Source organism: Actinacidiphila sp. bgisy167 (genome assembly GCF_057707665.1).
This window is the reverse complement of sequence record NZ_JBYIQP010000048.1, coordinates 1-49,029: the sequence shown is the minus strand read 5'-3', so window position 1 is coordinate 49,029 and position 49,029 is coordinate 1. Positions and strand designations below refer to the sequence as shown.

Annotated in this window: 52 protein-coding genes; 26 read left to right on the top strand and 26 right to left on the bottom strand. The window is 72.2% G+C overall.

The window, feature by feature from the left end:
* Positions 1-42: 42 nt before the first annotated feature.
* Positions 43-552 carry a GNAT family N-acetyltransferase gene (locus tag AC3ET4_RS19075; protein ID WP_431950888.1) on the top strand — a complete coding sequence of 170 codons (510 nt, stop codon included), beginning with the start codon at positions 43-45 and terminating at the stop codon, positions 550-552.
* An 18-nt stretch (positions 553-570) separates the two neighbouring features.
* Here the strand turns inward: AC3ET4_RS19075 and AC3ET4_RS19070 are convergent, their stop codons facing one another.
* The 6 genes from AC3ET4_RS19070 to AC3ET4_RS19045 all read right to left on the bottom strand — a co-directional run bounded on the left by AC3ET4_RS19070 (position 571) and on the right by AC3ET4_RS19045 (position 7,807).
* Positions 571-2,148 (bottom strand): type IV secretory system conjugative DNA transfer family protein, encoded by a 1,578-nt coding sequence (locus AC3ET4_RS19070; protein WP_431950886.1) that lies wholly within the window; start codon positions 2,146-2,148, stop codon positions 571-573.
* Positions 2,149-2,162: 14 nt separating this feature from the next.
* Entirely contained in the window at positions 2,163-3,557 is a 1,395-nt protein-coding gene (locus tag AC3ET4_RS19065) for an ATP-binding protein (protein ID WP_431950902.1), read from the bottom strand.
* Between the two features lie 157 nt (positions 3,558-3,714).
* Entirely contained in the window at positions 3,715-5,265 is a 1,551-nt protein-coding gene (locus AC3ET4_RS19060) for an SCO6880 family protein (protein WP_431950884.1), read from the bottom strand.
* The gene (locus AC3ET4_RS19055) at positions 5,262-6,548 is read right to left on the bottom strand and encodes a hypothetical protein (RefSeq protein ID WP_431950882.1); all 1,287 of its coding nucleotides are present in this window, start codon (positions 6,546-6,548) and stop codon (positions 5,262-5,264) included. The genes AC3ET4_RS19060 and AC3ET4_RS19055 overlap by 4 nt, the downstream gene beginning before the upstream one ends.
* Entirely contained in the window at positions 6,538-7,368 is an 831-nt protein-coding gene (locus AC3ET4_RS19050) for a DUF8175 domain-containg protein (protein WP_431950880.1), read from the bottom strand. Before AC3ET4_RS19050 ends, AC3ET4_RS19055 begins: the two co-directional genes overlap by 11 nt.
* 130 nt (positions 7,369-7,498) lie before the next feature.
* Positions 7,499-7,807, bottom strand: coding sequence for a hypothetical protein (locus AC3ET4_RS19045; RefSeq protein WP_018559685.1), 309 nt, complete (start codon positions 7,805-7,807; stop codon positions 7,499-7,501).
* A gap of 390 nt (positions 7,808-8,197) precedes the next feature.
* Here AC3ET4_RS19045 and AC3ET4_RS19040 point away from each other — a divergent pair, with 390 nt between their 5' ends.
* Both AC3ET4_RS19040 and AC3ET4_RS19035 read left to right on the top strand, forming a co-directional pair.
* Positions 8,198-9,136, top strand: coding sequence for a C40 family peptidase (locus tag AC3ET4_RS19040; protein ID WP_431950900.1), 939 nt, complete (start codon positions 8,198-8,200; stop codon positions 9,134-9,136).
* 206 nt (positions 9,137-9,342) lie between these two features.
* Complete coding sequence (locus AC3ET4_RS19035) at positions 9,343-10,035, top strand: phosphatase PAP2 family protein (RefSeq protein ID WP_431950877.1); 693 nt, start codon at positions 9,343-9,345, stop codon at positions 10,033-10,035.
* A 63-nt stretch (positions 10,036-10,098) separates the two neighbouring features.
* On the opposite strand, the gene AC3ET4_RS19030 is transcribed toward AC3ET4_RS19035, so the two are convergent.
* Together AC3ET4_RS19030 and AC3ET4_RS19025 are read right to left on the bottom strand one after the other, a co-directional pair.
* Complete coding sequence (locus AC3ET4_RS19030) at positions 10,099-11,658, bottom strand: FAD-binding oxidoreductase (RefSeq protein ID WP_431950898.1); 1,560 nt, start codon at positions 11,656-11,658, stop codon at positions 10,099-10,101.
* A 124-nt stretch (positions 11,659-11,782) separates the two neighbouring features.
* On the bottom strand, positions 11,783-11,938 hold the full coding sequence (locus AC3ET4_RS19025; RefSeq protein ID WP_431950875.1) for a hypothetical protein: 156 nt from the start codon (positions 11,936-11,938) through the stop codon (positions 11,783-11,785).
* Between the two features lie 91 nt (positions 11,939-12,029).
* On the opposite strand from AC3ET4_RS19025, the gene AC3ET4_RS19020 reads away from it, so the two are divergent.
* Positions 12,030-12,884, top strand: coding sequence for an SCO4651 family lipoprotein (locus AC3ET4_RS19020; RefSeq protein ID WP_431950896.1), 855 nt, complete (start codon positions 12,030-12,032; stop codon positions 12,882-12,884).
* A gap of 105 nt (positions 12,885-12,989) precedes the next feature.
* Positions 12,990-13,196 (top strand): hypothetical protein, encoded by a 207-nt coding sequence (locus tag AC3ET4_RS19015; RefSeq protein ID WP_431950894.1) that lies wholly within the window; start codon positions 12,990-12,992, stop codon positions 13,194-13,196.
* Here AC3ET4_RS19015 and AC3ET4_RS19010 read toward each other — a convergent pair.
* Complete coding sequence (locus AC3ET4_RS19010) at positions 13,193-13,585, bottom strand: metal-sensitive transcriptional regulator (protein WP_431950873.1); 393 nt, start codon at positions 13,583-13,585, stop codon at positions 13,193-13,195. The genes AC3ET4_RS19015 and AC3ET4_RS19010 overlap by 4 nt on opposite strands.
* A 194-nt stretch (positions 13,586-13,779) precedes the next feature.
* On the opposite strand from AC3ET4_RS19010, the gene AC3ET4_RS19005 reads away from it, so the two are divergent.
* A complete protein-coding gene (locus AC3ET4_RS19005) occupies positions 13,780-14,400 on the top strand; it encodes a DUF47 domain-containing protein (RefSeq protein WP_431950871.1) in 621 nt (206 codons plus the stop codon).
* 5 nt (positions 14,401-14,405) lie between these two features.
* Positions 14,406-15,404: an inorganic phosphate transporter gene (locus AC3ET4_RS19000; RefSeq protein ID WP_431950869.1), complete on the top strand. Its 999-nt coding sequence runs from the start codon at positions 14,406-14,408 to the stop codon at positions 15,402-15,404.
* A 179-nt stretch (positions 15,405-15,583) separates the two neighbouring features.
* On the opposite strand, the gene pstB is transcribed toward AC3ET4_RS19000, so the two are convergent.
* The 9 genes from pstB to AC3ET4_RS18955 all read right to left on the bottom strand — a co-directional run bounded on the left by pstB (position 15,584) and on the right by AC3ET4_RS18955 (position 26,442).
* Entirely contained in the window at positions 15,584-16,360 is a 777-nt protein-coding gene (gene pstB / locus AC3ET4_RS18995) for a phosphate ABC transporter ATP-binding protein PstB (RefSeq protein WP_431950867.1), read from the bottom strand.
* Positions 16,361-16,403: 43 nt separating this feature from the next.
* A complete protein-coding gene (pstA, locus tag AC3ET4_RS18990) occupies positions 16,404-17,477 on the bottom strand; it encodes a phosphate ABC transporter permease PstA (RefSeq protein WP_431950865.1) in 1,074 nt (357 codons plus the stop codon).
* Positions 17,474-18,463, bottom strand: coding sequence for a phosphate ABC transporter permease subunit PstC (pstC, locus tag AC3ET4_RS18985; protein WP_431950863.1), 990 nt, complete (start codon positions 18,461-18,463; stop codon positions 17,474-17,476). Before pstC ends, pstA begins: the two co-directional genes overlap by 4 nt.
* Positions 18,464-18,564: 101 nt before the next feature.
* A complete protein-coding gene (pstS, locus tag AC3ET4_RS18980) occupies positions 18,565-19,707 on the bottom strand; it encodes a phosphate ABC transporter substrate-binding protein PstS (protein ID WP_431950861.1) in 1,143 nt (380 codons plus the stop codon).
* Positions 19,708-19,919: 212 nt separating this feature from the next.
* Positions 19,920-20,423 (bottom strand): NUDIX hydrolase, encoded by a 504-nt coding sequence (locus AC3ET4_RS18975; protein ID WP_431950859.1) that lies wholly within the window; start codon positions 20,421-20,423, stop codon positions 19,920-19,922.
* Positions 20,424-20,486: 63 nt separating this feature from the next.
* Positions 20,487-21,737: a CHAD domain-containing protein gene (locus AC3ET4_RS18970; RefSeq protein WP_431950857.1), complete on the bottom strand. Its 1,251-nt coding sequence runs from the start codon at positions 21,735-21,737 to the stop codon at positions 20,487-20,489.
* Complete coding sequence (locus AC3ET4_RS18965) at positions 21,718-24,018, bottom strand: RNA degradosome polyphosphate kinase (protein ID WP_431950855.1); 2,301 nt, start codon at positions 24,016-24,018, stop codon at positions 21,718-21,720. The genes AC3ET4_RS18970 and AC3ET4_RS18965 overlap by 20 nt, the downstream gene beginning before the upstream one ends.
* 286 nt (positions 24,019-24,304) lie before the next feature.
* Positions 24,305-25,249, bottom strand: a complete 945-nt coding sequence (gene mshD / locus AC3ET4_RS18960; RefSeq protein ID WP_431950853.1) for a mycothiol synthase — start codon at positions 25,247-25,249, stop codon at positions 24,305-24,307.
* Complete coding sequence (locus tag AC3ET4_RS18955) at positions 25,246-26,442, bottom strand: MFS transporter (protein ID WP_431950851.1); 1,197 nt, start codon at positions 26,440-26,442, stop codon at positions 25,246-25,248. The genes mshD and AC3ET4_RS18955 overlap by 4 nt, the downstream gene beginning before the upstream one ends.
* Before the next feature lie 232 nt (positions 26,443-26,674).
* Here AC3ET4_RS18955 and AC3ET4_RS18950 point away from each other — a divergent pair, with 232 nt between their 5' ends.
* The 3 genes from AC3ET4_RS18950 to AC3ET4_RS18940 all read left to right on the top strand — a co-directional run bounded on the left by AC3ET4_RS18950 (position 26,675) and on the right by AC3ET4_RS18940 (position 30,127).
* The gene (locus AC3ET4_RS18950) at positions 26,675-28,480 is read left to right on the top strand and encodes a bifunctional metallophosphatase/5'-nucleotidase (RefSeq protein ID WP_431950849.1); all 1,806 of its coding nucleotides are present in this window, start codon (positions 26,675-26,677) and stop codon (positions 28,478-28,480) included.
* Between the two features lie 166 nt (positions 28,481-28,646).
* A complete protein-coding gene (locus tag AC3ET4_RS18945; protein ID WP_431950847.1) occupies positions 28,647-28,943 on the top strand; it encodes a hypothetical protein in 297 nt (98 codons plus the stop codon).
* Positions 28,943-30,127, top strand: a complete 1,185-nt coding sequence (locus AC3ET4_RS18940) for a glutathionylspermidine synthase family protein (protein WP_431950845.1) — start codon at positions 28,943-28,945, stop codon at positions 30,125-30,127. The genes AC3ET4_RS18945 and AC3ET4_RS18940 overlap by 1 nt, the downstream gene beginning before the upstream one ends.
* Positions 30,128-30,276: 149 nt before the next feature.
* Here the strand turns inward: AC3ET4_RS18940 and AC3ET4_RS18935 are convergent, their stop codons facing one another.
* The 6 genes from AC3ET4_RS18935 to AC3ET4_RS18910 all read right to left on the bottom strand — a co-directional run bounded on the left by AC3ET4_RS18935 (position 30,277) and on the right by AC3ET4_RS18910 (position 35,903).
* A complete protein-coding gene (locus AC3ET4_RS18935) occupies positions 30,277-31,755 on the bottom strand; it encodes a sensor histidine kinase (RefSeq protein WP_431950843.1) in 1,479 nt (492 codons plus the stop codon).
* On the bottom strand, positions 31,755-32,492 hold the full coding sequence (locus AC3ET4_RS18930; protein ID WP_431950841.1) for a response regulator transcription factor: 738 nt from the start codon (positions 32,490-32,492) through the stop codon (positions 31,755-31,757). Before AC3ET4_RS18930 ends, AC3ET4_RS18935 begins: the two co-directional genes overlap by 1 nt.
* A gap of 71 nt (positions 32,493-32,563) precedes the next feature.
* Positions 32,564-32,749: a hypothetical protein gene (locus AC3ET4_RS18925; protein ID WP_431950839.1), complete on the bottom strand. Its 186-nt coding sequence runs from the start codon at positions 32,747-32,749 to the stop codon at positions 32,564-32,566.
* A 29-nt stretch (positions 32,750-32,778) separates the two neighbouring features.
* Positions 32,779-33,849: a trypsin-like peptidase domain-containing protein gene (locus tag AC3ET4_RS18920; protein ID WP_431950837.1), complete on the bottom strand. Its 1,071-nt coding sequence runs from the start codon at positions 33,847-33,849 to the stop codon at positions 32,779-32,781.
* A 180-nt stretch (positions 33,850-34,029) separates the two neighbouring features.
* A complete protein-coding gene (locus AC3ET4_RS18915; RefSeq protein ID WP_431950835.1) occupies positions 34,030-35,052 on the bottom strand; it encodes a LacI family DNA-binding transcriptional regulator in 1,023 nt (340 codons plus the stop codon).
* Between the two features lie 77 nt (positions 35,053-35,129).
* Entirely contained in the window at positions 35,130-35,903 is a 774-nt protein-coding gene (locus tag AC3ET4_RS18910; RefSeq protein ID WP_431950833.1) for a response regulator transcription factor, read from the bottom strand.
* A gap of 176 nt (positions 35,904-36,079) precedes the next feature.
* Here AC3ET4_RS18910 and AC3ET4_RS18905 point away from each other — a divergent pair, with 176 nt between their 5' ends.
* From AC3ET4_RS18905 to AC3ET4_RS18870, 8 genes are all read left to right on the top strand, one after another.
* A complete protein-coding gene (locus AC3ET4_RS18905) occupies positions 36,080-36,922 on the top strand; it encodes an alpha/beta hydrolase (protein WP_431950831.1) in 843 nt (280 codons plus the stop codon).
* Positions 36,923-37,012: 90 nt separating this feature from the next.
* A complete protein-coding gene (locus tag AC3ET4_RS18900) occupies positions 37,013-37,276 on the top strand; it encodes a MoaD/ThiS family protein (protein WP_431950829.1) in 264 nt (87 codons plus the stop codon).
* Between the two features lie 4 nt (positions 37,277-37,280).
* Positions 37,281-38,162, top strand: coding sequence for a hypothetical protein (locus tag AC3ET4_RS18895; RefSeq protein ID WP_431950827.1), 882 nt, complete (start codon positions 37,281-37,283; stop codon positions 38,160-38,162).
* Positions 38,163-38,209: 47 nt separating this feature from the next.
* Entirely contained in the window at positions 38,210-38,920 is a 711-nt protein-coding gene (locus AC3ET4_RS18890) for an LmeA family phospholipid-binding protein (protein ID WP_431950825.1), read from the top strand.
* Positions 38,921-39,083: 163 nt separating this feature from the next.
* Positions 39,084-39,164: a putative leader peptide gene (locus AC3ET4_RS18885; RefSeq protein ID WP_354797803.1), complete on the top strand. Its 81-nt coding sequence runs from the start codon at positions 39,084-39,086 to the stop codon at positions 39,162-39,164.
* A gap of 145 nt (positions 39,165-39,309) precedes the next feature.
* Positions 39,310-40,155: a sulfurtransferase gene (locus AC3ET4_RS18880; protein ID WP_431950823.1), complete on the top strand. Its 846-nt coding sequence runs from the start codon at positions 39,310-39,312 to the stop codon at positions 40,153-40,155.
* 39 nt (positions 40,156-40,194) lie between these two features.
* Positions 40,195-40,485 carry a DUF1416 domain-containing protein gene (locus AC3ET4_RS18875; protein ID WP_431950821.1) on the top strand — a complete coding sequence of 97 codons (291 nt, stop codon included), beginning with the start codon at positions 40,195-40,197 and terminating at the stop codon, positions 40,483-40,485.
* A 123-nt stretch (positions 40,486-40,608) separates the two neighbouring features.
* Positions 40,609-40,842, top strand: coding sequence for a hypothetical protein (locus AC3ET4_RS18870; protein ID WP_431950892.1), 234 nt, complete (start codon positions 40,609-40,611; stop codon positions 40,840-40,842).
* Between the two features lie 103 nt (positions 40,843-40,945).
* Here AC3ET4_RS18870 and AC3ET4_RS18865 read toward each other — a convergent pair whose 3' ends face one another.
* Positions 40,946-41,308, bottom strand: a complete 363-nt coding sequence (locus AC3ET4_RS18865; RefSeq protein ID WP_431950819.1) for a DsrE family protein — start codon at positions 41,306-41,308, stop codon at positions 40,946-40,948.
* A gap of 169 nt (positions 41,309-41,477) precedes the next feature.
* Here AC3ET4_RS18865 and AC3ET4_RS18860 point away from each other — a divergent pair, with 169 nt between their 5' ends.
* The 7 genes from AC3ET4_RS18860 (at position 41,478) to ygfZ (ending at position 47,614) form a co-directional block, all read left to right on the top strand.
* Complete coding sequence (locus tag AC3ET4_RS18860; RefSeq protein WP_488175946.1) at positions 41,478-42,179, top strand: hypothetical protein; 702 nt, start codon at positions 41,478-41,480, stop codon at positions 42,177-42,179.
* Positions 42,180-42,316: 137 nt separating this feature from the next.
* Positions 42,317-43,111 (top strand): hypothetical protein, encoded by a 795-nt coding sequence (locus AC3ET4_RS18855; RefSeq protein ID WP_431950815.1) that lies wholly within the window; start codon positions 42,317-42,319, stop codon positions 43,109-43,111.
* A complete protein-coding gene (locus AC3ET4_RS18850; protein WP_431950813.1) occupies positions 43,108-44,001 on the top strand; it encodes a hypothetical protein in 894 nt (297 codons plus the stop codon). Before AC3ET4_RS18855 ends, AC3ET4_RS18850 begins: the two co-directional genes overlap by 4 nt.
* Positions 43,998-45,170: a hypothetical protein gene (locus AC3ET4_RS18845; RefSeq protein ID WP_431950811.1), complete on the top strand. Its 1,173-nt coding sequence runs from the start codon at positions 43,998-44,000 to the stop codon at positions 45,168-45,170. The genes AC3ET4_RS18850 and AC3ET4_RS18845 overlap by 4 nt, the downstream gene beginning before the upstream one ends.
* A gap of 249 nt (positions 45,171-45,419) precedes the next feature.
* Complete coding sequence (locus tag AC3ET4_RS18840; RefSeq protein WP_431950809.1) at positions 45,420-45,983, top strand: heme-binding beta-barrel domain-containing protein; 564 nt, start codon at positions 45,420-45,422, stop codon at positions 45,981-45,983.
* Between the two features lie 141 nt (positions 45,984-46,124).
* Positions 46,125-46,556 (top strand): Fur family transcriptional regulator, encoded by a 432-nt coding sequence (locus tag AC3ET4_RS18835; protein ID WP_431950807.1) that lies wholly within the window; start codon positions 46,125-46,127, stop codon positions 46,554-46,556.
* Positions 46,557-46,588: 32 nt separating this feature from the next.
* Positions 46,589-47,614, top strand: a complete 1,026-nt coding sequence (gene ygfZ, locus AC3ET4_RS18830) for a CAF17-like 4Fe-4S cluster assembly/insertion protein YgfZ (protein ID WP_431950805.1) — start codon at positions 46,589-46,591, stop codon at positions 47,612-47,614.
* Positions 47,615-47,668: 54 nt separating this feature from the next.
* On the opposite strand, the gene dtd is transcribed toward ygfZ, so the two are convergent.
* Positions 47,669-48,094: a D-aminoacyl-tRNA deacylase gene (gene dtd, locus AC3ET4_RS18825; RefSeq protein ID WP_431950803.1), complete on the bottom strand. Its 426-nt coding sequence runs from the start codon at positions 48,092-48,094 to the stop codon at positions 47,669-47,671.
* 213 nt (positions 48,095-48,307) lie between these two features.
* On the opposite strand from dtd, the gene AC3ET4_RS18820 reads away from it, so the two are divergent.
* On the top strand, positions 48,308-48,838 hold the full coding sequence (locus AC3ET4_RS18820; RefSeq protein ID WP_431950890.1) for an RsiG family protein: 531 nt from the start codon (positions 48,308-48,310) through the stop codon (positions 48,836-48,838).
* The last annotated feature ends 191 nt before the right edge of the window (positions 48,839-49,029 follow it).

The following is a 49,029-nucleotide window of genomic DNA, read 5'->3' as shown; positions in this document are numbered from 1 at the left end:
TATCGACTCGGGAACCGGGGCTTTTTTGCGTACGATCGCGGTATGAGCGACTACACCATACGTGCGTCCCGTCCCGAGGAATGGCGTGCCCAGCGGGCACTGCGACTCGAGGCGCTGAAGGACCCGGCCGCCGGCGTGGCCTTCGTCAACCCCCATGACACCGAAGCGGCGTTCGACGACGAGAAGTGGCGTCAGCGAGCGCAGACGCAGGCGTTCATCGCGGAGGACGAGGTCGGCGAGCGCGTCGCCAATGTGGCCGTACTCGTCGAGACGGGTGAGGAGTTCGACGTCCCGCAGACGCATCTGGTCGGTGTGTACGTGCGGCCGGAGTTCCGCGGCGGCGGGCTCGCCGAGGAGTTGCTGGGCGCGGCGATCGCATGGTCGTGGGAACTGCCGGAGCGGGTGCGGCGCGTGCGGTTGTGGGTCCACGAGGACAACCACCGGGCGCGGGCCTTCTACAAGCGTCTCGGCTTCGTCAGGACGGGCAGGACGATGGCCTTCCCGCTGGACGCATCGCAGACGGAGTACGAGATGGAGCTGGCGCGGCCGTAGGAGGGCGGACGGCACGGCCTAGGGCAGCCGGACCGCGTCGGGGACCTCGTCGAGGAGGCCGGGAGGCTGGTTCCCTAGGACGAGGCGGACGTCGGCGCGCTGCCACAGGGGGCTCCGCCAGTGCTCGCGGGCCTGCTCCGGGGAGCGCAGCACGGCCAGGGTGGGCAGGCCTGCGGAGGTGCCGGTGGCCAGGAGGTCGGGAAGCTCCGGGATCGGGGCGAGGGCCGCGATGTCGTCCAGGACGAGGGTCATTGGTGGGTCGAGCCGACCGGAGGATGACCCTGCGGCCATGCGCCGGCCGTGCTCGACCACGCTGGAGACGAGTGCGGTGAGCAGCGGCATCGCACCCGGGTGGGTGCGCGGGTCCTCGTTGGGCTCGCCCACCACATACAGGGTGCCCGGATCCTTGAGGAATGACTCCACCTCGAGGCCGTCCGTGCGTCCCGGTGTGCAGGCGTCCCGGATGTGCACGGAGTTGAGGGACTCCAGGGCGCGGTGGACGAGCGCCTGTGCGGCGTCACGGCGGTGCGTGTGGGCGTGGAGGACGGACTCGAGCTCACCGCTCCAGCCGGAGGCGGCCTTGGGATGGGTGCGCAGAATGCGGACGGCGTCCTGGGCGGAGGCACCGCCCGCCCATCGGTGCACCTGGCGGAACGGCTGGCCGTCCACGGCTGCGGCGTGCAGCCAGCAGCGCAGGAGGGTCTCGGCCGCGTCGAACATCGCGGCGTCGAGTGTGGCACGCGGACGCACCGGGAAGAGCAGGGCGCGGGCGCGTGTGACGGCGGTGGGGACGTCCTCGCAGCCGGAGTGCGGGGCCCAGCGGAGCCGGGCCGGGGTGTCGACGAGGTGCGCGGGGTCGTAGACGTGGACCGGGCCGAGCTTGGCGCGGTTGCCGACGGTCTGGTGGAAGGTGTCCGGGTCCGCGGTGGTGACGAGGACGGGCCCCGCCGCCCCCAGGACGGCCGGCTGGACGAGGCGCTTGCCCTTGTCGCCGCGGGGCGTGGCGAAGACCGCGTAGGTACGGGTGAGTTCGCGGTCGGGGGCGACCGAGGCGCCGGCGGGGCCGGCGGCCGGCGCAGGGGTGGCCGGGTCGACCGGTGCGGGCTCCGGGGCGCGGGTGGCCGGGACCGGGGCCTCGACGGCCTCCACGGGCCGCTGTGCGGCCTGTCGGGGCGGGACCCGGGTCTCGGGCTCCACAGCCGCTTCCGCGGTGCTCAGGACGGCCTTGCGGCGCACCGCGCGGCGCAGGCGGGTGCGCGTGACGACGCCCATCACGAAGATGGTGAGGACGAAGAGCACCATCAACTGCCCGATGAACACGCCCCAGAACAGCCCGGAGCCGGGCAGTTCCCCCGGCGGGGCCGGCTGCCAGGCCCCGGCGATGTCGTGGGGGTCGGCCACGAGGTGGCGCATGGCCACGGGCGTGCGCGTGAAGTGGACCTCGGCGGGCCACGCCCCGTGGGAGACGAGGCCCGCTATCCCGGTGCCCGTCCAGACCAGGACGGTCATGCCGAGAAGGAAGCCCATGAGGCCGAGGATCAGCCCGTCGGGGACCCCGCCCTCGTGCCGCTGTCCGTGATGCTGCGCTCTCGCCATGGATCGGTCCCCGTTCAGGCCACCGCGTCGTCTGCCAGCTGCTTGTCGAGGGAGACCCCGGGCTCGTCGAACCGGCCCTTCGCGTCCGGCCCGTCGAGCTCGGCGCTCGAGGACTCGGTCATGGCGCGGTCGGTGTAGACCAGCGGTCGCTCGGTCTCGGTGATGAGGTGCTTGACGACCTGGACGTTGCCGTTGACGTCCCAGACGGCGATGCCGGGGGTGAGGGTGGGGATGATCTCCACCGCCCACCGGGGCAGGCCGAGCACCCGGCCGGTGGCGCGCGCCTCGTCGGCCTTCTGGGCGTAGATCGTGCGCGTGGACGCCATCTTGAGGATCGCCGCGGCCTCCTTGGCGGCGGCGCCGTCCACCACGTCGGAGAGGTGGTGGACGACGGCGACGAAGGACAGGCCCAGGCGGCGGCCGAACTTCAGCAGCCGCTGGAAGAGCTGGGCGACGAAGGGGCTGTTGATGATGTGCCAGGCCTCCTCGACCAGGAAGATGCGCTTCTTCCGGTCGGGGCGGATCCAGGTGTGCTCCAGCCAGACGCCGACGATCGCCATGAGGATCGGCATGGCGATGGAGTTGCGGTCGATGTGGGAGAGGTCGAAGACGATCAGCGGGGAGTCGAGGTCGATGCCGGCGGTCGTGGGGCCGTCGAACATGCCGCGCAGGTCGCCGTCGACGAGCCGGTCCAGGACGAGGGCCACGTCCAGGCCCCAGGCGCGGACGTCCTCCAGGGCGACGTTCATCGACTCGGCGGAGTCGGCCATGGGGTGCCGCAGCCGCTCCACGATGTCGGTGAGGATCGGCTGGCGGTCGGTGACGGTGCCGTGGACGTAGGCGTGGGCGACCTTCAGCGCGAAGCCGGAGCGCTCGTCCAGGCCGCGGCCCATCGCGACCTCGATGATCGTGCGGAGCAGCGCGAGCTGGCCCGTGGTGGTGATCGCCGGGTCGAGCGGGTTGAGCTTGATGCCCCCGTCGAGGGCCGCCATCGGGTCGAGGCGGATGGGAGTTATCCCGAGGGCCTTGGCGATGAGGTTCCACTCGCCGACGCCGTCCTCGCCCTGCGCGTCGAGGACGACGACCTGGCGGTCGCGGAAGCGCAGCTGCCGCAGGACGTACGTCTTCTCCAGGGCGGACTTGCCGTTGCCGGACTCGCCGAGGACCAGCCAGTGGGGCGCCGGGAGTTGTTGCCCGTACAGCTGGAACGGGTCGTAGATGTAGCCCTTGCCGGAGTAGACCTCGCGGCCGATGATCACGCCGGAGTCGCCCAGCCCGGGTGCGGCGGTCGGCAGGTAGACGGCCTGGGCCTGGCCCGTGGAGGTGCGGACGGGGAGTCGGGTGGTCTCCACCTTGCCGAAGAGGAAGCTGGTGAAGGCGTCGGTGATCGCTGCGAGGGGATCCGGCATGGCCATGGGTGGAGCGCCTCCTCGGCGTCAGCGGTCGTCGCGCCCGGGGCGCGGGCTCCGGCGTGGCATCGTTGTCCCTGTCGTCCTTCCCAATGGCGCCGTCCCGGGGGACGGAGCGTCAAGTGCGCACAGGCGCATGGTGCTACCTCCCGGCCCCTCAGCGGCGGATGCCGGTCGCGAACGGGAGCGTGTTGACGAACGCCCGGTGGTGCTCCCGGTCGCACCACTCCAGCTTGAGGTACGACTTGCCCGCCGAGGCGCGGATCGTGCGCTTGTCGCGGGCCAGCGCCTCCGGGGAGCGGGAGGAGACCGTGATGTAGCCGACCAGGTTCACGCCCGCCGCGCCGGAGGCGAGGTCCTCGCCGCGCTGGTCGATGCGGGAGTGGTGCGCGATGTCGCGCGGGTCGACGACCCGGTTCATCTTGGCGGCGCGGCTGGCCTCGGCGTCGTCGTTGGTCTTCTCGGTGAGCATGCGCTCGATGGCGACGTCGGTCGGCTCGAGGTCCATGCAGACCGCGACGGTGCGGATCACGTCCGGGGTGTGGACCAGCAGCGGTGCGAGGAAGTTGACGCCGACGGGGGTCAGCGGCCATTCCTTGACCCAGGCCGTGGAGTGGCACCAGGGGGCCCGGGTGGTGGACTCGCGGGTCTTGGCCTGGAGGAAGGTCGGCTCGGTGGCGTCCAGCTCGGCCGGCCAGGCGTTGCGGCGGGTCATCGCCTGGATGTGGTCGATCGGGTGGTCCGGGTCGTACATGGAGTGGATCAGGGACGCCAGCCGTGCCTGACCCAGCGGCTGGCGGACCCGGATGTCGGCCTCGGTGAGGCGGGCGCAGATGTCGGTCAGCTCGCGGGCCATGACGGCCGCGATGCCCGCGTCCTTGTCGAGGGCCTTGCGGCCGCCGCCCGCGGCGCGGGCGATGGCGGTGCCCTCGGCGGCGAGCTCGCGGCTGTAGTGCATGCAGGCGACGAGGTAGGCGCGGTGCTGCTCGGACGAGGTCGACACCATCGACTGCAGCTGGTCGTAGGAGTCCTTGAGCCACTGCTCGGCACGGTCGTCGCCGCGCTGGGTGACGTCCTTGGCGTGGGCGTCGGGGTCGGCGGGGAGGGTGCGGGCGAGCATCTGCAGCCGGGTGACGAAGCCGTCGCCGTTGGCGACGTGCTTGAGCAGGGTGCCGAAGCGCTCGACCAGGGCTTCCTGGTCCTCGCTGTCGCGCAGGCCGACGCCGGGGCCCTCGATCTCGATGGCGGCGGTGACGGTGCGCCGGTCGACGTGCAGCAGTACGGCGATCTCGTCCGGGCCGAAGGGCGCCGACAGCCAGGTGATGCGTCCGATGCCGGGCGGCGGGCCGATCTCGACCTCGCGGCCGTCGAGCCGGGTGCCGGCCTCCGCGGCGGTGGAGCGGTAGGTCGCGGCGGTGCGCAGCGTACGGCGGTAGCTGCGGTTGATCTCGAACCAGCGGTAGAAGGTGCGGCGCCGGTACGGCATGTAGACGGCGGCGAAGGCGAGCAGCGGCCAGCCCGTCAGGCCGAGGATGCGCAGCGGCAGCACGGGGATCAGCAGGCCGCACATCATGCCGAGGAACGCGCCGACGACGATCAGGGCGATCTCGCCGGTCTCGCGGTTCTTGCCGACGATGGCGTTGGGACGTGCCTTGCCGATCAGGTACGTGCGGCGTTGCTGCGGTGGGGCGTAGGGCTGGGACGTCACCGGCTTTCGCCTCCTGCTGTGTTGCTTCTGGTCCCGCCGCCGTTGCCGCGGTCAGGGTTCGTGCGGGGCGCGGGGGCCGGTGCCGGGGCGGTGCCGTTGCGGCTGCTGTGCGCGGCGATGCCGCTTGGTACGGCGTTCGCGGGCGGAGCGCCGCCGCCCGTGGTCTGCTCCTGCGGGCCGCCGCGGGTGCTGTGGGTCTTGATGCCCTGCTTGACCAGCGCGGCGGGGGAGGAGATGACGGCGGCGGCCTGGGACTCGGCGCTCGCCTTGCGGTTGCTGCGGAGAGTGGCCACGTCGTCGCCGAAGCCGGGGACGAAGCGGTAGATCATGGCGCTGGCGAAGATGGCCAGCAGGATGATGGCCAGACCCGACACCACGGCGCCGAACGCGGTGGGCCCGTCGGAGCCGCTGAGCGCGCCCGCGAGGCCGAGTACGACCACGATCACGGGTTTGACCAGGATCACCGCGATCATGATTCCAGCCCAACGGCGCACGTGGTGCCACATGTTCTTGTCGACCAGGCCGGAGTAGACGGCGGTGCCGAGCAGTGCGCCGACGTACAGAAGCGCGGCGCGGATGACGAGTTCGAGCCACAGGACGCCGGCGGCGAGCACGGAGACCAGAGAGACCACGATGAGCATGATCGGGCCGCCGCCGATGTCGGAGTCCTTGGTCAGCGCGTCCCGGAAGGAGCCGAAGAAGGTGTCGGTGTCGGCGGCCGTGCCGGACGCGACGACCTCCGTGATGCCGTCGGTCGCCGACACGACGGTGTAGAGGATCAGCGGCGTGAAGGCGGAGGCGATCACGGTGAGCCAGAGGAAGCCGACCGCCTCGGTCAGGGCCTCCGTGAGCGGCACTCCGCGCACGGCGCGCTTGGCGACGGCCAGCAGCCACAGGAGGAGCGTGAGGAAGGTGGAGGCGGCGAAGACGACGGCGTACTGGGTGAGGAACGCCTTGTTGGTGAAGTCCACGGCGGCGGTCTTGTTGACCGCCTTGGACAGGCCGTCGATGACCCAGGCGGCGGCGTCGGCGCAGCCGCGCGCGAGCGAGTCCAGGGGGTCGAGCGGGTCCGCGACAGAGGGGGTGTTCTCCGAACCGGTGCCGCCCTCGCAGTAGTCGCGGGCCTGGCCCACGATCAGATCGCACGCGCTGTTGCTGCCGCTCGGGGTGGGCGTGGGACTGGGGGCGGCGGTAGCGCGCGAGGCGGCTAGGACGAGGGTCGTCTGGGCCGCGGCGAGGAGTGCCGTCAAGGACAGCGTGCGGCGCCGGTGGCTACCTGGCATATGTGAACCCCCCATAACCACGGACCGCGTTGGCGATCTCGTCGGCACCGGAGGCCCGGTTGTCGCCGTTGACGGGCGCGGGACCCTCCTTCTGGCTGGACCTCTCGATTCTCCAATCCCCGTCAACCCAGATGAGTTGCTCAGTGATGGTGAACCACGTCTGGCTCACGGGCTTGGTCGAGCCCTCGCCGGCCAGGCCGACGAGGCCGGTGCTCCACACCTCGACGGTCGCGGCGCTGCTGGAGAAGTCCGTCACGCGGGTGCCCACGGGGACGGTGCGGGAGACGAACGTGTAGCCGTCCGGCACGCTCCCGTCCTCGTTGAGCCCCACGTTGGCGAGGAAGCCGGGGGAGTAGGCGCGGTCCAGGTCGGCCTGCAGGCGGTCCGCGACCTCGGGGGCGTGGATCGTCGCGACGATCGTGTGACGCCGGGCCGTGTCGAACATGCCGTCGGAGCCCAGCGCCACCGCGTAGTTCGCCGCGGCGGACTGGGCGCCCTGGTCGGTGCGGGCGTAGCCCGTGGGGATGCCGGCGTTCTTGCCGTCCACCGGCTTCGTGCCGGTGGGGGCCGTGGGCTGGGAACGGGCGCCGTGGGGAGTGCCGCCGCCCTGGCCGCCGACTCCGCCCGGGGCGGCGGAGTCCGCGGGGGAGCCGCCGCCGCGGTTGGCGAAGGCGATGGCCGCGATGAGGAGCACGACGACGCCGACCACCGTGACGAGGTTGCGGCTGGAGCGCTGCGGGCGGCGGGAAGGGCCGCCCGTGCCGGGTACGGGCTCGGGGAGGCGGGTACGGGTCGGGGGCCCGTCCTGGCCGAGGCTCATCGGGGGCTCGCCCCCTCGGGGGTCATGGGGTGAGTGGGCATCAGCAGACAGCCTCGGGTGGGGTGCGGGGCCGGGACGGGCCCCTCGGGGACAGTGCGCGGGGGACGGGGTGGAGCCGACGTGTGGGTCGCTAGACCGCCATCCCGTAGACGATGGTGAAGAGCGTGCCGAGGGACCCGATGATGAACACGCCGGTCAGGCCGGCGATGATCAGTCCCTTGCCCTGCTCCGCACTGAAGGTGTCGCGGAGCGCCGTCGCTCCGATGCGCTGTTTGGCCGCGCCCCAGATCGCGATGGCCAGGCAGAGCAGGATCGCCACTGCCATGACCACCTCGATCATGACGCGCGCCTCGTTCCCAAGGGACCCGAAAGGCCCCCAGTCCGGGGCGATGCCACCGATGATGGTGTTGATGTCGCCCTTCTCGGCTGCCAGGAACATGAGAACTCACCACCACGCTAGATCAGTTGGCATCCTCGCCGGGGCGCAAGGAGCCAAGGTCTATCTTGGCGGAGGATGCCGCCGTCGTATGTCGACTCAGCGACTTTCTCAGCCATTCCCCCGTGTGATCCGGGCCGCAATCGTCAGACTGGACACACTGGCGTGCGATCCGGTGTTCGATGAGACGTTGTTGACTACTCTGTGTATCACGGTGGTGAGCGGAGGGCAACGATTGGCGGCGCTGCGGGTGGGGATGCTCCCGGAGGCCTGGCGTGCCGTCACTTTCCGCGTCGGGCAGGGTGGAGCGACGAAGGGGTGGGGCGGGTGACGGCGGCTTCGCGGACCGCGCGGAAGGCCTGGTTGGTGGCAGGGGTCGTGGGCGGCCTCTTCATGTCGTTCGTCATGCTGCTCGTCGTCGGCACGTTCCTGGTGGCGGCCAAGCTGACGGGCGGGGGCGGGGCGGTGACGCTCGCTCAGGGCGCCGTGCCGGCGGCGTACCAGAACCTGGTGCAGAAGTGGGGGAACCTCTGCGACGCCATCAACCCGGCGCTGCTGGCGGCCCAGCTCTACCAGGAGAGCGGCTGGAACCCGAGGGCGCAGAGCCCGGCGCAGGCGCAGGGGATAGCGCAGTTCATCCCCGGCACGTGGGCCACGCACGGCGTGGACGGGGACGGGGACGGGGACCGCGACGTGTGGGACCCGGCGGACGCCATCCCCTCGGCGGCCTCCTACGACTGCACGCTGGCCGGCTATGTCAAGGACGTCCCGGGGAACCTGACGGAGAACATGCTCGCCGCCTACAACGCCGGCGCGTACCGGGTCATCCGGTCCGGCGGGGTGCCGAGGATCCGGGAGACGCAGAACTACGTCCGGATCATCACGACACTGCAGAAGAGCTTCGCGGCCCCGGTGGGCCCGGTCGCACCGTCGCGGCAGGCGGCGGGCGCGATCTACTACGCGCAGCAGAAGCTGGGCACGAAGTACCTGTGGGGCGGGAACGGCACACCGGAGCAGGGTGGCCGGTTCGACTGCTCGGGCCTGACGAAGGCGGCGTACCACTCGGTGGGGATCGAGCTGCCGCGGGTGGCCAACGACCAGTGGAACGCCGGACCGCACCCCAAGCGGGACGAGCTGCTCCCGGGCGACCTGGTGTTCTTCGCGGACGACCTGACCGACCCGCGGTCCATCCACCACGTGGGGATCTACGTCGGCGGCGGCTACATGATCAACGCTCCCTACACGGGCGCGGTGATCCGCTTCGACAGGATCGACACCCCGGACTACATCGGGGCGACGCGTGTGACGGCGGCGGGCGCGGCGGCGGTGTGAGCCGCCCCGCGCCCCGCGCGCCGCGCCGCTGTGAGTGGACACCGGGCACCGGCATGCGGGAACGTGTCTCCCTTCGGTAACACCTTGGTGATCATCCGGTGGAGACCGGAACGGCGCGTACCGTGCCGCCCGTTGAAGGGTGGAGAATCGACCCCCACACGGACGTGCACGGGGGTGCGGCGGAAGAAGACAGTTAGGGGACTTCGGTGGCAGAGCTCTCGCTGGACGGCTCGAACCCCGACGTCAGCCTGCTCCGCGACATCAACGGATTCGCCAAGGACGCCCCGCGCTGGTTCGACCGCATGGTGGAGGGCGTCGGCGAGTACGGCCTGGTCCTGCTCATGGTGCTGATCGCCGGCTGGTGTTGGTGGCGCGTGGCGCGTCGCAGCGGCGCCGAGGCGCCGGCGGCCGTGGCGGGCGTGCTCTGGTCCGGGTTGGCGGCGGCGGTCGCGCTGGTGCTCAACGTCCCCTTGCGCAACTTCGTCGAACGGCCGCGTCCCTTCCTGGAACACAAGGGCATCGACGTCCTGGTGAAGGGGAAGACCGACTTCTCCTTCGTCAGCGACCACGCCACCTTGACGATGGCCGTCGCCGTGGGCCTGTTCATGGTCAGCCGCAGGTGGGGTCTGGCCGCCATCGCCGTCGCGCTGGCCGAGGGCTTCTGCCGCGTCTACATGGGCGTGCACTACCCGACGGACGTCCTGGGCGGCTTCGCCCTCGGGACCGCTGTCGCGCTGCTGCTCGCCCCGGCGGCGCTGGCCGCGCTGACCCCGCTGGCCCGGGCCGTGGCCGACTCGCGCCTGGGCTTCCTCGTGCAGGCGGCGCCGGGGCGGGCGGACCGCCGCCGGGGCGAGCCGTACCCGGAGCCGTCGGCGGTCGACAAGGACCTGGCGGCCTGACGTCCGCGGGCGCGCCCCGCACGTCCTACGCGTCGCACGCGGCGGGGCGGCCGGGCGGAGCGGTCAGAGCGCCTGCTGGAAGTCGAAGAGCCGCGCGGGGTCGTATCGGGTCTTCAGCCGGGTCAGGCGGTCGGCTGCTGAACCGTAGTAGGCGGTGCGCCAGTCGGTCAGTGAGGCGTCGGTGTAGTTCTGGTACGCCGCGCCGGAGGCATGGCGGCGCATGGCCGCGTGGAGCCCGGCGAGCCAGTTCGTGGTGCCGGGGGTCTCTATGTACTGGGCCAGGAAGCGCGAGCGCCGGTGGACGAAGGCGGTGGCCGTGGGCGAGACGCGGTTGACGGCGCCGCCGAGCGCGGTGAGCGAGACGCTGCCCGAGCCGGAGCGGAGCCCTTCCACCTGGGACAGCAGGGTCTGGATGCCGGTCTCGGACAGGGAGCGGTCGTAGAAGTCGGAGCGTGCCGTGTAGGTCTCCCTGCCGAGCCGGCCGGAGGGGCTGCGGCCTGGGGTGCTGCCGGGCAGGTGGCACTGGGCGGTGCTCAGGTTCGAGCAGCCGGCGTAGGCGAGGGCCGCGTCGAGGTAGGTGCGTGGGTGCAGGGAGACGCTTGTCGCGGAGGCGCCGATGCTGTCGGCGAGCCGGTCGACGGCGTTCGCGAGCCCGTCGCGCGAGGTGATGCCCACGGTGGCGATGCTGATCTGCGGGGACCCGGAGCCGGAGCTGTCCAGGTGCAGGGCCGACCAGATCTCGTCGGGCTGGGTGGGCCCCCACTCCTGCCAGGCGCGCAGGACGGCGGCGGCCTTGCTCCACGGCCAGGTCAGATAGCCGGTGACCACCTGGGGGGAGGCATGCGTGTCGAAGGTCAGCTTGGTCACCACGCCGAACTGGCCGCCGCCCGCGCCGCGCAGCGCCCAGAACAGATCCGGGTTCTCGTCGGCGTCGCAGCGCAGCACCTGGCCGTCCGCGGTGACGATCTCGGCGCCGGAGAGGCTGTCGCAGGTCAGTCCGTACGCGCGGCTGAGCACTCCGTGGCCGCCGCCCAGGGTGAGGCCGGATATGCCGACCGTGGGGCACGAGCCGGCCGGCAGGGTGCGCCCCCTCGAGCCGAGCCGGGTGTAGACGTCGATGAGCTTCGCCCCGGCCCCGATGGTCGCGGTGCCGCCGGACAGGTCGACCGAGGCCATGGAGGAGACGTCGAGGACGAGCCGGCCCTTGCCGCCGGAGTAGCCCGCGTAGGAGTGCCCGCCGTTGCGGACCGAGACGGGGACGCCGGTGCGGCGGGCGAAGTCCAGGCACGCGCGGATGTCCTCGGTGCCGGAGACGTACGCCACGGCGGCGGGGCGCTGACCGTCGAAGCGGGTGTTGTACAGCAGGCGGGCGGTGGCGTAGTCGGCGTCGTCGGGCAGGACGAGGCGGCCGTCCAGGGTGCGGCCCAGGGCCTTCCAGTCCGGGCGGGCGGTCGGCGAGGCACTGGCGGAGGGGCTCCCGCCGGCCGTCGTGGGGGCCCCCGGGGCACTGGGCGTGGGGCTCGCGGTGCCGGCAGGGCGACCGCCGCCCGGGCCGCAGGCCGCGGCCAGCCAGCCCGCGGCGGCGATGCCCGCGCCGCCGCGGATCACGGATCGTCGGTTCAACATGGGGCCTTCCGCTCTGTTCGCCCCCGTATGGTCGTCCATGAGGACGGCGGGGACGCGGTGTCCGGTTGCGGGTGGGGAGTGTGACGTACGTCGGACCGCGTCGGGCCCTGCGCGTGCCGTCTCAGCCCTGCTCGTGCTCGGCGGCGTCGCGGCGGGCGCGGTCGCGGGCGCGCCGGGCCGGTCCCCGCCAGCCGCAGACGCAGGTCGCGTGGGAGAAGGCGCCCTTCTCCAGGGTGGTCGCGCGGTGGGCGGTGGGGGGCGGATCACTCGGAGGCACCCCACAAAGCTACCGGCCGTGACGTGGTGCCCTGACCCTCGTTAAGCCCGACGACGTCCGAGGCGCGGCATGGTGCGGGGGGTTGGCGGAGATGGGGCAGCTCGGCCGGGCGACTGCGGCAGCCGTGGGTCTGGGGTTGTGCGTGCTGGCGGTGGCGGGCTGCTCGGTCAGTGGTGAGGCCGCCGAGGTGGACAGCGTGCCGGTGGACTCCGGGGACGCGCTGCGGCGGGCGGTGGACGCGCTGGTCGCCGAGGGCAGCTCGAAGATCCGTACGTCGATGGAGATGGCCAGCGGCGGCACGAAGATCGCCATCAGGGGCACCGGTTCCTTCGACTACGCCGGGCGGCGCGGCCGCATCCAGGTCGTCCTGCCGCCGGACGCGGCCGGGGACGTCGAGCACGCGCCGGTCACGGAGCTGCTGACGCCGGGCGCCCTTTACATGAAGAACCGCGGCGAGGGCGTCCCCGCCGACAAGTGGGTGCGGGTCGACACGACCCGGCTGCCGGACGGCAACCTCGTCACCGGCGGCGCGACCGATCCCCTGGTGGCCGCGGAGCTGCTGCGGGCGGCGCGGGAGGTGCGGCAGACCGGGTCGGAGACCCTGGACGGGGTGCGGGTGCGCCGCTACCAGGGGGTCACGGACATCGTGGACGCGGCTCGCGTCGCCTCCCCGCTGGTGCGGGCGGAGCTCGCGGCCGCGGCGAAGGGCTTCACCGTGACCAGTGTGCCCTTCGACGCCTGGCTCGACGAGGAGGGGCGGCTGCGCAAGGTGCGGCAGCGCTTCACCTTCAGCAATGGCGCGGGCGCGGGGACGCGGAGCGCGCCGGCGCAGGTCACGGTGGTCTCGACGACCGGAATGTACGGTTTCGGTGCCCCGGTGCGGGTCATGCTGCCCCGAGGGACCGACATCTACACCGGGCAGATCGTTCCCGCGTCCGGCACCTGAGGGCCCGCCGGAATGGCCCGCACCGCCCCTGAGGGCTTGCCGGAAATGGCCCGTCTGTGTCATGCACGGACCGTGCACCGATCCCTACGCTGGGCGGGGAGGGAGGTGGTGCGCGTGGCGGTGTGGCTCCTGGACCAGGATGACCAGGTCCACGTGGCCCTCGCGGAGATCGAGCTGTGCTGCGAGCTGATGATCGCGGCGTCGGCGACGACCGAGGAACGGCTGAGTGCCGAGCGTATCGACGAGGTGCTGGACGTGTTCCCCCGCGTGCCCGCGCAGGGGACCAGGCGGTCGGCGGGGGCCGGTCGCTAGCTGCGGAGCAGCCGGGCTATGGCGGCCGTGGCCTCGGCCACCTTGTCGTCCGCCTCCGGTCCGCCCTTCGCCGCGGCGTCGGCGACGCAGTGCCGCAGATGCTCCTCCAGCAACTGCAGGGCGAAGGACTGCAGGGCCTTCGTGCCGGCCGACACCTGGGTGAGGATGTCGATGCAGTACACGTCCTCCTCGACCATGCGCTGCAGGCCGCGGATCTGCCCCTCGATGCGGCGCAGCCGCTTGAGGTGCTGGTCCTTCTGCTTGGCGTAGCCGTGCTGGTGCGCGTCGTGCCCGTGCTCCGGGGTGGCCCCGGCGGTGTCGACGTGCCCGGCGACGTCCGCCGGCGACTGCTGCGACTCCGCGGCGCCGCCGGTCTCGGTGACCGTCATGATGTTCCTCCTGCCCCCGATACCCCAGTCGGGTATATCGTACCCAATTCGCCCCGATGTGCGAGAGTGCCCGGAGAACCCCTGCTGGGGCGCACCCTTGACGATGAGCGACACTGTAGGACGCCGGTTAGTTGTGGCCGGATGATGCGCCTAGCATCAATGCGACCGAAACCGATGTATTCCGAGGACTTCACGTGCGCTTTCGTCTGACCCCCAGGGAGACGAGCTTCTACGACATGTTCGCCGCATCCGCGGACAACATCGTCACAGGGTCGAAGCTCCTCATGGAACTGCTCGGGGCCGATCCGGCCACGCGCTCGGAGATCGCGGAAAGGATGCGCGCGGCGGAGCACGCGGGCGACGACGCGACCCACGCGATCTTCCACCAGCTGAACTCCTCCTTCATCACGCCCTTCGACCGCGAGGACATCTACACCCTGGCGTCGTCCCTCGACGACATCATGGACTTCATGGAGGAGGCCGTCGACCTGGTCGTTCTGTACCAGATCGATGAGCTGCCCCGCGGGGTCGAGCAGCAGATCGAGGTGCTGGCCCGGGCGGCCGAGCTGACCGCCGAGGCGATGCCGCACCTGCGCACCATGGACAACCTCACCGAGTACTGGATCGAGGTCAACCGGTTGGAGAACCAGGCGGACCAGATCCACCGCAAGCTGCTGGCCCACCTCTTCAACGGCAAGTACGACGCCATCGAGGTGCTCAAGCTCAAGCAGATCGTGGACGTCCTGGAGGAGGCGGCGGACGCCTTCGAGCACGTGGCCAACACCGTGGAGACCATCGCGGTCAAGGAGTCCTGACCCCGGTGCAGACCTTCTCCCTGATCGTGACGGTCGGCGTCGCGCTCTTCTTCACGTACACCAACGGTTTCCACGACTCCGCGAACGCCATCGCCACCTCTGTGTCGACCCGGGCGCTGACCCCGCGGGCCGCGCTGGCGATGGCCGCGGTGATGAACCTCGCCGGTGCCTTCCTCGGCACCGGCATCGCGCACACCGTCAGCGAGGGCCTGATCGAGACGCCGCACGGGCAGACCGGCATGGCGATCCTCTTCGCGGGGCTGGTCGGGGCGATTGTCTGGAACCTGATCACCTGGTACTACGGTCTGCCCTCCTCCAGCAGCCACGCGCTGTTCGGCGGCCTGGTGGGCGCCGCGCTGGCCGGCGGGACGGACGTCCTGTGGTCCGGGGTGGTGGACAAGATCATCCTGCCGATGTTCCTGTCGCCGATCGTCGGCCTGGTCGTCGGCTACCTGGTGATGCTGCTCATCCTGTGGCTCTTCCGCCGGGCCAACCCCCACAAGGCCAAGCGGGGCTTCCGCATCGCGCAGACCGTCTCGGCGGCGGGGATGGCGCTCGGCCACGGACTGCAGGACGCGCAGAAGACGATGGGTGTCGTCGTCCTCGCGCTCACCATCGCCGACGTCCAGGAGGAGGGCGACGGCATCCCGCTGTGGGTGAAGTTCACCTGCGCCGCGATGCTGTCGCTGGGCACCTACGCGGGCGGTTGGCGGATCATGCGGACCCTCGGCCGCAAGATCATCGAGCTGGACCCGCCGCAGGGCTTCGCCGCGGAGACGACGGCGGCGTCGATCCTGTACACGACCGCCTACATCTTCAAGGCGCCGATCTCCACGACCCACGTCATCACCTCGGCCATCATGGGCGTGGGCGCGACGAAGCGGGTCAACGCGGTCCGCTGGGGCGTCGCCAAGAACATCGTGATCGGCTGGTTCATCACGATGCCGGCCGCGGCGGCGGTCGCCGCGCTGGTCTACGCCGTGGTGCACGTGGCCTTCGGCTGAGCCGGACGCGGCACGACACCGACACGACGAGCACGACGCAAACAGGCCCGCCCCCCCGTTCGGGGGGCGGGCCTTCGCCTTGCGGTGGCACCGCCATGCAGCACCGCAGGACGGCTCGGGACGGCCGCGGAAGCGATCGGCCGGCCGGTCGGTACGAAGCCGATCGGCCGACCGGTCGATCAGCCGAAGCGGCCGGAGATGTAGTCCTCGGTGGCCTGGACGGACGGGTTGGAGAAGATCCGCTCCGTGTCGTCGATCTCGATGAGCTTGCCGGGCTGGCCGACCGCCGAGAGGTTGAAGAAGGCGGTGCGGTCCGAGACGCGCGCGGCCTGCTGCATGTTGTGGGTCACGATGACGATGGTGAAGCGCTCCTTGAGCTCCCCGATCAGGTCCTCGATGGCGAGGGTGGAGATCGGGTCGAGCGCGGAGCAGGGCTCGTCCATGAGCAGGACCTGGGGCTCGACCGCGATGGCGCGGGCGATGCACAGACGCTGCTGCTGACCGCCGGACAGTCCGGAGCCGGGCTTGTTCAGGCGGTCCTTGACCTCGTTCCAGAGGTTGGCGCCGCGCAGCGACTTCTCGACGATCGTGTCGAGGTCGCCCTTCTTCTTGACGCCGTTGAGCCTCAGGCCGGCCGCGACGTTGTCGTAGACCGACATCGTCGGGAACGGGTTGGGGCGCTGGAAGACCATGCCGACGGTGCGGCGCACCGAGACCGGGTCGACACCCGGGCCGTAGAGGTTCTCGTCGTCCAGGAGGACCTTGCCCTCGACGCGGCCGCCGGGGGTGACCTCGTGCATGCGGTTGAGGGTGCGCAGGAAGGTGGACTTGCCGCAGCCGGACGGGCCGATGAAGGCCGTCACCGTGCGCGGCTCGATGTTCATCGAGATGTCGTCGATCGCCTTGAAGCCGCCGTAGTAGGCGGAGAGTCCGCTGACGTCGATTCGCTTGGCCATGGTGGTGATGCTCGCAATCCTGTGGTCGCTGATGTCGGCCGCGTCAGCGACCGGTCTTCGGGGCCTTCCAGCGCGCGATGCCGCGTGCCAGGAGGTTGAGGATCATGACGAAGGCGATCAGCACGAGTGCCGCCGCCCAGGCCCGGTCGTAGCTCGGCTCGTTGCCGTTCTGATACTGCTGGTAGATGTAGAACGGCAGCGAGGCCTGGGGGCCGTCGAACGGGTCGTTGTTGATCAGGTTGTTGCCGAAGACCAACAGCGCGATGGGGGCGCTCTCACCTGCGATGCGGGCGACCGCGAGCATGACGCCCGTGGTGATGCCGCCGATCGCGGTCGGGACGACCACCTTCACGATGGTGCGCCACTTGGGGACGCCGAGCGCCAGCGAGGCCTCGCGCAGCTCGTTCGGGACGAGCTTGAGCATCTCCTCGGTGGAGCGGACGACGACCGGCATCATCAGGATGGCCAGCGCCATGGAGCCGGCGAAGCCCGAGGGGCCGAAGCCGAGCAGGAGGTTCCAGGTCGACAGGATGAACAGACCGGCGACGATCGACGGGATGCCGGTCATGACGTCGACGAAGAAGGTCACGGCCGTGGCGAGCCGGCCCTTGCCGTACTCGACCAGGTAGACGGCGGTCAGCATGCCGATCGGGGCGGCGATGGCGGTGGCGATGCCGACCTGCTCCAGGGTGCCGATGATGGCGTGATAGACGCCGCCGCCCTCGCCGATGGTCAGCACGCCGTTCATGGAGTGCGTCAGGAAGGCGCCGTCGAGGATCTTGATTCCCCTGCTGACCGTGGTCTGGATCAGCGAGTACAGCGGGAGCGCGGCGAGGACGAAGGACGCCCAGATCACGCTGGTGGCGACCCGGTCCTTGGCCTGGCGGCGGCCCTCGACCACGGTGGCGATCACATAGCTGCCGAGGACGAACAGCAGGACGGCGATCAGACCCCACTGGAGCTTGCTGTCCAGGCCGGCGCCGAGGCCGATGCCGACGGCGAGCACGATCGCGCCGGCCGCGATGGCCAGCGGGGCCCAGTTCGGGAGACGGCGCTGGGCCAGGGCGCGCTGCGGCACCACGGGGGCGGAGCGCTCGTCTGCTACTGCGTGGCTCATGCGTTGGCCCCCGAGTATTCCTTGCGCCGCGCGACGATCGCGCGGGCGGCGCCGTTGACGAGGAGGGTGATGACGAAGAGCACCAGACCGGAGGCGATCAGCGCGTCACGGCCGAACTCGTCGGCCTCACCGAACTTGGCGACGATGTTCTGGGAGAAGGTGCCGCCGACCGGGTCCAGGATGTGCAGCGACAGGACGGGGGAGGCGGACAGCACCGTGGCGACGGCCATCGTCTCGCCGAGCGCGCGGCCGAGGCCGAGCATCGAGGCGCTGACGATGCCGGAGCGGGCGAAGGGGAGCACCGACATGCGGATGGTCTCCCAGCGGGTCGCACCGAGGGCCAGGGCGGCCTCCTCGTGCATCCGCGGCACCTGCCGGAAGACCTCGCGGCTGACGTTGGTGATGATCGGGAGGATCATGATCGCCAGCAGGATGCCGACGGTGAAGATCGAGCGGGCCGCGCCCTGCGGGTCGTCCTTGTCGAAGACGACGGTCCAGCCGAGGTACTTGTCCAGCCACATGTTGAGGCCGGTCAGGTGCGGCACCAGGAAGAGCGCGCCCCACAGGCCGTAGATGATGCTGGGCACGGCGGCGAGCAGGTCGACGATGTACGACAGCGGGGAGGCGACGCGGCGCGGCGCGTAGTGCGAGATGAACAGCGCGATGCCGACCGCGATCGGGACCGCGATGACCATCGCGATGATCGAGCTGACGATCGTGCCGTAGGCCAGCACGGCGATGCCGAAGACCGGCGGGTTGGCGCCGGCGTTCCACTCGAAGGTGGTCAGGAAGTTGCCGTGGTCCTTGGAGATCGCGTTGACCGAGCGGATCGTCAGGAAGATCGCGATCGACGCCATGATCAGCAGCAGCAGGATGCCGGAACCACGGGAGAGGCCCGAGAAGATTCTGTCGCCCGGGCGCGTGACAGTGGCCCCGGCCGGCTTCGCGGGCGGCGGTGGGGTGGGGGTCTGTGCGGTTATAGCCATCGGTCATTTCTCCGGTCTGGGTGGGGGATGGCTCCCCCGGCGGCGGTGCACCGGAAGTGCGGCGGCCCCGCGACATCACGTCGCGGGGCCGGCCGACTGGGTCAGGACAGGGCGTCCACGGTGGCGCGGACCTTCGTGGCGATCTCGGCCGGGAGCGGCGCGTAGCCGGCCTCGGCGAGGATCGACTGGCCCTCCTCGGAGGCGGTGTAGCCCAGGAAGGACTTGACCAGCGGCAGGGTCTCGGCCTTGTTGCCCTTGTCGCAGGCGATCTCGTAGGTCACCAGGACGATCGGGTAGGCGTTGTCGGCCTTGGTGGTGTAGGCGGCGGACATGTCCAGGGACAGGTCGGCGCCGGTGCCCACGACCTTGGCCTGCGCGATGCCGGCGGAGGCGTTGTCGGCGGTGGCCTCGACCGGGGCGGAGGCGCCGGTGTCGATCTTCACCGTCTTGATGCTGTTGGCGGTCGCGTAGGAGAGCTCGAAGTAGCCGATCGAGCCGTTGACCTGCTTGACCTGGGCCGCGACACCGGCGGACTTGGCAGCGGACTGGCCGCCCTTGCCCGCCCACGCCTTGGCGTGCTCGTACGGCCACTCGGCCTTGGCGGCGCCGTTGAAGTACTTGGTCAGGTTGTCCGTGGTGCCGGACTCGTCCTGGCGGTGGAAGGTCTGGATCTTGGTGCTGGGAAGCTTGGCGTCCGGGTTCAGCTTCTTGATGGCCGCGTCGTCCCACTTGGTGATCTTCGAGTCGAAGATCTTGGCCAGGGTGGGGGCGTCGAGGACGAGGTTGTCCACGCCGGCCACGTTGTAACCGATGGCGATGGGGCCGCCGACCATCGGGATGCTGATGCCGGTGCCGTTGGTGCAGATCTTCTTGGACGCCTCGACCTCTTCGGGCTTCAGCGGCGAGTCGGAGCCGGCGAAGCCGTCCGTGCCGTTGTTGAAGTCGACGATGCCCTCGCCCGAGGACGACGCCTTGTAGTTGATCTGGGCGCCGGAGCAGGCCTGCTGGTAGTTCCTGACCCAGGCGTCCATGGCGTTCTGCTGCGCCGAGGAGCCGGAGGCGAGGAGCTGGCCGCCCTTGTCCGCGCACTTGATGCTGCTGGACGACGTGGCGGGCGCCTTGCTGCCTTCGGCGCCCGGGCTCGTGTTGTCGTCCGAACCGCACGCAGTGAGCATGAGGGCACCGGAGACCGCGACCGCGCCGACGGCCAGGGCGCGGAGCCCGCTCTTACGCTGAAGCTTCACCTTTGGTGATTCCTTCCTGAAGCCCGCCGGTGGACGGCGAAGCAGAGGTATGGATTTCTGCATCCACCCGGCGGCTGCTCGCTCACCGGTAAGGCCGAAATTAGGCAGATCAGGTGAAGCGGTCGACGGCCGAGGGTGAACGCAAGGTGAACCTCGCATATCAGTGCGGTGCTCTTCGCGCGCCCAGTGGTGTACGTCTCAGCGTGCCACCCTCACAGGGCCGTTCCGCGGAGGAACGCGTCGAGGACGGCACGGTCCCGCTCGTGGGTGAGCCGGTTGCGCGCGGCGGTCGGCGGCAGCCACACCATACGGTCGACCTCGCGGCTGGGGGCGAAGGAACCCTCGCGCGCCTCGGCGGCCCAGTAGCGCACGATCTTCGTGCGTCCCTGCACGGGGTACGTGGTGGACGGCAGCTCCCGGCCGGGCACGCAGTCGAACCCGGTCTCCTCCTCGACCTCGCGGAGCGCACCGTCGAGCGCCGTCTCCCCGCGCTTGAGCTTGCCCTTCGGGAGCGACCAGTCGTCGTACTTGGGACGGTGGACCAGGGCGATCTCCAGGCCGCCGTCGACCGGCGAGCGGCGCCACAGCACCGCCCCGGCGGCGAGGATCGGGGTGCCGGCGGCGCCGGTGGAGGCGATGGCGGTGCTCCTTTCCGGGCTGCGGGTCGCGCGGGTCGTGCCGCGCCCGCGGGACGGGCTGGACGGGATCAGCGGCATCGACGGGTCGGGCGGTCGGGCGGCGGAACGCCGGCCGGCGCGGCGGGAGGGGCGGCCGGAGGGTCAGCGCGTCCACAGGTGGGCGAAGGCGTACCGGGCCGCCTCCACCTCCAGGCGCTGGTCGGCATGGAGCACCCCCAGCGCGTAGGCGGTCGCCGGGGCGATCCGCGGGGTGCGGGCGGCGGCGGTGACGGCGGCCGCGGCCTCCGCCGCCTCCCGCTGCTGCTCCAGCATCCGCGCCGCGGCGGCCAGCCGGGCGGTGGACCCTTCGTCGTACGCGGTGCCGCGGGCGAGGACCTCCTCGGCGTAGCGCCGCAGTCGCAGCAGGACCCGGACCCGGTTCCACGCGGCGTCCTCCCGTTCGGCGGGCGGTTCGCCGGAGAGCGAGGTGTGCAGTGTCCCGCCGTTGTACGGGTGCAGGGCGCGCGTCAGCGGCAGCGCGGCCGCGGCCTCGGCCAGACGGCTGTGGGCCTGCTCCGCCAGCAGCGGCAGCACGGAGGCGGCGGGCTCGCGCGCGGCCGGGGACAGCGGCACCTCGGAGGCGAGCACCGCCACCGCGTCCACGACCGCGTGGAAGCGCGAGGAGCCCACGGCCTGCAGGGCGGCGGAGTGCGCCCGGGTCCGGGCGAGGGTGAGCTGGCGCTCGAGCAGGGCGCCGGCCCGGGCGGCGCCCACGGCGAGCGGGCCGCCCCCGGCGCCGCCGCGCTCGCCGGCCTGCGACGGGGCGGGGGCGCGACGGGCCCCCGCGGCGTGCCCCGACGCGTGGGTGCCCGAGGTCGCCGACTCCGCGACCTCGGCAGGCACCGCGGCCGCGGTGGCGCCCGCGGTCCCGGCACCACGGGTCGCCGCCGCAGGGTCCGGCGCGCCGGACCCCGGCAGCCACGGGCCGAGGTCGTCGTCGGTGGGGACGGCACTGGCGGGAGGGCCACCGAGATCCTCGGCGGAGGCCAGCCGCTGGAGCGCGCCGATCAGCCGGGCGAGCCGGGCGGCGTGGCGGTGCTCGCGGCCGAGGGTTTCGGTGAGCCAGCCGAGTTCGACGCGCAGGGGGTCCGCCCAGCCGGGGTCGGTGAGCGACCCGAAGGTGTGCAGGGCGCCGGAGATGCGGCGGGCCGAGCGGCGCATCCGCCGCCCGGTCTCGGCGGTGTCGTCCGGGGGCCGGCCGGGTTCGCCCTCGCGTGACGCCAGCGCGCGCAGGAAGGCCGTGGCCTCGTCCCGCAGGTACTGACCGAGGACGGCGCCGGCCTCACGGTCGGTGAGCCCGCCGGACATCAGGCCGGTGGGCGTCGCTGCCGCGTCAGGGTGTCGCTGGGCCACGCCGGCGCCTCCGCGCTTCGATGAGCATCTCCTGTATGTGGGGCAGCGGACGCCCTTCGGCGTCCGTGCTGTGCCGGGTCCACTCCCCGTCCGGACCGAGCCACCAGGACGAGGTGGAGTCCGAGGTGCCGGTCTCCAGCAGCTGGTTCAGCGAGGTCCGGTGCGCCGGGTCGGAGACCCGGACCATCGCCTCGATGCGGCGGTCGAGGTTGCGGTGCATCATGTCGGCGCTGCCGAGCCACACCTCGGGGTCGCCTCCGTTGCCGAAGACGAAGACCCGGGAGTGCTCCAGGAAGCGGCCGAGCACACTGCGCACCCTGATGTTCTCCGAGAGGCCCGGCACACCCGGGCGCAGCGCGCAGATGCCGCGCACCCAGACGTCGACGGGCACACCCGCCCGGGACGCCCGGTACAGCGCGTCGATGACGGCCTCGTCGACCATCGAGTTGACCTTGATCCGGATGTACGCGGGCCGACCCTCGCGGTGGTGGGTGATCTCCGCGAGGATCCGCTGGATCAACCCGTCGCGCAGGCTGCGCGGGGCCACCAGCAGCCGGTTGTAGGTCTCGCGGCGCGAGTAGCCGGAGAGCCGGTTGAACAGGTGGGACAGGTCGGCGCCGACCTGCGGGTCGGCGGTCAGCAACCCGAGGTCCTCGTAGAGCCGGGCGGTCTTGGGGTGGTAGTTGCCGGTGCCGACGTGGCTGTAGCGGCGCAGGGTGTCGCCCTCCTGGCGGACGACCAGCGAGAGCTTGCAGTGCGTCTTCAGCCCGACCAGGCCGTAGACGACATGGCAGCCCGCCTCCTCCAGCTTGCGGGCCCACTTGATGTTGGCCTGCTCGTCGAAGCGCGCCTTGATCTCGACCAGCACCAGCACCTGCTTGCCGGCCTCGGCGGCGTCGATCAGGGCGTCCACGATCGGGGAGTCGCCGGAGGTGCGGTACAGCGTCTGCTTGATGGCCAGCACGTCCGGGTCCTGCGCGGCCTGCTCGAGGAACCGCTGCACGGAGGTGGAGAAGGAGTGGTACGGGTGGTGCAGCAGCACGTCGCGCTCACGCAGCGCCGCGAAGACGTCGGTGGCGTGCGCGGACTCGACCTCGGCCAGATCCGGGTGGGTGCCGCCGATGAACTTCGGGTACTTCAGCTCCGGACGGTCCTGCCCGGCGATCGCGAACAGCCCGGTCAGGTCGAGCGGCCCGGGCAGGGGAAAGACCTCGGCGTCCGCGATCTTCAGTTCCTGGGCCAGGGTGTCCAGGGCCTGCGGGGAGATCGACTCCTCGACCTCCAGGCGGACCGGGGGGCCGAAGCGGCGGCGCAGCAGTTCCTTCTCCAGTGCCTGGAGCAGGTTCTCCGCGTCGTCCTCCTCGACCTCCAGGTCCTCGTTCCGGGTCACCCGGAACATATGGCTGTCCAGCACCTCCATGCCCGGGAAGAGCTCCTCGAGGTGCGCGGCGATGACGTCCTCCAGCGGGACGAAGCGCTGCGGGCCGGCCTCGAGGAAGCGGGACAGGATCGGCGGGACCTTCACCCGGGCGAAGTGGTCGTGTCCGGAGACCGGGTTGCGCACGGTGACGGCCAGGTTCAGGGACAGGCCGGAGATGTACGGGAACGGGTGCGCCGGGTCGACGGCCAGCGGGGTCAGGACCGGGAAGATCTTGTTGCGGAAGAGGGTGAAGAGCCGGGCCTGCTCCTTCTCGGTGAGGTCGTTCCACCGGATGATGTGGATGTCCTCCTCGGCGAGCGCCGGGGCCACGTCGTTCTGGAAGCAGGCGGCGTGCCGGGCCATGAGCTCGCGGGCGCGGCTGAGGATGTTCTCCAGCACCTTGGTGGGCGGCAGGCCGGAGGCGGAGCGCTGGGCGACGCCGGTGGTGATGCGGCGCTTCAGGCCGGCGACGCGGACCATGAAGAACTCGTCCAGGTTGCTGGCGAAGATCGCGAGGAAGTTGGCCCGTTCGAGGAGGGGGGTGGCCGGGTCCTCGGCGAGCTCCAGCACCCGCTCGTTGAAGGCCAGCCAGCTCTGCTCGCGGTCCAGGAAGCGGTTCGGCGCGAGCTCGTCGCCTCTCCCCTCGTCCTCCGCGGCGCCGTCCGGGCGGCCGTCGCCGGTCTGCTGCGCGGGACGCGGCACCGGCGAGAGGACGTCCAGGCGCGCGGGTTCGGGGTGCAGGGGCGGGACGACGTGCGGCCGGCGGTAGGCGGGGGACTCCGCCGGGGTGTCGGGCGAGGCCGGGGCACCGGAGCCGGACCGCTCGGTCCGGGCATTCGTCGGGACGTTCATCGAGGCCATGAGTGCGAGCCCTCCTCCGGATCCGGCACGTCATTCACGTGGATGGTGGTGCGCGGAACCTGGCCACCGACCACGCCTCCATTGTCCCCGGCGCGCCGGGATACCGGCAGGTCGAGCGGGGGAAAGGGGGTCGGGGCGGGCGTCTGCATTCCCAGATGCTCGCAAGCGCGGTTGAATCACCGGTAACGGGCAGGTGGCGGTCAGGAAATCGCCGTGCATACCGGCCGTGACGTGGGGGTCCGCCACCGCGGGCCCGGCCGGGGGCCGGGCTGCGGGCGGAGGGTGCTCAGGTCTCCGTCCGGTACATCAGGTCGACCTCGTGCGTGGTGAAGCCGAGGCGCTCGTAGACGGCGAGGGCGGGGGCGTTGTCCGCGTCGACGTAGAGCATCGCGGTCGCCAGGCCGCGGTCGTGCGCGAGGTGGCGCAGCCCGATCAGCGTGAGCGCCCGGCCCAGGCCGCCGCCCTGCTCCTCGGGGTGGATGCCCAGCACATAGACCTCGCCGAGGTGCTCGCGCGTGTGCACCTTCGTCCAGTGGAAGCCGGCCAGCCGGTCGCCGTGGAAGGCCAGGAAGAAACCGGCCGGGTCGAACCAGGGTTCGGCCTTGCGGTCGTCCAGATCGCGCTGGGTGAGGCTGCCCTGCTCGGGGTGGTGCGCGAAGGCGGCGGCGTTCACCGCCAGCCAGGCGGCGTCGTCCTGACCGGGGACAAAGGTGCGCACGGTGACGCCGGCGGGGAGCGCGGGCTTGCTCAGCGGGGGCGCGCCGGCGTCCTCCCGCAGCGGACGGCGCAGTTGCCGCAGTTCGCGGAAGAGGGCGAGGCCGAGCAGCCCGGCCAGATGGCGGGCGGCGGGGTGGCCGCCGTGCGCCCACACCCGCAGCCGCTTGCCGGAGGCGGCGAGCAACGCGTGGCCGAGGGCGCGTCCGTGGCCCTGAGCGCGGTGCGCGGGGTGGATCACCAGCTCGGCGGCGGGGGCCTCGACCGGGTCGGCGTCCTCCAGTTGGGCGTACCCGACGAGCGCCTCCCCGCTCGTGACCAGCAGGTGGCGTACGCCCTCGCGGGCGCCGCCGCGCAGGTTCAGACGGCCCTGCTCGGAGACCGCGGCCTGGCCGTCGGTCTCCGCGGCTGCCTCGATCAGGGCCAGAACGGCGTCGGCCTGATCGGGGCCCAACTCGTCGAGGACGTCGATCCGGCGGGGGCTCACGGCCGTCTGCTGCGCGCTTGCGTCGGTCATGGGACCGAGCTTACGACCGCTTGGGCGTGCGCAGCGTCCACCGGCACCAGTGCCGCCGCACCGCAGGCCACGACCGACGCGGCAGCGAGAGCCGGCCAGTAGCCGCAGGCCGAGATCAGGGCGGCGCTCAACGGCGGGACGACGGCGGCGGTCAGATTCTGCCCGGTGTTGTGGACGCCGAGGGCGCGGCCGGACCAGGCCGGGCCGGCGCGTTCGGCCGTGGCGGTGAAGGACAGGCCGTTGGTGCTGGCGGTCACGCCCACGGCCAGGACGAGGGCGGCCGCCGTGAGCGGTGAGGGGAAGGCCGAGGTCAGGGCCGTCGCGGCGACCACCACGGCAGTGGCGGCGGCCAGTCGCCGCATCGGCCGCAGTCTGGAGCCGACCCGGTCCGACCAGCGTCCGGCGGCGATCCGCGAGCAGGCCCCCAGTACCTGCGCGACGGCGATCAGCCGGCCGGCTCCCACCGCGGACCAGCCGCGGGTGTCCACCAGCAGCACCAGGGCGAAGGCCCCGGCCGTGAACTGCGGTACGACCAGCAGGGCGCCGGCGCCGTGGATCCGCCACAAGGCGGCTGAGCCGCGGTAGGGGTTGGCGGCCGGGGCGGCCCCGGGGGCGGCCCGCGGGCGTACCGGGTCGGCGGCGAACAGCGCCACCAGGCAGGCGACGATGCCGCACACCGCGGCCAGGAAGGCGAAGGCGCCGCGCACTCCGGACCCTGCCGCGAGCAGGGGCATGGCGAGCGCGGCCGCTCCCATGCCCAGTGGGGTGGCGGTCTGCCGGATGCCCATGGCGAGTCCCCGCTCCTTCGGGGAGAACCAGCCCATGACGAGGCGTCCGCTCGCGGAGTACACCGAGGCCCCCGCCGCGCCGGCCAGCACGAGCAGCGCGCCCAGCGCCGCCCGGCCGCCTCCGGCGCCGACCGGGCCGGCGGCCAGGGCCAGCAGCGCGGCGGCGCCGCCGAGCCCGGTGGCGATGACGACGCGTTCGCCGTACCGGTCCGCGGCGGCGCCCCATGCGACGAGGGCGGCGACCAGTCCGGCGGTCGGGCAGGCGATGAGGAGCCCGATCTGAGGAAGGGTCAGGTGTGCGGTGTCCCGCAACGCGGGGGCCAGGTAGGGGATTCCGTAGACGAAGGCGCAGGCGGCGGTTTGGGCGCCGGTGCCCAGGGCGAGCATCAGCCAGCGGCGGCGCATGGCGCGCACCTCCTCGGTGGGTGGTGGGTCCCACTATGCCGCCGGTTTGAATGGCGAGACAGATCCTTTCAGGATGCGAGACACACTCCTGGCGGCCCGTCGCGAACCGATCAGCCGAAACCTGCCCGTAACCGCAAGGCCACTGACAACTACGCGCGTTGACAATAGGCTGCGCTCCGTCCTCCGCCTGTCCATCAACGTCCACGTCCAACGTCCACGTCCAAGGGGACCCATGTCAGTGACCCACCCGCGTCGCCGTGCCGCGCGCCGCGTCGCCGCAGCGACCGCCGGACTGGCCGCGGTCGGTGCGCTCGTCATAGCGAGCCCGACCGCCCAGGCCCACGAGACCCACCACGGAGGCAAGGGCCACGGCAACAGCGGCCGTACCGTCGACCTCCAGTTGCTCGCCGTCAACGACTTCCACGGCAACCTGGAGCCCCCGGCCGGTTCGTCCGGCCGCGTCACGGAGCTCCAGGCGGACGGCACCTCCAAGACCGTCGACGCCGGTGGCGTCGAGTACCTGGCCTCCAGTCTGCGCACCGCCCGCAAGGGGCAGGAGCGTTCGCTCACCGTGGCGGCCGGCGACATCGTGGGCGCCAGCCCGCTGCTGTCCGGCCTGTTCCACGACGAGCCCACCGTCGAGGCCATGAACAAGCTGGGGCTGGACGTCACCAGCGTCGGCAACCACGAGTTCGACGAGGGCAAGGACGAGCTGCTCCGCCTCCAGAACGGCGGCTGCCACCCGGTCGAGGGCTGCTACGAGAAGGGCCGCAAGTTCAAGGGCGCCGACTACCCGATCCTCTCGGCGAACGTCGTCGACGAGAAGACCGGCCGCCCGCTGCTCAAGCCCTACACCATCGAGAACGTCAAGGGCGTCCGCGTCGGCTTCATCGGCGTCACTCTCGAGGGCACCCCGAACATCGTCACCGCCGAGGGCGTCAAGGGGCTGAAGTTCCTCGACGAGGTCGAGACGATCAACAAGTACACCAAGGAGCTCAAGCACAAGGGCGTCAACGCCGTCGTCGCGCTGGTGCACGAGGGAGGCTTCCCCGCCTCCTCCGCGTACAACTACGACTGCGACGCGGGCGGTTCGGGCGCCGGCCTGTCCGGCCCGATCGTCGACATCGCCAAGCACACCTCGGCGGACGTCGACGCGCTGGTCACCGGCCACACCCACAACGCCTACGTCTGCACCATCCCCGACCCCAAGGGCAACGACCGCCTGGTCACCAGCGCGGCGTCCTTCGGCCGGCTCTTCACCGAGCTGGACATGAAGTACGACCTGCGCACGCACGACATCGTGCGCGCCTCGGTCCGGGGCTCCAACCACGTCGTGGACCGCACCCAGAACAAGGCCGCGGACATGACCTCGCTGATCAGCCGCTGGCAGACGCTGGCCGCTCCCGTCGCCGGCCGCACCGTCGGCTGGATCTCGCAGGACATCACCCGGGCCGGTGACGAGTCCCCCCTCGGCGACCTCATCGCCGACGCGCAGCTCGCGTACGCCAGGACCCTCGACCCCTCGACCGCGATCGCGCTGATGAACCCCGGCGGCATCCGCACCGACCTGGTGCACAGGGCCTCCGGCGGCGAGGGCGACGGAGTGGTCACCTACGCCGAGGGCTTCGCCGTCCAGCCGTTCAGCAACACGGTCAACCTGCGGACGCTGACCGGCGCCCAACTGGTCACCGCGCTCCAGCAGCAGGTCAGCGGCAGCAACGAGGCCGCCCCGAAGATCCTCCAGGTATCGGCCGGCCTGACCTACACGCTGGACCTCACCAAGACCGGCGCCGCCCGCGTCGTGACCGACTCGATCCGCCTGAACGGCGCCCCGATCGACCCGGCCGCGAGCTACCGCGTCGCGATGAACTCCTTCCTCTCCGGCGGCGGTGACGGCTTCGGCGTGCTGGCCGAGGGCACCGGCGAACTCGTCGGCGGCGACGACCTGGCCGCGCTCAACGCCTACCTGACCGCCAACTCCTCGGCCTCCGCGCCGCTGGCGGCCCCGGCGGCGGACCGCATCACGATCGTCCGGTAGGGACGAGGCGGAGCGGGCAGGTCCCGCGCACACACGCACCGCACCGGGGGCGGCCGTCGGCAGCGACGGTCGCCCCCGGCCGTTCCCGGTCGCCTCCGATCGCCCCCGGCCGTCCGTACACGCCCCGCTCTTCCGCCGCCCGTAGGCGCTCCCTACCCTGGGGGACATGGCGACTACGCAGCGGCGGCGGTTCAGGTCCGGCGCGGTGATCCTGGGCGGCATGGGTGTGCTGGCCGCCGCCCTGGCCGCGTGCGGCTCCGACCCCGACAAGCGCTGCGTCGACCCGGACACCTACCGGACGCTCCCGGCCAAGGAGTGCGACGACGACAACGGCAAGGGCAGCTACTACTACGGCGGCAAAGTCCGGAACGGGAAGGCCGAGGGCGGCAGCTTCGACAAGTCGTCGGTGAAGACCGGGGGTTTCGGCGGCCACGGCTCGGACCACGGGTCCGGCGGCGGCTGATGCGGCGGCACGTCGTCGAGCCGCGCCCCGGCTGGCAGCGGATCGTCGAGGACCAGGGCGTCGTCTACCCGCTGACCCGCCACCCCGACGGGTCCTTGCGGCCCTACTGGGACGAGAGCGGCTACTACGAGTTCTCGCTCCCGGAGGTCGAGGCCCTGGAGGAGACCGTCGAGGAGCTGCACGCCATGTGCCTCGCCGCCGCGGAGCACATCGTGGCCGAGGACCGCTTCCGCGAACTCGGCGTCCACGACCCGCGCCTGGCCGGGCGGATCGCCGAGTCCTGGCGACGGCGCGCCGAACTCCCCTCCCTCTACGGCCGTTTCGACCTGCGCTACGACGGGACCGGCCCGGCGAAGCTGCTGGAGTACAACGCCGACACCCCCACCTCCCTGGTGGAGGCGGCCAGTGCCCAGTGGTTCTGGATGGAGGACCGTTTTCCCGGCGCCGACCAGTGGAACTCCCTGCACGAACGCCTCGTCGACGCGTGGCGGCGTCAGGCTCCGCTGCTGCCGCCCGGCCCGGTGCATTTCGCGCACACCGAGGCCGACGAGCTCGGCGAGGACCTGATGACGGTGGCGTACCTGCGGGAGACCGCCGAGCAGGCCGGCCTTCGCACCCGCGCCCTGTCCGTCGAGGAGATCGGCTGGGACGCGCTGTCCGGTCGCTTCGTCGACGACCGGCTGCGCTTCATCCGCAGCTGCTTCAAGCTCTATCCCTGGGAGTGGCTGGCCTCCGACCCCTTCGGCGGCCATGTCCTGGACACCCTCGACAACGGCGGCGGCACCGGCACCACCTGCTGGATCGAGCCCGCCTGGAAGATGCTGCTGTCCAACAAGGCGCTCCTGGCCGTCCTGTGGGAGCTCTACCCGGGCCACCCCAACCTCCTCGCCGCCTATCTCGACGGTCCCCGCGAACTCGCCCGGACCACCGGCTGGGTCGCCAAGCCGCTGCTCGGCCGCGAGGGCGCCGGCGTCACCGTGCACCGGGCGGGCGAGACCGCCGCGCCGCGCGCCGAGGAGCCCTGTTGCTACCAGGAACTGGCCCCGCTGCCCGCGTTCGACGGCAACCACGTGGTGCTCGGCGCGTGGGTCGTGGCGGACGAGCCGGCCGGGCTCGGCATCCGCGAGTCGGCGGGTCTGGTCACCGACACGTACGCGCGCTTCCTGCCGCACGTGATCCGCTGAGCGGCGGCGACGCCGGGCGTCGTCCGCACCGCCGGCCCGGGCCGGCTGACGCCGCTCGAAGCCGGAGGCCGGCCCGTCCCGTCCCAGGCCGCCTGGGGGCACGGACCGTCACGTCGTCGGCGCCCGGTCAGGTGATCCCCGGCTCCCGGTCAGGCAGTCGGCGGCGTTCCGGGTGGGGGCCCGGGCGGCGTCGCGGGCGGCGGGGTCTGCGCCCCCGGCAGCCGGACGACCGCCACGGTGCCGCCGTCCTGCGCGGGGTGCAGGGCGACCGTGCCGCCGAGCTGCTGCACCGTGCGGGCCACGATCGACAGGCCGAGGCCCGAGCCGGGCAGGCTGCGGGCGGAGGCCGAACGCCAGAAGCGCTCGAAGACGTGCGGCAGGTCCTCCGACGGGATGCCCGGGCCGTGGTCCCTGACCGTCAGCTCGCCGCCGTGCAGGTCGACCTCGACCGTTCCGGCCGGCGGGCTGAACTTCACGGCGTTGTCCAGTAGGTTGATCACCGCCCGCTCCAGAGCGGAGGGCTCGGCCCGCAGGTACCAGGGGGCCAGCTCCGCGGTGATCTTCAGGTCGGGGCCGGTGCGCCGCCGGGCCCGCTCCAGCGCGGCCTCCACGACCTCGTGGAACGCCACGGTCTGCGGAGGCGCGCCGCCGTGGGCCGCGTCCGGCCGGGACAGCTCCTGCAGATCGCCGATGAGCGCCGCCAGTTCGCCCATCTGCGCCTTCACCGAGAGCATCAGTTCCCGGCGGTCCTGCGGGGGCAGCTCCCGGCCGGTCAGCTCGCTGCGTTCGAGCAGCTCGATGTTGGTGCGCAGGGAGGTGAGCGGGGTGCGCAGCTCGTGCCCGGCGTCCGCGATGAGCTGCTGCTGCAGCACACGGGAGGAGGACAGGGCGGCCGTCATGGCGTTGAAGGACGCCGACAGCCGCGCGATCTCGTCGCGGCCCTCGACCGGGATGCGGACGTTCAGGTCCTCGGTGCGCGCCACATGCTCCACGGTGTCGGTGAGCCGGTCCACCGGCTTCAGCCCCGCGCGGGCCACGCCCAGCCCCGCCGCGCTCGCGCCGAGCACCCCTATGCCGCTGACGGCCAGCAGGATCAGGGCGAGGGTGTTCAGCGGCCCGGTCACCTCGCTGAGCGGGCGGCCGACCGAGATCGCCGCCTGCTCCGTGCGCTGGCGGGGGTACTCGATCTGCGCGGGCCGCGTCAGCACCCGCATCCTCGTGCCGTCCCGCGTGGTCACGGTCTGCAGGGACTGCGGTGAGTCGCCCCGGACCACGGCGAGATCCGCCGCGGTCACCGGCAGCACCTCGTCGCCGAGCACCCAGCAGCCCGTGCCGTTCTCGGTGACGAGCAGCACGGAGGAGTGGTTGGGGTTGAAGGAGAGCGGCCCGTTGTCCACGTCCGTCCGGGGCCGGCTCAGGCACCCGTAGTCGCCGAGCACGCTCCGGGCGGCGGGGGCCGCGTTGCCCGGCGAGCTCAGCGACTCGTCCAGCTGGTCCATCAGCTGCTTCTCCACGATGAACCAGCAGGCCAGCGCGCACGCCGCTACCGCGACCGCCACGGCGGCCGCGGTGAGGATGGCCAGCCGGGAGCGCAGCGGAAGGGAGCGGAAGCGCGGGATGCGCGGCATCAGCCCTTGCCCTCCGCGGAGCGCAGCACATAGCCGACACCCCGTACGGTGTGGACCAGCCGGGGCAGGCCGCCGGCCTCGGTCTTGCGCCGCAGGTACATCACGTACACGTCCAGGGAGTTGGAGCTCGGCTCGAAGTCGAAGCCCCAGACCGCCTTGAGGATCTGCTCGCGGGTGAGCACCTGGCGCGGGTGCGCGAGGAACATCTCCAGCAGGGTGTACTCGGTGCGGGTCAGCTCGACCGGCACGCCGGCCCGGGTGACCTCGCGGGTCGAGGTGTCCATCCGCAGGTCCGCGAAGGACAGCACGCCCTCCTCGGCGTTGTCGCCGCCCGGCAGCGTCGCGTACGCGCTGCGCCGCAGCAGCGCCCGCAGCCGGGCGAGCAGCTCGTCCAGTTCGAAGGGCTTGACGAGGTAGTCGTCGGCACCGGCGTCAAGACCGGTGACCCGGTCTCCGACGGTGTCCCGGGCCGTGAGCATGAGGATCGGCGTGGTGGTGCCGCCGGAGCGCAGCCTGCGGGCGGTGGTGAGGCCGTCCATGCGCGGCATGAGGACGTCGAGGACGATCACGTCGGGCCGGTAGGAGGCGACCTGGTCCAGGGCGGCCAGGCCGTCCTCCGCCAGCTCGGTCTGGTATCCCTCGAAGGCGAGGCTGCGCCTGAGTGCTTCACGGACCGCGGGCTCGTCGTCCACGATCAGGACACGGGCGGGGGCCTCGCCGTTCTCGCCGGGGCTCATGCTCTTCCACCTCACGGGATGAGGGTCGGGGGCGGTGGGCGCCGCCGGGGGTCCGGCGGGGTGCCCGGTTCTCAGCCTTGCACGGCGGCGAGGCGGTGGGCCGCAATCGCCCGGCGGGCGTAGCGGCGCGCGTAGCGGCGGGTGGTCGCGATCTCGGGCTCGCGGGCGGCCGGCTCCCGGTAGGGGATCAGCGCGCGGTCGGCGGGGCCGGACGGGACGCCGGCGGGGTGGCGGGAGGTGCTGAGGAAGACGTTCATGGTGCCCACTTCCCTTCGAAGCGGTGCGGTCAGCTGTCGCTGCCGCCGTTGCGCAGGGTGCCGAGGTCTGCCTTCACGGTGTTCACCGGGATGGCGAAGCCGAGGCCGACGCTGCCCGCCTGACCGGTGGCGGAGGCGGCGGCCGAGTACATGGCCGAGTTGATGCCGATGATCCGGCCGCTCATGTCGATCAGGGCGCCGCCGGAGTTGCCGGGGTTGAGCGAGGCGTCGGTCTGGATCGCCTTGTACGTGGTCGTGGAGGGTCCGACGTCGCCGTTGAAACGGCCGCCGCCGAACTCGAACGGCCACCCGCCGGCGCCGGCGCCGGGCCGCTGCCGCTGCTGCCCCTCGCCGGTGGACACGGTGACGTCGCGGTCGAGGGCGGAGACGATGCCGCTGGTGACGGTGCCGGAAAGACCCTCGGGGGAGCCGATGGCGACGACCTGGTCGCCGACCTCGACCCGGCTGGAGTCGCCCAGCGACGCCACCGGCAGGCCGCTCACGCCCGCGGCCTTCACCAGCGCGAGGTCCTTGCCGCTGTCGGTGCCGAGGACGTCGGCGGTGACCGTCCTGCCGGAGCTGAAGGTCACCTTGACCGAGGCCGCACCGGAGACGACGTGGTTGTTGGTGACGATCTCACCGTCGCCGCTGACGATCACACCCGAACCGGTGGACTGCCCGGCGTCGGAGGTCGCGCTGATCTCCACGATGCTCGGGCCGACGGCGGCGGCCACGGCCGCGACCCCGGTGCTGCCGGAGCTGCTGGCGCCGATCACCTTGGTGGCGGCGCCAGCCGCGGAGGTCGCGGTCGTCGCCCGCCCCACCAGGGCCGCCGCCCCACCGCCGATCAGCGCGGAGACCAGCGCCACGGAGGCGACCAGCGCCACGGGTCGGCGGCTGCGGGGCTGCGGCTGGGCCGGCGCGGCGGCCGGGTGCGGCGCAGGGGGCTGGGAGAAGGGACGCGGCTGGGCGTAGGGCGCCGCGTGCCCGTACGGGACGTGCGGCTCGTACGGAGGCCGGGGCGGGTACCCGCCGGCGCCGGGGGACTGCTGCGGCTGCCGCGGGTCGTGGGCGTCGTCGCGACGGGTGCTCTCGTTCATGTCTATGACTGTGCTCACCGAACATGAGAGCTTCCTGAGCGTGACCTGAGAACCGGGGCAGAGTTCCGTATGCCCGATATAAACAACAAAGCGGCAGGTCAGGGCCAGGGCTGATACGGCCCGCACAGACCGCCGCCCGCGGGCCGGCGGATCGGTCGGGGCGGGCCGGTCGGGTGGCGGTCAGTGGCAGCCGCAGCTGCGCCGCACGACCAGCCGGGACGGGAACTGCCGCAGCCGCTCGCGCCTCGAGCCGGAGACCCGCAGCCCGTCGTCCAGCACCAGGTCCAGCGCCGCACGGGCCATGGCCTCGCGGTCCGAGGCCACCGTCGTCAGCGGCGGGTCGGTGAGCGCCGCCTCCTTGACGTCGTCAAAGCCGGCCACGGCCAGCTCGCCCGGCACGTCGATGCGCAGTTCGCGGGCCGCCCGCAGCAGGCCGATGGCCTGGTCGTCGGTCGCGCACACGATGGCGGTGGGCCGGTCGGGCCGGGACAGCAGCTCCAGGCCGACCTCGTAGGCGTCGTAGCGGTTGTACGGGGAGGAGTACAGACGGCCCTCGACGGGGATGCCGGCCTCCTGCATGGCGCGGCGCCAGCCCTCGATGTGGTCGGTGACGGGGTCGCCGTGCTTCGGGGTGATCTCGGTGCCGCCGAGGCAGGCCACGTACGCGTGCCCGTGCTCCAGCAGGTGCCGGGTGGCGAGCTGGGCGCCGCCGACGTCGTCCGTGACGACCGCGACGTCGTCGATCGCCTCGGGCCGCCGGTGCATCAGCACCACCCGCGCGTCCCAGGCGTCGATCTCCACCGCGGCGTGCTCGCTGAGGCCCTGGCTGATGAGGATCAGCCCGGAGACCCGCATGCCGAGGAAGGCGCGCAGATAGTGCACCTCGCGCTCGTCGAGGTAGTCGGAGTTGCCGACCAGCACCATCTTGCCGCGCTCGGCGGCCGCCCTCTCGACGGCGTGCGCCATCTCCGCGAAGAACGGCTGCCGGGCGTCCGGCACGATCAGCCCTATGAGGTCCGTACGGCGACTCGCCATGGCCTGGGCCACCCGGTCCGGGCGGTACCCCAGCTGCTTGATCGCCGCGAGGACACGCTCGCGGGTGGCCGGTGCGACCGGCCGGGGTCCGTTGTTGATGACGTAGCTGACGACCGCGGTCGAGGTCCCCGCCAGCCTGGCCACATCGTCACGCGTCACCTTTGCCACGGGCTGAGTCTACGCGGGTACACCCGTGCGACCCACCGTCTGTCCACGGGCGTGACCACCGCGTGATCAGCCCGAGGTCACGCGCCTTGGGAGCCGGTTCCGGCCGCCTCCTGCGCCGGCGCGGGCGCCGGTTCCTGCTCGGTCCGCGCGGAGGCCGCCTCGGGCTCCGTCCGCTCGCCCTTCTCCGGGCTGACGAAGCGGTAGCCGACGTTGCGGACGGTGCCGATCAGGGACTCGTGCTCGGGCCCGAGCTTGGCGCGCAGCCGCCGTACGTGCACGTCCACGGTGCGCGTGCCGCCGAAGTAGTCGTAGCCCCAGACCTCCTGCAGCAGCTGGGCGCGGGTGAAGACCCGGCCCGGGTGCTGCGCGAGGTACTTCAGCAGCTCGAACTCCTTGAAGGTCAGGTCCAGCACCCTGCCCTTGAGCTTGGCGCTGTACGTGGCCTCGTCCACCGACAGGTCGCCGTTGCGGATCTCCGCCGGGCCGTCGTCGACGACGATCTGCTGGCGGCCCATCGCCAGACGCAGCCGCGCCTCGACCTCCGCGGGCCCGGCGGTGTCCAGCAGGACGTCGTCGATGCCCCAGTCCGCGGTGACGGCCGCGAGGCCGCCCTCGGTGACCACCAGGACCAGCGGGCAGCCGGGCCCGGTGGAACGGAGCAGTTGGCACAGCGAGCGGACCTGCGGCAGGTCGCGGCGTCCGTCGACGAGGATCACGTCGGCGCCGGGGGTGTCCACCAGCGCGGGGCCCTCGGCCGGGGCCACCCGTACGTCGTGCAGCAGCAGCCCGAGGGCGGGAAGCACCTCGGTGGACGGCTGGAGCGCGTTGGTCAGGAGGAGGAGAGAGCTCACCGGCTGCTCCTGTCGTGCATCGTCCGGTCATGCGTGTTCCGCTTGCCCATTGCGACCCTCCTCGGTCCCTGCGAGGACGTGTGCGCGCCGACCTGTGCCCTCCGGCGGGCCGGAAAGCACGAAAGGACCCGGGGGCGACGCTGCCCGGATCCTCTTGACCAAAGAGAATAGCCCACATGGAGTCCGTGAGTGAGCCCCTCGTCGTGCGCTCGTGTGCGCCGTCGATCGTTTCCGGTGGGTTGCGTGCGGTGCTGACGGCCGAGGACCGGGTGCCCATCGACGCCGCGTACCTGCCCGGAGCGACGCCCGGAGGTCCGGCGATCGTCGTGGCGCACGGCTTCACCGGCGCCCTGGAGCGGCCCGCCGTGCGGCGGGCGGCGCAGATCTTCGCCCATGCGGAGGGCGTCGGCGGCGTGGTGACCTTCTCCTTCCGGGGGCACGGCCGTTCCGGCGGACGCTCCACGGTCGGCGACCGGGAGGTCCTCGATCTGGAAGCCGCGGTGCGCTGGGCCCGGCGGCTCGGGCACCCGGCGGTGGCGTCGGTGGGCTTCTCCATGGGTGGTTCGGTCGTGCTGCGGCACGCGGGGCGCAAACCGGCGCAGGACGGGGCGCACGTCGACGCGGTGGTCTCCGTGAGCGCGCCCGCCCGCTGGTACTACCGGGGTACGGCGCCGATGCGCCGCGTGCACTGGGCGATCACCCGGCCCGTGGGACGCCTGGTCTCCCGAGGGGTGCTGCACACCCGTATCCACCACAAGGACTGGGACCCCGTGCCCGTGCCCCCGGTCGAGGCGGTGCGCTCCATCGCGCCCACACCGCTGCTCGTCGTGCACGGCGACCGCGACGGGTACTTCCCGCTCGACCACCCGCTCTCCCTGGCTGACGCCGCGGGCGGCGCCGCCGACCTGTGGATCGAGCCCGGGTTCGGCCACGCCGAGAACGCCGCGCCGTCCGCCCTCCTGCGCCGCATCGCCGGGTGGACGGCCGAACGGGCCGGCCAGGCCCGGCCGCCCCGCTGACCCGGCGCCCGGGCCCGGCCGCCGCGCGGCGGCCGGGCTGCGCCATCATGGACCGCGGGAGGACAGGCACCGGCGAACGGAAGGACCGCTATGGCGGCACACGGAACCATCCGGTACTGGGCCGCGGCCAAGGCCGCCGCCGGCGCCGCGGAGGAGCCGTACCGGGAGGGCACCCTCGCCGAGGCGCTGGACGCGGCGCGCGAGCGCCACGCGTCCCGCCCCGAGTTCGCCCGCGTACTGGCCAGGTGCTCGTTCCTGGTCGACGGGAACCCCGTCGGCACCCGCGACCACGCCGGGGTCCGGCTGGCGGACGGCGGCACCGTCGAGGTGCTCCCGCCGTTCGCGGGAGGATGAGCACGTGACCGACACCCACGACTGGTATGACCGCGGCGCGGGCCCGATGCCCGCGCACGACACCACCGCCGTCCTCCCGCCCGCCGCGGACGCACCGCAGCCGCCTTCCGGCGGCGGCCGCGCCGCCCGCCGCCGCCAGGCTTCCCGCACCGGCTCGCCGATCATCGCCCCCGGCATGCAGCCCGCCCTCGTCACGGCCGCGCTGGCGCTCCTGCTGGCCGGCGGCGTGCTGCTGGGCCGTCCCGCGCTCGCCGCGGCGGGGGTGCTGCTGCAGGCGGTCACCGCGGCCGGCTGGTTCCGGCTGAACGGCATGTGGCCGGCCCGGCAGGGCATCGTGCTGGCCTTCCTGGCGGGCGTCACCGCCGAGGTCGCGGTGCTGGCCGGCGGGGCGCAGAACGCGCCGTCGGTGATCATCGGCACCCTCGGCGTCTGGCTGCTGCTCGTCCTCGTCCTGCAACTGCGCCACCGCGGCAGCGCCGAGGAGCGGCTCTCCTCGCTGACCGCGACCGCCGCCTCGACGCTCCTGACGATCCTGGCCACCGGCTTCCTGGCGACCACGGCGGACCCGCGGGGCGCCGACGCCGTCGTCACCGCGGTGGCCGCGGTCGCCGTCGCGACGCTCGCCCGCGCGATCCCGCTGCCCGGGGTGGTCTCCGTCCTGGTGGCGCTCGCCGCGGCCACCGGCGCCGGCATCGCCCTCGGGCGGCTGGAGACCTCCGACGCGGCCCTGATCGCGCTCGCCGCCGGGGTCTGCGCGCTGATCGGCCTGCGGGTGGCCAGCTACGACTTCCCGTCCCGGTTCGTCCACTTCACGGCTGGTGTGGCGCTGCCGCTGACCGCCGCCGCCCCCGCCGTCTATGTGATGGCCCGGGTCCTGCTGGGCTGAGGCACCCACTAGGGTCGGGGTCCGAACACCGACTCGGGGGTTGGCCCATGCGTGCTGTCCGGATCCTGCTCGTCCTCGTCGTGGTCCTCGGCGGTTTGTTCGTCGCCGCGGACCGGATCGCCGTGCACTTCGCGGAGTCCGAGGCGAAGGACCGGGCGCAGCGGACGCTGGGGCTCGACTCTCCGCCCGGCATCGAGATCCGGGGCTTTCCGTTCCTCACCCAGGTGCTGGCCGAGAAGCTGGACGACGTCGAGGTGACGGCGGACGACGTGCGGGCCGGCGCCGGGGACCAGTCGCTGAGCGTCGCCCGCTTCCAGGCCGACCTGCACGGGGTGAGCCTGGGCAGCGGCTTCAGCAGCGCGGTCGCCGATACGGCCGAGGGCACCGCCCTCGTCAGCTACGAGGATCTGGCCAAGGCCGCCCCGCGCGGTGTGACGATCGGCTACGGCGGCGCCTCGGCGAACGGCGAGGGCCGGGTCAAGGTGGGGGTCGAGGTCTCCACCCCGGTCGGCACGATCAAGCGCAGCGTGGTCAGCGAGGTCAGCCTGACCGACAAGGGCGGCATCAAGCTGACCGCGGGCACGATACCGGGGCTGGAGTCGCTGCCCCCGGCCGTGGAGGACCTGATCCGCGAGCGGATCGACTTCTCCCGCGCCCTGTCGGGCCTGCCGCAGGGCATCGAACTGACCTCCGTGACCGCGACCGCCGACGGCGTCAGCATCGCGGCGACCGGCAAGAACGTCGTTCTCGCCCAGTGACGCCGCGTCCGCCCGCGCCGCCGGCGCGGGCGGGGCGGACCCCCGTGACCGCCGCGGAGGTCACGGCCCGGCATTCGCTCCGTATCCCGCATCACGGACAATCTCATCTCGGGATACGGACCGCCGGTGACACCGGCCGGTCCCCTTCCCTACGATCGAGCCCATGAAGCGACAGGCGGATCTCACGAAGCGGCGGGCAGTCGACCTGTGCCGTGTCGCCGCCATGCTCTGTCGCGTTCCCTAAGGGCCCCTGCGCCGTCCGCCGGCGCAGCGCGCAGGCCCCACCCTTTTCCGCGCAAGGCCGCGACGCGCCCGTGCGGCGCAGTCCGGCATCCGTGCGCACCCGTCCGTGCGCCGAGACATCCGCAACTGCCCCGGAGGAGACAGCAATGAGCCGCAGTGACGTCCTGGTGGACGCCGACTGGGTCCAGGCCCGGATCGACGACCCGAAGGTGGTCATCGTCGAGGTCGACGAGGACACGTCGGCGTACGACAAGAACCACATCAAGAACGCCGTCCGGATCGACTGGAAGCAGGACCTCCAGGACCCGGTGCGCCGTGACTTCGTCGACCAGGCCGGCTTCGAGAAGCTCCTGTCGGCCAAGGGCATCGGCAACGAGGACACGGTCGTCCTCTACGGCGGCAACAACAACTGGTTCGCGGCCTACGCCTACTGGTACTTCAAGCTGTACGGCCACGAGGACGTCAAGCTCCTCGACGGCGGCCGCAAGAAGTGGGAGCTGGACTCCCGCGACCTGGTCGACGGCTCCGAGGTCCCCGTCCGCCCGGCCACCCAGTACAAGGCCAAGCCCCAGGACACCTCCATCCGCGCCTTCCGCGACGACGTCGTGGCGGCCATCGGCAGCCTGAACCTCGTCGACGTCCGCTCGCCCGACGAGTTCACCGGCAAGCTGCTCGCCCCGGCCCACCTGCCGCAGGAGCAGTCCCAGCGCCCGGGCCACGTGCCCACCGCCCGCAACATCCCCTGGTCGAAGTCGGCCAACGACGACGGCACCTTCAAGTCGGACGCCGAGTTGAAGGAGCTGTACCAGAACGAGGGCGTGGACCTGGCCAAGGACACCATCGCCTACTGCCGCATCGGCGAGCGCTCCGCGCACACCTGGTTCGTGCTGCACGAGCTGCTCGAGCAGCCCAACGTCAAGAACTACGACGGTTCCTGGACCGAGTACGGCTCCCTCGTCGGCGTGCCGATCGAGCTCGGCGCCGCGAAGTAAGCCCACGAGACCGACCCCCGACCGGGAGGAATCAGCACCATGTGTGGAGCGAAGGCCGGCGGCCCTGATCTGGCCGGCATCGACGTTTCGACCGAGACGATCATCCAGGGTTCCGTGACCCGCGACGGCGAGCCGGTCACCGGCTACGTCCGGCTGCTGGACGGCGGCGGCGAGTTCACGGCCGAGGTGCCGACCTCGGCGACCGGCCAGTTCCGCTTCTTCGCCGCCCCCGGCTCGTGGACCCTGCGTGCCCTCGTGCCGGGCGCGACGGTGGACCGTGCCGTCGTGGCCCAGCAGGGCAACCTCACCGAGGTCGCCATCGCCGTCTGACCGGCGGCCGCGCGGACGATCGAAGGGCCGCGCTCCCACCCGGGCCACCGAGTGGGAGCGCGGCCCTTCGGGTCGTACGGTGGAAGGGTGTCCACGAGGCGGCGTCGTCGTTGGTATTACGCCATGATGGGCAGTTGCGTCCTGCTCTTCGTCCTGGCGTGGAGCCTCGTGCGGCTGTGGTCGGTCCCGGTGGCCGTCGGCATGTGCGTGGTGGCCATGATCATCCCGCCGATCGCCGCCGTCGTCGCCAACCGCAGGGGGCGGGACGAGCGCTGGTGGGACGAGACCGGCGACCCGACCTCCGACGAGTGGTGGCGCGAGCTGGACCGCCGCGACGACCACCGCGACCAGCGCTGACGCCCGGAAAGCGGCCTCAGCGGACCCCGGACTCCCGACGGGACTCCCGACGATCCCGCGACCGCGAGGCCCTCGGACCGCCCGCACGAACCCTCACGGCGGCTCAGTAGACGAGCGCCTGCGTCCCGTCGGCCATGGCCTCGCTGACGAAGACCTGCGACCCGGCGATCCGGACGCCGTCCAGCACGTCCTTCTCCGTGATGTCCCGGCGCGCCGCGCACTGGGTACACAGCGTGATCCGCCCGCCCGCCATGATCCCCTCGATCAGCTCGGGCAGCGGCGCGGCGTGCGGCAGTTCGAACTCCGCGGCCCGCCCCGGCAGCGCGAACCAGGCGGACTCCCCGGTCAGCCACAGCGACACCTCGACGCCGCTGGCGACCGCGACCGCCGCCACGGTGAACGCCTGGGAGCAGCGTTCGGGGGCGTCCGCACCTGCGGTCACCTTGATCACGAGCTTCTTCGCCATGCCACATACCCTAAGGTGGCTCGTCTCACGGCAAAACCAGTGGGAGCGTTCACCGACGCTCGACATAATGCGTTCCCGCGTAGGCGCGATCAGCGCGCCGGTCGCGGAAGTCTGCCCGGGGGGGCCTGTGGAAGCGCGTACCGAATCGCGTGCCGGCGCCGTCATCGCCATGATCGTCGGACTTGTTGTGCTCGCGACCGTGACGGCCGGGGCCGTCGTGGCGTTCGGCCGTTCGTCGTCGTCGTCGGCGGCGCTGCCGGCCGCGGCCGCGCCGAGCAGCCGGGGTCCCGGGACGGCCGACCCGCGGCCGTCGTCGAAGACCGCGTCCCCGAGCCCCGCCGCGACGGCGGCGCCCTCGCCCACGCACACCCTCAAGGGCACCGTGGACGGCGGCAGGCACAGCGGTGACCTGCGCTACTTCCTGCTCACCCCGCCCGCCGGCGCCGAGGTCTACGGCGACGAGGAGGGCTCCGAGCTGTCCCGCTCCGAGGCGGCGGACTCCGCCGAGATGGAGCGGGCCCTGGCCGACCACGGCTTCAAGGCCGCGGCCCAGCGGACCTACCTCACCGCTGACGGCGACTACGAGGTCTCCGTGCAGCTCGTCCGCTTCGCGGACGCCGGCTCCGCCACCGCCTACTACAGCGCCTTCTACTACCAGGAGCCCCGGATCACGCTGCCCGCGTCGAGCAGCCCCGCCAAGGCGTACCGCCTGTCGTCCTCCTCCGCGGAGAGCACCGGCTCGGTGATCGTCCTGTCCCACCAGGGCGACGTGCACATCACCCTCTCCGTCACCGGGGCGAAGACCCCCGGCAAGGACCTGCTCGCGCGGCTCCTCGACCAGCAGTACCGGCGCCTGAAGACCGGCCGCTGACCGGGCTGTACGGCGCACCGTACGCAACGCCCCCCGAGCGGCCGCGCCCGGGCGTCGTCCCGGACCGGCCTCATGCCTGCCTCGCACCGGCCGGCACTCCGGCCGCCACATCGATGAACACCCCAGTGGAGAACCCTTTGACCCAGGACATCCCCGTCCCGGAACAGGACGCCCCTGTTCCGGGCGGGCCACCCGTCCGCCCGCCCCGCAGACGCGGCCGGACCACCCTGCTGATCGCCTGCGCGGCGGTCCTCGGGGTCCTGGCGGGCGCCGGCGCCGGTTACAAGATCCAGTACGACCGCCCCGAGACCCCGCTTCCCCCGCTCGCCCAGCCGAAGCTCGTGCAGCCCAAGGGCGCCGCCCCGTCGGCGAAGCCGCTCACGGCGGCGGAGGACACCCTGGTCACCTCCGACGGCGACCTGCGCAAGCTGCTGCTCAAGAGGCCGAAGGGCGCCAAGGACCTCGACGGCGACATCGGCCGCGACCACTGGTACTCGCTGTACGACTACGCGAGCACCTTCGAGGAGCCGGGTGGCATGTTCGCGATGCTGAACGGCAACGACTTCCGGCGGGCGGCCGTCTCCGCGTGGCGGACGGGTGGCTACGCCACCTCCGTGACCACCGAGGTCCACCTCATCCAGTTCCGCGACGAGACGCACCCCTACACCGCCGACATGCTCGAGGGGCAGCAGGAGTACATGGGCGGGAAGAAGTACGCGGGCAACAAGGGGACGGCCGTCCCCGGCACCTTCGACGGCAGGGCGTGGGTCTACTCCAAGCCCTGGACCGAGCCGGGCTACCTGCCCCAGTACGCGGCTCGCGCTCTGGCTCGTAAAGGCACCGTCATGATGGACATCTGGGTGCAGTCGGCACGGCCGATCAAGAAGTCCACCATCATGTCCCTGGCCGAGCGGCAGTGGGAGCGGCTGTGAGCGACGAGAACATCCCCACCCCCGCGGAGCCGCAGCCGCAGCCGCAGGGCCGGCCCGCAAGCCCGGTGGCCGGGCCCGAGCTCGGGCAGTCGCCGCTTGCCGGCCCCGCTCCCGCCGACGGCTCCACCAGGCCGGAGGCCGTCACCACGACCGGCCGCGGCCGCCGCGGCCTCGCCCTGGGCCTCGCCGCCGCGCTGGTCGCCGTCGTCGCGGGCGGTGGCATCGGCTTCGCCGTGCTGAAGCACCAGAAGGAAGACGGCGGTCACGCCGGCTCGAAAGCCTGGAAGGCACCCGAGCCGAAGAAGACCGCCGAGTACGGCACCCAGTCCGGGGGCAGCCACTACGGTGCCCTCGGCGAACTGCTGCTGCCCGTCCCCTCGACCTACATGCCGGGCCCGGACGTGGGCGCGTACGGCAACGACGCGGAGTTCACCGGAAAGCAGGCCGTAGCCGTCTTCGAGGGCGATCTCGCCGGACTGCCCAAGAAGCAGCGGGACCGGTTGCACAAGACCGTGGCGCAGCTTCACATCCAGGGTGTCGGCCTGCGGACGTACCGCGAGATGACGGGGGCGACCGCCTTCGAGACGCAGGTCGTGCAGATGAAGAACAAGCGCGCGGCCCGCGCGATGACCGACGTCTTCACGGAGTTCACCAAGGCGCTCGGGGTCTTCAGGAACGGCCCGAAGGTCGAGGGGCACGACAAGGCGCGCTGCGTCCTGCCACCCAAGAAGCCCGGCGCGAAGCTCGACACCATGATCTGCGTGGCGACCGAGGGCGACCTGACGATCCGCATGTCCGTCTCGGGCCGTTCGCCGCTGCCCAAGGACGAGGCCGCGGATCTGTTCAAGCAGCAACTCGACCGCGTCGAGGACCCGGGAGAGGCGGCATGACCGAACAGAACCAGAGCGACGACGCGAAGGCCGCGGCACAGGCGGGGTCAGCGGTGGCGACCACCGTGGAGGCCGTCCCCAGCACCGCCGGCGCTGAGGCGGCGGAACCGGCGCCGACGAGCCGGGCGCAGGACGTGCGGGTGGCGGAGCCGCCCGCCGCACCCACGATGAAGCCTGAGCCCGAGCCCGCGTCGGGCACCGGGAAGCCCGAGGACGCGACGGAGCCCGGATCCGAAGTCGCGACGGAGCCCGGATCCGAGGTCGCCCGGCCTGGAGCCGTGTCCGAGCCCGTGCCCGTGGTGCCCGCGGCGGAGGCAGTGACCGAGCCCTCGGCCGGGACGGCGGCCGAGGACGCACTCCTCCCGGAGGTGGGGGCCGTGTCCGGAGAGGCGGTCGCGGACCGCCCCCGGAAGCGACTGCGCGATCGACGGGCCTTGCGCGCCGCCGTGCGGTGGACGGCCGCCGTCGTGGCGTTCGCGGCCCTTGGCGGGGCCGCGGCGTACGCCGTGACGCAGCCCGAGCGGACCGAGATCCCGGGTCTGCGTACTCCGCACGACGGCCGCTGGACCTACCCCGCCCTGAAGCTGCCCAAGCTGCCGGCCGGGGCGCCCCGGCCGCAGGACGGCGAACGCAACCGGGCACGCCGGCACTACGCGGACGTCCGCAGCCTGCTGCTGCCCGCTCCTGCCGGCGCCAAGGTCGACAAGACCTTCCCAGGCGCCACCGGGTGGCTGCAGACCGGCGACTTCGTCGAGCTCTACCGGAAGAACGACCGGGGGAAGCTGACCGCCGCCTTCGAGCAGAACGCCCTCCGGCACATCGCGGCCCGCGCCTGGACCACGAGTGACGGAACCCGAGCGGAGGTCTACCTGCTGCAGTTCGAGACCTTCGGCTACGCGGCCTACGCCAAGGGCACTCTCACCGACTGCGCCCTGGCGAAGGCCGAGGCGGCCGACTACGACTCCGACTGGGAGGCGATTCCGGTCGAGGACTCCGAGCTGAACATCTCCGTCTTCGACGAGGACAAGCCGCGCGGGGCAGAGCACGTCCGCTACGCCTACGTCCAGGCCGGCGACGTCCTGGCTGTGATCGTGCTCGCCAGGCCCGGGACCCTGCCGGCCGTCCCCCTCCACCAGGCCGTGGTCCTCCAGTCGCAGCTGCTCGGCTGACTCCGTACGGATCGGGGCCGCGGGGACGGGCGCGCCCGCGTGGGGCGGACCTCACGCGGACGCGCCCGTATCCGCCCACTAGACTCGTATCCGGCCCACCGGGCCGCCGACCGTCCGCGCCTGCCCGAGGAGCACGCTCGTGAGCGCCATTGAGTTCTTCTTCGACACCCTGCTCGTCCTGGTCTGCCTTGGCGTCATCGCGTTCTCCGCTCTGGCCGTGAAGAAGCTCTACCAGGGACAGCGCTGAACATGATCGAGATCCCCTCCGACCTCCATCCCGACCTCGTTCCCCTCGCCTTCCTCCTGGGCACCTGGGAGGGCGCGGGCGTCTTCGACTTCCCGGGCGCCGAGAAGTGCAACTTCGGGCAGGAAGTGATCTTCGCCCACGACGGGCGGTCGTTCCTGGAGTACACATCCAAGACCTGGGTGCTGGACGCCGAGGGCAAGCCGTCGAAGCCGCTGGAGAGCGAGTCGGGCTTCTGGCGCATCACCAAGGACCGCACGGTCGAGGTCACGCTGACCCGCGACGACGGCGTCATCGAGATCTGGTACGGCGAGCTCGCCGAGTCCAAGCCGCAGATCGACCTCGTCACCGACGCCGTGGCCCGGCTCGCCGACGCGCCCGCGTACAGCGGCGGCAAGCGCCTGTACGGCTACGTCAAGAGCGACCTGATGTGGGTAGGCGAGAAGGCCACCCCCGAGGTGCCGCTGCGCCCCTACATGTCGGCGCACCTGAAGAAGGTCGTCGACCCCAGCGAGTGGGCGAAGGACCTCAAGGACCTCCCGGACGACGGCATCGCCTTCTTCCGCTGAGCGGAACCGCCGGACCCACCGGGCCGCCGGTCCGGCCGGCCCCACGGCCCTTGGCGCACCCCCGGCCCCCGGGGGGGCCGGGGTAGGGCCGTGGGGGATCGGGACTCCATGATCGCCCCCTCCCTTGCCTAGACTGTCCTCGTGGTCACCACGGACTGGAAGAGCGACCTGAGGCAGCGCGGCTACCGGCTGACGCCGCAGCGGCAGCTTGTCCTGGAGGCTGTCGACACGCTGGAGCACGCGACTCCGGACGCCATCCTGACCGAAGTGCGCAGGACCGCCTCCGGCGTCAACATCTCCACGGTGTACCGCACCCTGGAGCTCCTGGAGGAGCTGGGCCTGGTCAGCCACGCCCACCTCGGGCACGGCGCCCCCACCTACCACCTCGCCGACCGGCACCACCACCTGCACCTGGTGTGCCGGGACTGCGAGTCGGTCATCGAGGCCGACGTGTCCGTCGCCGAGCCGCTGACCTCCCGCCTGCGCGAGACATACGGCTTCGAGACGGACATGAAGCACTTCGCGATCTTCGGCCGCTGCGCGGAGTGCACGGGGAAGCCCTCGAACGCCTGAGGGTTCAAGTAACCGGACGTAGGGTGGTGGGCATGCAGCGCCAAACAACGACCAGTCCCCTGCTGTCGCTCCCCGGTGCCGTTCCCGCGGAAGGCCCCGACGAGGGAGTCGCAGCGCACTACGGGGACCTCTTCCGCGAACAGCGCGCACTGGCGGACGGCAGCGGATTCGTCGACCTCTCCCACCGGGGCGTCGTCACCGTCGCCGGCCAGGACCGCCTCGCGTGGCTCCACCTGCTGCTGACCCAGCACGTCAGCGACCTCCCGCCCGGCCGGGCCACCGAGGCGCTCATCCTCTCCGCGCACGGCCACATCGAGCACGCCCTCTACCTCGTCGACGACGGCACCACCACCTGGATGCACGTCGAGCCCGGCACGCAGGGCGAACTCGTCGCGTACCTGGAGAGCATGAAGTTCTTCTACCAGGTCGACGTCTCGGACCGGACCGGCGAGTACGCCGTCGTGCACCTGCCCGCGGGCAGCATCGCCGCCGTTCCGGAGGAGTGGCCGGTGCGCGAGGTCCCGTACGGCCGCGACGTCTTCGTGCCGCGCGGCGAACTCGAGGCCCGCTCCCATCCGTCGTCCGCCACCGGGTCGGACAGCGCCGCGCGCTTCTTCTCCGAAGCCGGCAGCCCCGTCGGCGTGCTGGCCCTGGAGGCACTGCGCATCGAGGCCCACCGCCCCCGGGTCGGCCTGGAGACCGACCACCGCACCATCCCGCACGAGCTGGGCTGGCTGGACACCGCCGTCCACCTCGACAAGGGCTGCTACCGCGGCCAGGAGACCGTCGCCCGGGTGCACAACCTCGGCCGCCCGCCGCGCCGCCTGGTCTTCCTCCACCTCGACGGCAGCGAGGTCAAGCTGCCCGGCCACGGCGCGCCCGTACGGCTGGCCTCGGACGGGCCGGACGGCCGCCCGGTCGGCGCCGTCACCTCCTCCGCCCGCCATTGGGAGCTGGGCCCGATCGCCCTCGCCGTGATCAAGCGCAACACCCCGGTGGACGTGACGCTGCTCGCGGACGGGACGGCGGCGGCGCAGGAGACGGTCGTCGAGCCCTGACGGGCCCGACAGCAGCGCCCGACAGGTCTGACCGGATCCCTCCGGCGGGCCGGATCACATCTCCAGGACGACCGTGAACGGGCCGTCGTTCGTGAGCGAGACCTTCATGTCCGCTCCGAACCGGCCCGTCTCCACGTGCGCGCCCAGCGCCCGCAGTTGTGCCACGACCTCGTCCACCAGCGGCTCCGCGACGGGGCCGGGCGCCGCCGCGTTCCACGTGGGGCGGCGCCCCTTGCGGGCGTCACCGTAGAGGGTGAACTGGGAGACCACGAGCAGCGGCGCGGCGATGTCCGAGCAGGACTTCTCCCCGGGCAGGACGCGCAGCCCCCAGAGCTTCCGCGCCAGTTGGGCCGCCTTCTCCACCGTGTCGTCGTGCGTCACCCCCACCAGCACGCACAGGCCGGGACCGACGATCTCGCCGACCGTCTCGCCGTCGACCACGACACTCGCTTCGCTCACCCGCTGGGCCACCGCACGCATACCGCCATTGTCCCGGGTCGCCGGGGGCGCGCGGCACCGAGGCCGTACGCCCGCTTGGACTCACGCACAACTGTCCGGAGCCGCCGTTCGGGTGCAGGTGCCTGCGAGACGCAGCTAGTCGGTGGCACGATCGATATCTGCCCGACGCGGGGGACGAGGGGACGGACAGCGATGAAGCACAGCATCACGACCGGCACGGCGGAAGGCGATCGCATGCTCAAGGCACCGGGCCCGCGCTCCCCCCTCCTCGTCGGCAACCCCAGGCCCGACTTCGCCGGTCTGACTCTCGACGGGCTGCGCACCGCGCGCCGCGAGGCCCAGTTGGAGGAGGCCGACCTCTCGTACCTGCGGCGGCTCCTCCAGGGCCGGATCGACATCCTCCGCGCCGAACTCGCCCGGCGCACCGCCCCGGACGCCCCCGTGCTCGACCGGCTCTCCGAGATCCTCACCGACACCCCGTCCCGGCACCGCTCCTCGGCCCGCCACGTCACCCTGGGCACCCCGCACAGCGAGCGCTACCGGCAGCTCGCCGAGGAGATGCTCGCCGAGGTCCAGCTCTCCGACCTCGAGGCCCGCACCGACCAGGAACTCCACGACGCGATGGGCCGGCTGGTCCGCCACGAGCAGCAGGTCTCGCGCTACCGGCAGTCGCTGCAGCGGACGGTCGACGGCTGCAGCACCGAGATCGCCCGCCGCTACCGCGAGGGCGAGGCCCGGGTCGACGACCTGCTGGCGGGCGACTGAGAGGCCGCGCGGATAGGCGGGCCGGCGTCGCGGGTCGATCACTCGCGCCTGGCGGCGTTGTCGTCGGTCGCCGCAGCTCCGCTGCGTCTCCCTTCTCCGCCTTGCCGGACTCGGCCCTCGACCCGCTCCTTTCTCCACCCCGCCTATCCGCGCGACCTCTGAGCTTGACTTTAAACCCCACCAAGATCATG

What these genes read in the sequence shown, in the direction of transcription:
- dtd (WP_431950803.1), bottom strand. Translation starts at nt 48,094, where the DNA reads ATGCGTGCGGTGGCCCAGCGGGTGAGCGAAGCGAGTGTCGTGGTCGAC.
- pstA (WP_431950865.1), bottom strand. Translation starts at nt 17,477, where the DNA reads ATGAGCCACGCAGTAGCAGACGAGCGCTCCGCCCCCGTGGTGCCGCAG.
- pstC (WP_431950863.1), bottom strand. Translation starts at nt 18,463, where the DNA reads ATGGCTATAACCGCACAGACCCCCACCCCACCGCCGCCCGCGAAGCCG.
- AC3ET4_RS18920 (WP_431950837.1), bottom strand. Translation starts at nt 33,849, where the DNA reads ATGAACGAGAGCACCCGTCGCGACGACGCCCACGACCCGCGGCAGCCG.
- AC3ET4_RS18845 (WP_431950811.1), top strand. Translation starts at nt 43,998, where the DNA reads ATGACCGAACAGAACCAGAGCGACGACGCGAAGGCCGCGGCACAGGCG.
- AC3ET4_RS18890 (WP_431950825.1), top strand. Translation starts at nt 38,210, where the DNA reads ATGCGTGCTGTCCGGATCCTGCTCGTCCTCGTCGTGGTCCTCGGCGGT.
- ygfZ (WP_431950805.1), top strand. Translation starts at nt 46,589, where the DNA reads ATGCAGCGCCAAACAACGACCAGTCCCCTGCTGTCGCTCCCCGGTGCC.
- mshD (WP_431950853.1), bottom strand. Translation starts at nt 25,249, where the DNA reads ATGACCGACGCAAGCGCGCAGCAGACGGCCGTGAGCCCCCGCCGGATC.
- AC3ET4_RS19010 (WP_431950873.1), bottom strand. Translation starts at nt 13,585, where the DNA reads ATGACGGTCACCGAGACCGGCGGCGCCGCGGAGTCGCAGCAGTCGCCG.
- AC3ET4_RS18870 (WP_431950892.1), top strand. Translation starts at nt 40,609, where the DNA reads ATGATGGGCAGTTGCGTCCTGCTCTTCGTCCTGGCGTGGAGCCTCGTG.
- AC3ET4_RS18875 (WP_431950821.1), top strand. Translation starts at nt 40,195, where the DNA reads ATGTGTGGAGCGAAGGCCGGCGGCCCTGATCTGGCCGGCATCGACGTT.
- AC3ET4_RS18935 (WP_431950843.1), bottom strand. Translation starts at nt 31,755, where the DNA reads ATGCCGCGCATCCCGCGCTTCCGCTCCCTTCCGCTGCGCTCCCGGCTG.
- AC3ET4_RS19055 (WP_431950882.1), bottom strand. Translation starts at nt 6,548, where the DNA reads ATGCCAGGTAGCCACCGGCGCCGCACGCTGTCCTTGACGGCACTCCTC.
- AC3ET4_RS19040 (WP_431950900.1), top strand. Translation starts at nt 8,198, where the DNA reads ATGTCGTTCGTCATGCTGCTCGTCGTCGGCACGTTCCTGGTGGCGGCC.
- AC3ET4_RS19065 (WP_431950902.1), bottom strand. Translation starts at nt 3,557, where the DNA reads ATGCCGGATCCCCTCGCAGCGATCACCGACGCCTTCACCAGCTTCCTC.
- AC3ET4_RS18950 (WP_431950849.1), top strand. Translation starts at nt 26,675, where the DNA reads ATGTCAGTGACCCACCCGCGTCGCCGTGCCGCGCGCCGCGTCGCCGCA.
- AC3ET4_RS18820 (WP_431950890.1), top strand. Translation starts at nt 48,308, where the DNA reads ATGCTCAAGGCACCGGGCCCGCGCTCCCCCCTCCTCGTCGGCAACCCC.
- AC3ET4_RS18965 (WP_431950855.1), bottom strand. Translation starts at nt 24,018, where the DNA reads ATGGCCTCGATGAACGTCCCGACGAATGCCCGGACCGAGCGGTCCGGC.
- AC3ET4_RS18975 (WP_431950859.1), bottom strand. Translation starts at nt 20,423, where the DNA reads ATGCCGCTGATCCCGTCCAGCCCGTCCCGCGGGCGCGGCACGACCCGC.
- AC3ET4_RS19050 (WP_431950880.1), bottom strand. Translation starts at nt 7,368, where the DNA reads ATGAGCCTCGGCCAGGACGGGCCCCCGACCCGTACCCGCCTCCCCGAG.
- AC3ET4_RS19045 (WP_018559685.1), bottom strand. Translation starts at nt 7,807, where the DNA reads ATGTTCCTGGCAGCCGAGAAGGGCGACATCAACACCATCATCGGTGGC.
- AC3ET4_RS19020 (WP_431950896.1), top strand. Translation starts at nt 12,030, where the DNA reads ATGGGGCAGCTCGGCCGGGCGACTGCGGCAGCCGTGGGTCTGGGGTTG.
- AC3ET4_RS18955 (WP_431950851.1), bottom strand. Translation starts at nt 26,442, where the DNA reads ATGCGCCGCCGCTGGCTGATGCTCGCCCTGGGCACCGGCGCCCAAACC.
- AC3ET4_RS18865 (WP_431950819.1), bottom strand. Translation starts at nt 41,308, where the DNA reads ATGGCGAAGAAGCTCGTGATCAAGGTGACCGCAGGTGCGGACGCCCCC.
- AC3ET4_RS19070 (WP_431950886.1), bottom strand. Translation starts at nt 2,148, where the DNA reads ATGGCGAGAGCGCAGCATCACGGACAGCGGCACGAGGGCGGGGTCCCC.
- AC3ET4_RS18945 (WP_431950847.1), top strand. Translation starts at nt 28,647, where the DNA reads ATGGCGACTACGCAGCGGCGGCGGTTCAGGTCCGGCGCGGTGATCCTG.
- AC3ET4_RS18925 (WP_431950839.1), bottom strand. Translation starts at nt 32,749, where the DNA reads ATGAACGTCTTCCTCAGCACCTCCCGCCACCCCGCCGGCGTCCCGTCC.
- AC3ET4_RS18860 (WP_488175946.1), top strand. Translation starts at nt 41,478, where the DNA reads ATGATCGTCGGACTTGTTGTGCTCGCGACCGTGACGGCCGGGGCCGTC.
- AC3ET4_RS18905 (WP_431950831.1), top strand. Translation starts at nt 36,080, where the DNA reads ATGGAGTCCGTGAGTGAGCCCCTCGTCGTGCGCTCGTGTGCGCCGTCG.
- AC3ET4_RS18885 (WP_354797803.1), top strand. Translation starts at nt 39,084, where the DNA reads ATGAAGCGACAGGCGGATCTCACGAAGCGGCGGGCAGTCGACCTGTGC.
- AC3ET4_RS18940 (WP_431950845.1), top strand. Translation starts at nt 28,943, where the DNA reads ATGCGGCGGCACGTCGTCGAGCCGCGCCCCGGCTGGCAGCGGATCGTC.
- AC3ET4_RS18840 (WP_431950809.1), top strand. Translation starts at nt 45,420, where the DNA reads ATGATCGAGATCCCCTCCGACCTCCATCCCGACCTCGTTCCCCTCGCC.
- AC3ET4_RS18900 (WP_431950829.1), top strand. Translation starts at nt 37,013, where the DNA reads ATGGCGGCACACGGAACCATCCGGTACTGGGCCGCGGCCAAGGCCGCC.
- pstB (WP_431950867.1), bottom strand. Translation starts at nt 16,360, where the DNA reads ATGGCCAAGCGAATCGACGTCAGCGGACTCTCCGCCTACTACGGCGGC.
- AC3ET4_RS18930 (WP_431950841.1), bottom strand. Translation starts at nt 32,492, where the DNA reads ATGAGCCCCGGCGAGAACGGCGAGGCCCCCGCCCGTGTCCTGATCGTG.
- AC3ET4_RS18880 (WP_431950823.1), top strand. Translation starts at nt 39,310, where the DNA reads ATGAGCCGCAGTGACGTCCTGGTGGACGCCGACTGGGTCCAGGCCCGG.
- AC3ET4_RS19075 (WP_431950888.1), top strand. Translation starts at nt 43, where the DNA reads ATGAGCGACTACACCATACGTGCGTCCCGTCCCGAGGAATGGCGTGCC.